Source organism: Xanthomonas sp. NCPPB 3218, assembly GCF_056725185.1.
The window spans coordinates 1880527-1937982 of record NZ_CM161516.1 but is presented as its reverse complement, the minus strand read 5'-3'; the positions used below and the strand labels follow the sequence as shown (position 1 = coordinate 1937982).

Here is a 57456-nt window from a genome sequence, read left to right as displayed (position 1 = left end):
CGTCGTCTTCGGTGTCGATGCGCGCGCCCATCTGTGCCAGCGGGCCGGTCACGCGCCGCATCGGGCGCTTGGACAGCGACGCATCGCCGACCAACTCGCTATCGAAACGCTGCGCGGCCAGCAGGCCGGCAAGCAGACGCATGCCGGTGCCGGCGTTGCCACAGTCCAGCGCCTGGCTGGGCGGCTGCAGGCCATCCACGCCGACGCCGTGCACGATGCGCTGCGATGCCGACGGCGTGTCGATGCGCACACCGAGCTGGGCGAAAATGGCCGCGGTAGAGCGCGTGTCTTCGCCTTCGAGAAAGCCGTCGATCTGCGAGACGCCATCGGCCAGCGCGGCGAACATCACCGCGCGATGCGAGACCGACTTGTCGCCGGGAATGGCCAGGCTGCCCTGCAATGCGCTGCCCTGCCGGGCGATCCAGTGGTGCGTGCTGCTGCTCATGCGTGTGATCCGATTGCTGCGGCATCGCCCTGTGCGGCGATGCGCGTTGAAAAGTGTCGTGGCGCTGCCGTCACCTCGGCCGGTGACGGCGCGCCCGTCAGGACGGCGCTGGCGTGACGCCCGGCGCTCAGGGAATGGCGACCGGATACGAGCCCAGCACTTTGATCTGCGCCGAGTGCGCTTCCAGTTCGGCCAGCGCCTGCTTCATCGCCTCGTCTTCCACGTGGCCGGCCAGGTCGATGAAGAAGCCGTATTCCCACTTGGCCTGGTGCGAGGGACGCGACTCGATGCGGTTCATGCTGATGCCATGCCGCGCGAACGGACTGAGCACGTCGAACAACGCACCCGGCTTGTCGTGGATGAACACCAGCACCGAGGTGCGGTCATGCCCGGAGGTGGGGAAGATCTGCCGGCCGATCACCAGAAAACGCGTGGTGTTGTCGTCGTCGTCTTCGATCGACTTCATGATGACTTTCTTCAAGCCATACACATGCGCGGCGCTCTCGCCGCCGATCGCCGCGGCATCCTCGGCATTGCGGGCGCGGCGTGCGCCTTCGGCATTGCTGGAGACGGCGATCTTCTCGACCTTGGGCAGGTGCGAACGCAGCCAACCGGCGGTCTGCGCAAACGACTGCGAATGCGCGTAGATGCGCTCGATGTCTTCCAGCCGGCCGTTGCGCGAGAGCAGGTACTGGTGCACGCGCAGTTCGACTTCGCCGCAGATTTTCAGGTTGGAAGTCAGGAACATGTCCAGGGTGACCTGGATGGTGCCCTGGCCGGAATTTTCCACCGGCACCACGCCGAAATCGGCATTGCCGGCTTCCACTTCCTGGAACACTTCCTCGATGGTCGCCATCGGCAGGCCAACTGCCGAACGGCCGAAGTGCTTGAGCACCGCCTGCTGGCTGAAGGTGCCTTCCGGGCCGAGATAGCCGATCTTCAACGGCTCCTGCTGGGCCAGGCACGCGGACATGATTTCGCGGTACACGTGCACCAGCACTTCATCGCTGAGCGGGCCTTCGTTGCGGTCCACCACCATGCGCAGTACCTGCGCCTCGCGCTCGGGCCGGTAGTAATCCACCGCTGCGGCGAGCTTGCCCTTGGCCTTGCCGACCTGATGGGCGAAGTTGGCGCGTTCGGCGATCAACGCCTGGATGGTGCGGTCGATCTCGTCGATCTTGGCGCGCACGTCGGCCAGCACCGGCGCAGCGGTGGCCGGCTTGGTCGCGCGCTTGTCTGAGGCGTTGGCCGCGGACTTGGCGGCGGACTTGCCTGCCGGCTTGGTCTTGCCGCCGGTGGCGGCACTGGGCTTGCTGGACTTGGGAGCCATCGCTCGGCATTCCTTGAAATTGCGGCGCATGCGCCTGCGCGGCATGCGCCGCGGTCGAATGAAAGACTCAGCCGTGACGCTGCTGGAAGTCGTGCATGAAGCTCGCCAGCGCCTGCGCGCCCGCCACCGGCATCGCGTTGTACAAGGACGCGCGAATGCCGCCGACCGCCTTGTGCCCCTTCAGCGCCAGCAGCCCGGCCGCCTTGGATTCGCTGACGAACAACGCATCCAGCTGCTCGTCGGCCAGGAAGAACGGGATGTTCATGCGCGAGCGCACTGCCGGCTTGACCAGGTTGCGATAGAACCCGCCGGAGCCGTCGATCGCGCCATACACCAGCGCGGCCTTTTCGGCGTTGCGGCGGGCGAACTCGTCCACCCCGCCCTGCTCCAGCATCCACTTCACGGTGAGTCCGAGCAGATACCAGTTCCAGGTCGGCGGCGTGTTGAGCATCGAATCGCGGGCGGCATGCGAGGCGTAGTTGAAGATGTCCGCGCGCGGCTGGCCGGCGCGTTCGAGCAGGTCGCGCCGCACGATCAGCACCGAGATGCCGACCGGGCCCAGATTCTTCTGCGCGCCGGCATAGATCAGCCCGTAGCGCGACACATCCAGCGGCTCGGAGGCGATCGACGAACTGAAATCGGCAAACAGCGGCAAGGTACCCACTGCCGGGGTGTCGCGGAACTCGACGCCGTGGATGGTTTCGTTGGCGGTGATGTGCACGTAGGCCGAGTGCGGCGACAAGGTCCAGCTGGCCACCGGCGGAATGTCGGTGAAGCCGCCCGCCTGGCCGTCTGCGGCAATGCGCGCATCCACATAGGTGGACGCCTGCTTGATCGCGGTCTTGCCCCAGTGGCCGGTGATCACGTAGTCGGCAGCCTGGCCGGGTGCGGCGAAATTCAGCGGCAGCAGCGCCTGGATGGTGGTGGCGCCACCGGCAGTGAACAGCACCGCGTAATCGTCGGGAATCGACAACAGGGTGCGCAGATCGGCTTCGGCCGCGGCCGCCACGGCCATGAAATCGGCGCTGCGGTGGCTGATTTCCACGATCGAGGCGCCGACGCCGTTCCACTCGACCATCTCTTCCTGCGCCTGGCGCAGGACCGATTCCGGCAATGTCGCAGGGCCGGCACTGAAATTGAACGCGCGTGTCATGGCACACCTTGGCGAGCTAGCCTTCTAGTATGCCGCAGCGCACCGGCCTTGGCAGCGTTGCAGAAAAGTTGCATGTGCATCCTTCTCACCCACGGCGACGTATGGTTTGCGTAGGCCATCGGCAGCGTCATCACCATGGTCCGGTATTCTCATCAGCAGCCACTGTCAGGAGCGAGCCATGTCCCTTCGCGATGTCTTGAAGACGCCGTCCAGCGAGATCACCGATGAGGCCGTCTACCGCGACCGACGCCGGCTGCTGCAGCTGTTTGCGCTGACCCCGGCGCTGGGCGTGGCCGGCTGCGCCGAGGCCGATCCGCCGCCTCCGCCCAAGACCGTGGTGACCCCGGCGCAGGCGCGCAGCGGCTTCCGTACCGCCGAGGAACTGACCCGGCTGGAAGACGTCACCAGCTACAACAACTTCTACGAGTTCGGCACCGACAAGACCGACCCGTCCAAGGCCGCCAAGACCCTGAAGCTGTCGCCTTGGTCGGTGAAGGTCAGCGGCGAATGCGAAAAGCCCGGCAGTCTGTCGCTGGACGAGTTGCTCAAGGGCATCAGCGCGGAGGAACGCATCTACCGGCTGCGCTGTGTGGAAGGCTGGTCGATGGTGATCCCGTGGACGGGCGTGCCGCTGGGCGAGGTGCTCAAGCGCTTCGCACCGACCTCCAAGGCCAAGTACGTGGCATTCACCACGCTGGCCGATCCGCAGCAGATGCCGGGCGTGCGCTACCGCTCGATCAACTGGCCGTACCGCGAGGGCCTGCGCATCGACGAAGCGATGCATCCACTGACCCTGCTGGCCACCGGCCTGTACGGCAAGCCGCTACCGCAGCAGAACGGCGCGCCGCTGCGGCTGGTGGTGCCGTGGAAGTACGGCTTCAAGAGCATCAAGTCGATCGTGGAAATCCGCTTTGTCGAAAAGATGCCCGAGACCGCGTGGCACGATCTGCAGCCGTCCGAGTACGGCTTCTTTTCCAACGTCAATCCGGCGGTGGATCACCCACGCTGGAGCCAGAAGACCGAGCGCCGTATCGCCGGCACCGCGAGCAAGTTGTTCGCCGAGCGCATCGCGACCAAGCCGTTCAACGGCTATGCGGACCAGGTCGCCTCGCTGTACGCGGGGATGGACCTGAAGAAGTGGTTCTAGGCAGTAATGTCCCCCGCGTAGGAGCGCACCCGGGCGCGACGGGCGTTACCAAGAATGCCCGTCGCGCCCGGGTGCGCTCCTACGATGCATGTTGATGCCCGCGCGGCATCGCTTCCTTCTTCGAGATCGCATGGCCAAGACCTCCGCATCCCTGATCGCCGCCAAGACCCTGGTGCATGTCGCCGCGCTGACCCCAATCGCCTTGCTCGGCTGGCAGTTCTGGCAGGTATGGCAAACCGGCAGCGATGCGCTGGGCGCCGATCCGGTGGCCGAAATCGAGCACCGCACCGGGCTGTGGGCGCTGCGCTTCCTGTTGATCACCCTGGCGATCACGCCGCTGCGCCAGCTCACCGGCCAGGCGACGCTGATCCGATTCCGGCGCATGCTCGGGCTGTACGCATTCTTCTACGCCAGCGTGCATCTGGCGGCCTACCTGAGCCTGGATCTGCGCGGCTTCTGGACGCAGATCTTCGAAGAGATCCTCAAGCGCCCCTACATCACGGTCGGCTTTGCGGCATGGCTGCTGCTGGTGCCGCTGGCGATCACCTCCACCCAGGGCTGGATGCGGCGGCTCAAGCGCAACTGGGGCCGCCTGCACATGCTGATCTATCCGATCGGCTTGCTGGCGGTACTGCATTTCTGGTGGCTGGTGAAATCCGACATCCGCGAACCGGCGCTATATGCCGGCATTCTGGCGGTGCTGTTGAGCTGGCGGATCTGGAAGAAACTCAGCGCGCGCCGAACCACAGCAAGGCGCTCAACGCCGCCGCCAGCAACACCGCGCTGAGCAGCAACCACGGCCAGCGCGCCACCTTGACCGGCGCACGCGCCGGTTCGCCGGGCGCGCGTGGTGGCGGCAACGGCTCCGACTCCGGAAGGTCCCAGGTGGTGCCGTGATGGGTGCGCGGCACCTCCACGACAAAGCGATGGCGGGCATCGAACACGACCTGGTCGCCGGCCTGCAGCCAGCCGTCGCGCACCTGCACGCCGTTGATCCAGCTGCCTTCTTCCGAACCCAGGTCGCGGATCAGCACGCGGTCGCCGTGGCGTTCCAGGCGCGCGTGCTGCGCGGCGAAGGCCGGGTCGTCGATGACGATGTCCGCCGCCGGGTCGCTGCCGACCAGGCGTGAGCGGTCCAGGGTGAAGCTGCGCCCGTGATGGCGGCCGCCCAGCCCGCGCAACAACAGGCAGACCTCGCTCAGGCCGGCATCGTCGTCCGCAACGTCGTTGGCCGGCGCGCTCGACGGCGCACTGCGCAGCAGCATCTCCACGCCGTCGGCGTAGATCGCATCGCCGGGGCGCAACAGCGCCATGCGCCGCACCGGACGTCCGTTGACGTGGATGCCGCGGATCCCGTTGGCCACCTGCAGCCACAGCCCGCGCTGGTCCAGGCAGAACTGCGCCAACAGCAACGCCCCCTGCGCATCGGCAACCACCCGCACACTGCCGGAGGCATGGCGGACGATCCGGTGGACGCCGGGCTTGAGGGAATGATCCGGCTGCTGCCGGTGGGTGAAATGAACTTGCAGATCGCGCACCCGCCGCAGCCTAGCAGGTTTGCCCCGCGCCGCGGCCAACAATGTGACCTGCGTCCGGCCGACGCAGGTACGGCACCGAGGTGCGTCGCTGCTCGGCCACACGCGCGCCGCACTTGGAGCCTGGCCCGCGCATGCGCACAATGCACGCTTCTTTCGTCTTTCCCATGGAACCCATGTCCAGCATCGATATCCGCCACGACCATGCCTTGCCGCCGGCCCAGGCCCGCGCAGCGATCGACGCGGCGGCGCGCAAGTTGACCGATCGCTATGGCGTCGCCTCGCATTGGGAAGGCGATACCTTGCGCATCGCGCGGGCCGGCGTGGATGGGGCGATCACCCTGCTACCGCAGCAGGTACATGTCACCGCCGAGCTCGGCTTCCTGTTGTCGGCGATGCAGCCGATGGTGGAATCGGAGATCCGTCGCCTGCTGGCCGAAAAACTCGTCTGAGCCGCAGCGTCGTTGGTCCGGGCCTGATCACCCGGCCATGCCCTGACCGCACCGGTGCTTCAGCGACAAGTCACCCGCGCGGCCCATTGCAGGCGGATGCTCTGGACGTGCTTCACCTGCTCGATGCAGTGCCGGGACTAGGGTGAAGGCAACGTCACTTTGGCAACCCACAGGAGCATTCCATGACGACCGGATACGATCAGAACGGCAAGCGCGACGATGCCGCGCACGGCTTCCAGGCGCAGGCAGAACAGATTTCGCGCCGGCTCGGCGAATCGGCGCAGACGGTGTGGCTAGCCGGGCTCGGTGCGCTGGGAAGGGTGCAGAGCGAGGGTGGCAAGTTGTTCGATTCGCTTGTGCGCGAAGGCGCAGCCTACGAGCGCAGCGGCCAGCGCAAGGCGGCCGAAAGCGTCGATGAGCTGCGCGAAGAGGTGGAAACCCAGTTCGAACAGGCACGCGACACTGCCGTGCGCGGCTGGGACAAGCTGGGCAAGGCCTTCGACGAACGCGTCAAGGGCGTGCTGCGCACGCTCAACATCCCCGAGCAGGACGAACTGGAAAACCTGCGCCGCGAGGTGGAATCGCTCAAGGCCCAGGTGCGCGCCAATACTGCCGCGACCAAGCGCGCCAACCGCACCGCCAATCAGGCAGCACAGGCCGCCAGCAGCGACACCACCGGCGCGGGCTCGGCCGGCGGCAGCTCCAGTCCCAACAATGCTGCATTCGATGGTGAATAAGCCGGCCCGATGATGTTGCAAAGCAGCATGATTTTTTAGACAATCGGGAAGGACCCGCCAGTCCTGCACTACGAAGTCCGTTTGCTCCCCTCCCCTCACGGCTTCGGACTGGCGGGTCTTTCGCTATCTGGATCACGGTGCGTGGTATCGCCGCTCGCGATCCATTGACGAATCTGCGGCGAAAGATTCTTCTAGGCGTACCGCTTCGTCATACGTTCCATACCTTCGCTTGATGCTCATGCCTTCCTGGATTGTGGCGCTTGTGGCTTCCCTGCTGCTCTGGCTGGGAGTGTGTGCGTATGTGTGGCTGGTGCGCCGCCGTGCCAACGAAACCAGCGAGGGCGTGCGTGCGTTGGCGGCGATGCACTGGCGCGACTTTTCCGCCGTGGTGCAGCGCATGCTGCAGGAGCAACGCGGCTGGCAACCCACGCAGGTGCCGCAGGACGGCCTGCCGACGGCCGACTTCATGATGCAGACCGAGCACGGCACGCGCCTGGTGGCCTGCAAGCACGGGCGCGGCTACCGCATCGGCGTGGCAGCGGTGAACGAGCTGGGGGCGATGGCACGGCTGGCCGGCGCGGGCGGCGGCGTGATGGTGACCGAGGGCCGCATGGAACGCGAAGGCCTGGCGGCCGCCGAGAAGCAGTCCATCGAAGTGCTGGATGGGGTGCGCCTGTGGCCCTTGCTCAAACCGTATCTGCCGGGCGATGTGGAAACTGGCGTGGTCGGCATGGCGCGCCGTCGCGCGATCCGTCACAGCCTTATTGCCGGTGCAGCGCTGGCGACCCTGGCGCTGGTCGCGGTGCTGGCCTTGCAACCGGTGCAGCCACCTGCGCCCACGCAGCAGGCAACGGTGGTGGCCGCCCCACGCGCTGCCGCAGCGGTCGCTGCAACACCTGCACAGCAGGGCGCGAGCTCGCCGCAGGCCGCGCCACCATCAACCGCACCGCCGGCACTGACGCCATTGGCAGGCGATGCCGAACCGGATGCGGCAACCATGCAGGGCTATCAGCGCGAGGTGTCCAAGGCGCTGGCACAGACGCCCGGCTTGGTGCGCGGCATCTGGATCACCCAGGCAACGCTGGCGGTGGATCGCTCGGTTGACGATGCGGCGGCGTGGCCGTTGATCTGCCGCGAACTGCAGCGCTATCCCTACCTGCGCACCGTGCGCGTGCAACTCAATCCACGCCCCGGCGTGGACGAAGCGGTGCGCTGGCGACAGTGCACGACGATCTGATTCATGCATCGCCCCATGCGCCTGCGCGCGAGGCTTGAGGCTCAGCGCATTCCCGGTGCGAACCGCGCCACCAGGTCGTAGGATCCGCCCAGGAACAGCTGCCGCACATAGGTGACCGGCTGGTCGCCGCGCCAGGTGTGGCGATCGATGACCAGACAGGCCGCGCCATCGTCCACCTGCAGGCGTTCGGCTTGTGCGGCGTCCGCATTGACGGCGCTGATGCGGTGTTCGGCGCGCGTCCACGGCACGTTGCGCAACAACCAGCTGCCCGGCGCCACGTCGGTGAACGGCTGCTGCAATGCCTCGGGCACGGTGGTGGTGTCGATCACCCGCTGCTCCAGCGCGAACGGACTGCCGTCTGCCAGGTGCACGCTTTCCAGCGCCAGCACCTTGCCGCTGCTGCCCAGGGCCCGCTCCTGCGGCACGCGCAGGCGCGGGCTGCGCAGTCGACGCGACAGCAACGCGAACCGGTAGAGGTGGCCGCGCGCGGTCATCTCCACTTCGATGTCGGGGATCGACAACGCGACCTGCTCCAGATGCGGATGCGGGCGCGCCACGAACGAGCCGGTGCGGCGCCGGCGTTCGATCATGCCGGCATCGGCAAGCAGGCCGAGTACCTTGTTCACGGTCATGCGCGAACAGCCGTATTGCGCCATCAGCTCGTGCTCGGGCGGCACCCGGTGACCGGGCGGCCAGTCGCCACTGTGGATGCGGCGTTCCAGATCCTGCCGGATGCGTTGATGCAGGGTGCCGGGCGCGGCGATGGGGGTGGCGGTCAAAACAGGTCTCCGGTCAGACCCGCATTGTGCGCGCATCCACTCATTTGCTCAGCAGCGATCGCAGAACCCCGGCAAAACGCGCGGCAATCCGCGCGCGATCCACATGGCGCCCGTCGCGCACCACCGGTTGCCCGGCGCGCCAGACGGTGCGCACGGCACCGCCGCGCGCGGCGAACAGCCAACTGTCCAGCAGCGCATCGTCGTTGCGGGCCAGCAGCGCCGGATGGGTCGGGTCCAGTTCGAGCAGATCGGCCGATGCGCCGACCTGGATGCCGCTGCGCGCAATGCCCAGGGCCTGCGCCGCACCCTCGCCCGCCTGCTCGAACAACCAACGCCCGCTGGAGGCGCCCGCCTGCGCCAGCACATTGCGTGCCTGCAGCTGCAGACGCTGGCCGTATTCGAGCAGGCGCAGTTCTTCGGCCGCGTCGATCAACACATTCGAATCCGAGCCGACACCAAAGCGCCCGCCCGCAGCGGCAAATGCCTGCATCGGGAACAGGCCGTCGCCCAGATTCGCCTCGGTGATCGGGCACAGCCCGACCACCGCGCCGCTGCCGACGATACCCTGCAGCTCGCTCGCGTCCACATGCGTGGCATGCACCAGGCACCAGCGCGCATCCACCGGCGCGTTGGCCAGCAGCCACTGCAGCGGGCGCTGGCCGGACCAGGCCAGGCAGGCCTGGACCTCGCGCTGCTGCTCGGCGATATGGATGTGGATCGGGCCATCGGTGAGCGGCACCAACGCCGCCAACTGCTCCGGCGTGACCGCGCGCAGGCTGTGTGGCGCCAGCCCGAGCACGGCATCCGGCAATGGTTTCAGGCTGCCCTTGCAGTCGTCCAGCAACCGCGCGAAGCCGTCGAGGTCGTGGATCAAACGACGCTGCGCTGCGCTGGGCGCGACGCCACCGAAATCCGCATGCGCATAGAACACCGGCAACAGCGTCAGCCCGATGCCGGTGTTGGCGGCGGCAGCGGCGATGCGCCCGGACATTTCGCCGGCCTGCGCATACGCCGCGCCGCCGGGGCTGTGGTGCAGGTAATGGAATTCGCCGACGCGGGTGAAGCCGCTTTCGAGCATTTCCACATAGGCCTGTTCGGCGATCGCCTGCAGGCTGTCCGGATCGAGCCGGTCGACGAAGCGGTACATCAACTCGCGCCAGCTCCAGAAACTGTCGCCGCTGCGCCCGCCCACTTCGGTCAGCCCGGCCATGCCGCGCTGGAATGCGTGGCTATGCAGGTTGCCCAGCCCGGGCAGCAGCCGCTCGACCCGGCTGTCGCCGGCAGCGGGTGCGGTGCCGGGCTGCACCGAGGCGATGCGCCCCTGCGCCAGCGTGATCCGCACGTCGCCCGCCCAGCCATCGGGCAGGAGAGCCCGCGCCGCCCACAACGCCTGCACCTGTTGGTCTGCCACTGGACACCCTCGATTGCCGGTTTTATTGTATATACATATCAGACACCACGAGCCTGCGCCATGCATTGCGACGTCCTCTGGCACAACGCACAGCTGATGACCCTGGACGCAGCCGATGGTGGCCTGGGCATCGTGGACGATGGCGTTCTGGCCTGCCAGGACGGCCGCATCACCTACGCCGGCCCGGCCGCGCAGGCCCCGGCGCTAAAAGCGGACGTTGCGCACGATTGCCGGCGCCGCTGGATCAGCCCCGGCCTGATCGATTGCCATACCCATCTGGTGTATGCAGGCAATCGCGCCAACGAATTCGAGCAACGCCTGCGCGGTGCCAGTTATGCCGAGATTGCCGCAGCCGGCGGCGGCATCGTGGCCACGGTGCGCGCCACCCGCGCCGCCGACGACGCAGCGCTGCTGGCCGCCAGCCTGCCGCGCCTGGACGCCATGCTCGCCGAAGGCGTGACCACGCTGGAAATCAAATCCGGCTACGGGCTGACGCTGGAGGACGAAACCAAGCAGCTGCGCGTGGCACGCCAGCTCGCGGCACTGCGCAAGGTCGAAGTGGTTCCGACCTTCCTCGGTGCGCATGCGGTGCCGCCGGGCGGCGATGCGCAGAGCTATATCGACGCCGTCTGCACGCAGATGATTCCGGCGATCGCCGCGCAAGGGCTTGCCGAGGCGGTGGACGTGTTCTGCGAGCATCTGGCGTTCTCGCCCGCGCAGGCCGAACAGGTCTTCCGTGCCGCGCAGGCACATGGCCTGGACATCAAGATCCATGCCGAGCAACTGAGCAATCAGCATGGCGCGCAACTGGCCGCACGCCATGGCGCGTTGTCGGCCGATCACATCGAATACCTGGATGACGCCGGCATTGCGGCGATGGCCGGCGCCGGCACCGTCGCGGTGCTGTTGCCGGGCGCGTTCTATTTCACCCGCGACACCCAGCTGCCGCCGATCGCGGCGTTGCGCGCCGCCGGCGTGCCGCTGGCACTGGCCACCGACTGCAATCCGGGCACCTCGCCGCTGACCAGCCCACTGCTGGCGATGAACATGGCCGCCACGCTGTTCCGCATGACCGTGGACGAGTGCATCGCCGGGTTCACCCGCGAAGCCGCACGCGCACTCGGGCGCGGCGAGCGACTCGGCCGGCTGCGCGCCGGCCTGCACTGCGACCTGGCGATCTGGGACATCGATGCGCCGGCCGACCTGGTCTACCGCATGGGCTTCAACCCTCTTCATGCCCGCGTCTGGCGCGGGCATTCCTGCTGAATCCGGAGTCGTCATGAGTGCTTCTCTTGTCTTGCAGCCCGGCCAGGTCACGCTGGCGCAGTGGCGTGCGCTGTATCGCGGCGCCGACGTCGTGCTGGACGACGCCTGCGCGGCCGCGGTCCTGCGCAGCGCGCAGACGGTGGAGGCCATCGTGGCGCGCGGCGAGCCGGTGTATGGCGTCAATACCGGCTTCGGCAAGCTGGCCAGCGTGCGCATCGAACGCGAGGACCTGCATGCCCTGCAGCGCAATATCGTGCTCTCGCACGCCGCCGGCGTCGGCGAGCCCACGCCGGTGCCGGTGGTGCGGCTGATGATGGCGCTCAAGCTCACCAGCCTGGCCCAGGGTGCTTCCGGGGTACAGCCGCAGACGCTGGCATTGCTGGACGCGATGCTGCGCCTGGGCATCACGCCGGTGGTGCCGTGCCAGGGCTCGGTCGGTGCCTCCGGCGATCTGGCACCGCTGTCGCACCTGGCCGCGGTGATGATCGGCGTCGGCGAAGCCTTCGTCGGCGGGCAACGCCTGCCTGCCGCCGACGCGCTGGCGCAGGCGCAGCTGCAGCCGCGCGTGCTGGGCGCCAAGGAAGGCCTGGCGCTGCTCAACGGCACCCAGTTCTCCACCGCCTGCGCCTTGGCCGGCCTTTTCGAGATCGAAACCGTGCTGCAGGCCGCGTTGGTCACCGGCGCGCTGTCGGTGGAAGCGGCCAAGGGCTCGGACACGCCGTTCGATGCGCGCATCCATGCCTTGCGTGGCCAACCGGGGCAGATCGCCACCGCTGCCGCGCTGCGCGCGCTGATGGCCGATTCGAGCATCCGCGAATCGCACCGGCTCGGCGATGTGCGTGTGCAGGATCCGTACTGCCTGCGCTGCCAGCCGCAGGTGATGGGCGCGGCGCTGGACATCATGCGTCAGGCCGCACGCACGCTGGAGATCGAGGCCAATGGCGTCTCGGATAACCCGCTGGTGTTCAGCGATACCGGCGAGGCCTTGTCCGGCGGCAACTTCCACGCCGAGCCGGTGGCCTTCGCAGCCGACATGCTGGCGATGGCGGTCTGCGAAATCGGCTCGATCAGCGAACGCCGCACCGCGATGCTGGTCGACCCGGCCTTGTCGGGCCTGCCGGCGTTCCTCACCCCGCGTCCGGGCCTGAATTCCGGCTTCATGATTCCGCAGGTCACCGCAGCGGCCCTGGTGTCGGAGAACAAGCAGCGTGCGTATCCGGCCAGTGTCGATTCGATTCCGACCTCGGCCAATCAGGAAGATCATGTGTCGATGGCCGCGCATGGCGCGCGGCGTCTGCTGGCGATGGCCGAGAACGCCGCGCACGTGATCGGCATCGAACTGCTGGCGGCCGTGCAAGGCTGCGACTTCCATGCGCCGCTGCGCTCCAGCGCCGCGCTGGAAGCCGCGCGCGCCCTGCTGCGCGCGCAGGTGCCGACCCTGCAGGACGACCGCTATTTCCATCCCGACATGCTGGCGGCCAGTGCGTTGGTGCGTTCGGGTGCGCTCGCGCAGGCGGTTGCCATCGCCTTGCCAGGCGTGGAGCAGCACGCATGACGCGCCACCTCGCAGCCGCTGGAATGAGCTCGGCAGCGTCGTGTTCGCGCGTGCAAGGTCTCGCGTCACTGCCGAGCGCGCATCTGCGCGACGACCATGCACTGCGGGCGATACGCGCGCGCGGACTGCTTGCGCGTCAGGTCGTGCTGCGCGCCGGCCGGACGCAGGCGCGACATCGTCGCGCCTTGACGATCGCACCAGCACAAGGCGCACCGCGATGAGCGCCCTGCCCTGGCTCGAGATCCACCGCGGCGATGCGCCGCTGATCCTCAGCTTCCCGCATACCGGCACCGAGCTGCCCGAGGAGATGGTCGACCAGTTCGTCTCGCCCTGGCTGGCACGCCGCGATGCCGATTGGTGGGTGCATCAGCTGTACGACTTCGCGCAATCGCTCGGCGCCACCACCGTGCGCACCGCGATCTCGCGCTCGGTGATCGACGTCAACCGCGATCCCAGCGGAGCGTCCCTGTACCCGGGCCAGAACACCACCGGCCTGTGCCCGCTGACCACCTTCGACAACCAGCCGCTGTATGCCGACGGCGCCGAACCCGACCAAGCGCAGATCGCCTGGCGCCGCACGCAGTGGTTCGACCCCTATCACGCTGCGCTCGCTGCCGAGATCGCGCGCCTGCGCACGCAGCACGCCAGCATCGTGGTCTACGACGCGCATTCGATCCGCTCGCATATTCCGCATCTGTTCGATGGCGAGCTGCCGCAGTTCAACATCGGCAGCAACGACGACCGCAGTTGCGATCCGGCCCTGGCCGATGCGGTGGAGCAGCTGTGCCGCAGCAGCGGCTCGAGCACCGTGCGCAACGGGCGCTTCAAGGGCGGCTGGATCACCCGCCATTACGCGCAGCCCGGGCATGGCGTGCATACGCTGCAGATGGAGCTGGCGTGCCGCGGCTACATGCGCGAGCCGGACACCATCACCCCGCAGAACTGGCCCACGCCCTGGCTCCCCGCGCATGCGGTCGCACTACGCGCGGTGCTGCGTCACGTGCTGCTGGCCTGCCTGCAGTTTGCCAATACCACCGCTCACTCCTCCGCCACCACGCCGCCTGCGGCGCACCGTTGATTGCAAGGAAACCGGCATGACCCGTCACGACGCAACCCGCGTCATCCGCGCCGCAACCGGCACCACGCTCACCGCAAAAAGCTGGCTCACCGAAGCGCCGCTGCGCATGCTGATGAACAACCTGGACCCGGACGTGGCCGAGCGCCCGCAGGAACTGGTGGTCTATGGCGGGATCGGCCGCGCCGCGCGCGACTGGGAATCCTTCGATGCGATCGTCGCCGCGCTAACGCGCCTGGACGACGACCAGACCCTGCTGGTGCAGTCCGGCAAGCCGGTCGGGGTGTTCCGCACGCATGCCGATGCGCCGCGCGTGCTGATCGCCAACTCCAACCTGGTGCCGCGCTGGGCCAGCTGGGAGCATTTCAACGAACTCGATCGCAAGGGTCTGGCGATGTACGGCCAGATGACCGCCGGCAGCTGGATCTACATCGGCGCGCAGGGCATCGTGCAAGGCACCTACGAAACCTTCGTGGAGATGGGCCGCCAGCATTACGGCGGCAGCCTGGCCGGCAAGTGGCTGTTCACCGGTGGCCTGGGCGGCATGGGCGGCGCGCAGCCGCTGGCCGCGGTGATGGCCGGCGCCTCGTGCCTGGCAGTGGAATGCCGCCGTTCCAGCATCGACATGCGCCTGCGCACCGGCTACCTGGATACCTGGACCGACGACCTGGACGAAGCGCTGCGCCTGATCGAGGAATCGTGCACGGCGAAGAAACCGCTGTCGGTCGGCCTGCTCGGCAATGTCGCAGACGTGCTGGACGAACTGCTGCTACGCGGGGTCAAGCCGGACCTGCTGACCGACCAGACCTCCGCGCACGACCCGATCAACGGCTACCTGCCGCAGGGCTGGACGGTGGAGGAATGGGACGCGAAACGCGTGAGCGCACCGAAGGAGGTGGAAGCCGCCGCGCGCGACTCGATGGCCAACCACATCCGCGCCATGCTCACCTTCCACGCACTCGGCGTGCCCACCGTCGATTACGGCAACAACCTGCGCCAGATGGCGCTGGAAGCAGGCGTCGACAACGCGTTCGACTTCCCCGGCTTCGTGCCCGCCTATATCCGGCCGCTGTTCTGCCGTGGCATCGGCCCGTTCCGCTGGGTCGCGCTCAGTGGCGATCCGGACGACATCGCCAAGACCGATGCCAAGGTCAAGGAGCTCATTCCCGACGATGCGCATCTGCACCGCTGGCTGGACATGGCTGCCGAAAAGATCGCCTTCCAGGGCCTGCCTGCGCGGATCTGCTGGGTCGGTCTGGGCGACCGCCATCGGCTCGGCCTGGCCTTCAATGCGATGGTGCGCAGCGGTGAATTGAAGGCGCCGGTGGTGATCGGCCGCGATCATCTGGATTCGGGCAGCGTCGCCTCGCCCAACCGCGAAACCGAGGCCATGGCCGACGGCTCGGATGCGGTCTCCGACTGGCCGCTGCTCAATGCCCTGCTCAACACCGCGTCCGGTGCGACCTGGGTGTCGCTGCATCACGGCGGCGGCGTCGGCATGGGCTTCTCGCAACACGCCGGCATGGTCATCGTCTGCGACGGTAGCGAGGCGGCCGACAAGCGTCTGGAGCGCGTGCTCTGGAACGACCCGGCCACCGGCGTGATGCGCCACGCCGATGCCGGCTACGCCATCGCCACCGACTGCGCGAAGCAAAAAGGCCTGGATTTGCCCGGCATTCTCGGCTGAGGATTCTCGGCCCCGGCTGTTTCGCCGACCGCGTGCACGCCGTATGCGGTCGGCATGCAGCACGCGGAGATCACCGGTTGTGAGCGCACCATCCGCAGCAGGCGACGACGATGCGCTGCGTTCTGCCAGCGGCTTCCAGCTCCATTACGGTCTAATTGCAGGCCGATGCAGCAGCGGCCAGCAATGCGTTGTCATCGAGCACCGGTGCCGCCCCGCTTGCTGGATAGGCCGCTGCGATCGCCTTCGCCGCGCGATCGGCGTCCGCCTGGATATACCACTGCGACGACGGCGGCAGCGATTGCCCGCGCACCGCCTGCTCGAAGCGATACTGTCCCCAGTAGATCGCCAACGGCTCTTCCAGCGCATTGAGCGGGTTACGCAAGGTGGCCGCACCCGGACACAGCCGCACGAAGTTGGCAGCGAGCATGCGTTTGCGCGCCGATGGCTGCCCCGCAGACAGGTAGTGACTCAATTCATGCAACACGATCGGCGCCCAGTCCATCGAGGCCGTGCCGGTACGCGCATCATGCTGCGAATACAGCAGCATGGTGCGTCCGCGCACCTTGGCCTGGGTGGTGTCCGGCTCCGGCCACCAGACGAATCTTGCCTGGAATACCGCAGGCTCCGGCACTGCAAAGAACGCCCGCATCTGCGCTGCCAACCGCGAGACGGCGGGCTTGGACAGTTCCTCGCCCAGCTCGCGCGCCTGTTGCGCGAAACGCGGTGCAACGGCGACCAGGTGCCTGGCGCGCGGAACGAAGCGGGCAAAATACGCGCGCAACATCGCCTGGTCGTCTGCCGACTGCTCGGCAATGGCGGCGTCCGCTGAGGCCTCGAATCCCGCATTCCCGAGGAAATGCCGGGAGAAAGGATCCACCTCACGGGTGGCATCTGGCGCAAACACACGGTCGAGCACCTCCAGATCGTCGTCCTTTGCCAGCCCCGAGGTGCGCCGACGGAAATCTGCGTAGGCCACAAGCGCTGCACGATCGGCCGGGTCCAGCCCGCCATGGGTTTCGAAATAGCTGCGATAGACGGGCGCCGTATAGCCGGGCAACCAGTCCGACAGGTTATCCAGCAGGTTAAACAGGTCCGTGGCCTCGCTGTAACCCACCTGCACGGGTGCCGATGACGGCATGGCCGGCGCGGCCTGCACGGTGGCACACATCACGACCCAGATCAGTCCGGCTGAGCGGACGCGCCGCAGCGTTGGCGGCCAGCGATCGATCCATCTGCGCATGCAAGGCTCCGGGCTGGCGGGTGCGCTGATTCGAGCATGCCGGGATACCGCCCGCCACGTGCCTTTGGTCAGGGGGCGCGACAGCTTCCGGCGTCGGGTTGCAAGCGAGGACATCGTTGCCCATCACATTCTCGGCGATTGCCCTCAAGTCCGCCGCGTGCAGGCCGACAAGGTATGCAACGTTTCGAGGACTCTCCATGGGCATCTTGATCTACCTGGTGCCTGCATTCGCGCTCTGGGCGCTGATTGCCACCGTGCTGGCGTTCGTGCGTGGCCGTCAGCTGCGCGCCGAATCCGGCCAGCTCGCCAGCACCCAGGACAGCCTTGCCCGCTACCAGGCCGCGCTCTCGCAGGCGAAGGCGCGTGCGGCCGCCAGCGTGCTGGAGCTGGAATCGCTGCAGCGCAGCTACACCATCCTCAAGCAATCGCTGGAGCAGCAGGAACAGACGGCCGCCGAACAGGCGCCGGCTGCCGACAGCCAGGTGATTCCGATGGTGATGGTGCAGCGGCTGGATATCGCCAACGAGATCGGCACGTTGTTCGCGCACGTCGCACGGGTGGCACGCAGCCTGCGCCGCTACAGCGCCTATAGCCGCGGCCACACCGCGCCGGAACCGGCCACCGCCCGTTACGACCTGCATTGGCTGGCCGATTGCCTGCACAGTTTCGACCAGATCGGCTATGCCCTGTTGCGCGGCAACGTCGCGGCGCTGATCACCGCCTGCCAGGACCTGCTGTCGATGTACGACCATTATCTGAAGGACGGGTCCGGCTACAACAGCCGCGACACCTTCCAGCGCCTGAGCAGCGATGTGCCGCTGTCGGATGCCACCGATGCCATCCGCTCGATCATCGTCAAGGCGACGCTGGCGCAGGATGTGCGCGATGCGGTGATGGAGGATGCGGTTGCGGCTAACGTTGGGTGAGTCGGGAATCGGGAATCGGGAATCGGGAATTGCAAGAGCGTGGGTGCGGGTGCGGGTGCGGGGTTCTGTTAGGTCAACGGGTAATTGACCGCTACTCGATGCAGGGTGTTTGGCGACTGCTGTGATGCGATTGCCCATAAAAAAAGCGCACCGCTTGGGGTGCGCTTTTTCGTTTCAGGCCTCGGGAATGGCCGGCCTGCCTTGGTTGGCAGGTTTGACCGCTGCCTGCGTCATGGTGCCTGCTGCGGCAGCGCGTAGGCCACCACGGCATCGCCTGCGGGCGTTTCCATGAAGTGGTGGCCGCCGGCCATGATCACCAGATACTCGCGGCCGTTGTAGGCGTAGACCATCGGGTTGGCCTGGCCACCGGCCGGCAGCTTGGCATGCCACAGCTCCTTGCCGGTGGACAGATCGATGGCGCGGATCAGGTCGTCGGTGGCTGCGGCAATGAAGATCAAGCCACTGGCCGTCACCACCGAACCGCCGTTGTTGGGCGTGCCAATCTCGATCGGCAGACCAGAGCGGATGCCGAACGGACCATTGCCGCGTGCGCTGCCGAACGGGCGGTCCCAAAGGATCTTGCCGCTGGCCAGATCGATCGCACGGATGCCGCCATACGGCGGCTGCTTGCACAGCAGCTTGGTGAACGGCAGGCGCCAGCCGGCGTTGACGTTGATCGCATACGGCGTACCGGCCTGCGGATCGCCCGCACCTTCCGCGCCACCTGCATCGCCGCGCGCTTCATCGCGCGGTGCCCAGCCCAGTTTGTCGGCCTTGGCGCGCGGCACCAGCAGGTTGTAGTTGGGCATGTCGTTGTAGTTGGCCACGATCACGCCGCGCTGCGGATCCACCGACACACTGCCCCAGTCCGAACCACCGTTGTAGCCGGGGTATTCGATCGAATGGCGGTCGGCTTCCGGCGGCGTGTAGATGCCCTTGTAGCTGGCCTTGCGGAACTGGATGCGGCAGACCAGCTGATCGATCGGCGTCATCCCCCACATGTCGCGCTCGGTCAGATCCGGCTTGCGCAGCGTGTGGTACAGCGAAAACGGCTGCGTCTTGGCACGCATCTGCGGCTCCACGCCACCGCCTGGCACTGCGCGTTCTTCCACGCCCACTAGCGGCTTACCGGTACGCCGATCCAGCACGTACAACTCGCCCTGCTTGCTCGGCAACAACACCGCCGGCACGTTGACGCCGTCCTTGGGGAAGTCGATCAGGCTCGGCTGCGAGCCCAGGTCGTAATCCCACGCATCGATATGCGTGGTCTGGAAATTCCACACCGGCTTGCCGGTGGTGACGTCCAGCGCCACCAGCGAGGTCGCATAGCGATTCTCCTGCGGCGTGCGCGAGCTGCTCCAGTAATCGGCGGTGGAGTTGCCCATCGGCAGATACACATAGCCCAGCTGTTCGTCGGCCGCGGCGGTGGTCCACATGTTCGGCGTGCCACGCGTCCAGGTCTGGCCCGGCGGCGGTGCGCCGTTCCAGTCCGGATGGGTCATGTCCCAGGCCCAGCGCAATTGGCCGGTCACCGCATCGAAACCTTCGATCACACCGGACGGCTCGTAACGCTTCTGCCCGTCCAGCACCTGATGGCCGGTGACCACCACCCCGCGCACGATGGCGGGCGGCGAATTGATCGACACATAGCCCGGCGGCGTCTGCCCCATGCCGACGGTGATGTCGACCTGGCCGTTGTTGCCGAAATCCGTGCACGGCTTGCCGCTACGCGCATCCAGCGCGATCAGGCGGCCATCCAGCGTGCCTTCGATGATGCGCGTGCGGCACAGCGGCGCCCCATCCGCTGCCACTGCTGCGGCGGCGTCGTTGGCTGCCACCGGCACCTGGTAGTACGACACACCACGGCAGGCGGCCGTATACGGAATCGCCTCGTCCTTGACCTTGGGATCGTAACGCCAACGCTCCTTGCCACTGGCGGCATCCAGCGCGATCACCTGATTGCGCGCGGTGCACAGGTACAGGCTGTCGCCCACCTTCAGCGGCGTGGTTTCCGCACCCCAGCGCTTGCTCGGCAGGTCGCCGGTGTGGAAGACCCAGGCCTGCTTCAATTGCGCAACGTTGTCGCGGTTGATCTGCTGCAGCGGCGAATAGCGCTGCCCGGCCTGGCTGCGTCCATATGCGGCCCAGTCGTCGTCGGCAGGCGCATTGCCCGGCTGCCCGTCGGAGGCGGCCGGCGCTGCAGACGCGCTGCGCGTGACCAGGCCCGCGGCCATGCCGGCGGCGTGTGCCAGCGCGCCATCGGCCTCGGTCACCCCAAACGGCACGAAGGCGAGCGCGAAGGCCACCACGAACACCGCCGCCAGAACGCCGGCCACGCTGCGCGACACCGCACGCGACACCGGGCGCTCCAGCTTAGGCAGCAGCAGCGCCAGCACGAATGCCAAGCCGACGATCAAGCCTAGCCGCGGTACCCAACGCCAGTAGTCGCTGCCCGATTCCCACCATGTCCACAGCAACGTTGCCGCCACCACTGCGGCAAACCACCACGCGCCCGCATTGCGACCGCGAAACAGCAATACGCCGGCGATCAGCAAGGCCACGCCCACAGGCGCGTAATACCAGGAGCCGCCCAGCGCGGCCAGCCACACGCCGCCTGCCAGCAGCACGGCGCCCAGCACTCCAATCACGCCTCCCAACGTCGCCAGTGCCCAGTGGCCGCGACGGGAAGGACGATGCAATGTCGTCATCAGTTGTTCCTCTTCGATCTGCGGCGACGCAACGCCGCCGCACCACCCCCAACCTTCGACCCGCCGCGGTGAAAAAACCGCGTTCTTTGCGAACGCCGCCGAAAAACACTGCGTTGCAGATGTCACCGCGTGCAATAAAAAACGCCGGCTGTGCGCCGGCGTTTTTCTTCAGCTGCGATGCTCGCCAGATGCGATCACGCTTCGGTCGGTGGCAGGTCGCCTGCACTTGCTGCCGGTGCAACCGCTGCATCGTCCAGCACGTCCTCGGCCTCATCCAGCGAGGCATCCAGGCGTTCGACCGCCTGCAGCTTTTCGCCCTTGGACAAGCGGATCAAGGTCACGCCCTGAGTATTGCGACCCACGCGCGAGATCTCCGAACCGCGGGTGCGCACCAGCGTACCGCCATCGGAAATCAGCAGTACTTCGTCGGTGGCGCCCAGCAGCACCGCACGCACCAGCTTGCCGTTGCGCTCGGTGGTCTGGATGCCGATCACGCCCTGCGTGCCGCGGCCCTTGCGCGGGTACTCGGTCAGCGGGGTGCGCTTGCCGTAGCCGTTCTCGGTGGCGGTGAGGATGTAGGCCATGTCGTCGCTCTCGGCGACGTCGATCACCTCTGCCTCGACACCGTCCGTGCTCTCCACCACGTCCTCGACACCCTCGTCCTCGACATCGCCTTCGATGCCGCCGGCACGCTCGGCCACGATCAGGCTGACCACTTCTTCGCCCTTGGTAAGACGGATACCGCGCACGCCGGTGGCGGTACGGCCCATCGAACGCACGGTGGATTCGCCAAAGCGCACGGTCTTGCCGTTGGAGGCGAACAACAACACGTCGCGATCGCCATCGGTCAAGGCCACACCGACCAGCGCATCGCCCTCATCGAGGTTGATCGCGATCTTGCCGCGTGCCAGCCGGAACGCGAATTCGCTCAGCGGGGTTTTCTTGACCGTGCCGTTGCGCGTGGCAAAGAACACATAGCGGTTGTCGGCGTATTCGCGCACCGGCAGCACCGCCTGCACACGCTCGCCGGGTTCCAGCGGAATCCAGTTGATGATCGGACGGCCACGCGCATTGGAGCCGGCCTCCGGCAACTGGTACACCGGCAGCCAGAACACCTTGCCGCTGCTGGTGAAGGTCAGCAGCGTGTCGTGCGTATTGACCAGCCACAGCTGGTCGATGAAATCCTCTTCCTTGGTCGCAGCCGCAGACCGGCCGCGGCCACCACGGCGCTGCGCACGATACGCGCTGACCGGCTGGCGCTTGGCATAGCCGGCATGCGAGAGCGTCACCACCACGTCTTCCGGCGAAATCAGGTCCAGGATGTCCAGATCTTCTTCGCTGTGACGGATCTCGGTGCGGCGTTCGTCGCCGTACTCCTCGCGGATGTTGATCAGCTCGTCGCGGATCACCTGCAGCAGCACGTCGGGGTTTTCCAGGATGCGGATCAGGCCCTGGATGACCTCGAGCAACTGCTTGTACTCATCGGTCAGCTTTTCCTGCTCCAACCCGGTCAGGCGATGCAGGCGCATTTCCAGGATCTGCGAGGCCTGCACTTCACTGAGCTGATAGAAGCCGTTGGCCAGGCCCACGCCCGGGGCCAGATCTTCCGGCTTGGAGGCTTCGGCACCGGCGGCGCCCAGCAGCGCACCGACCAGACCCGGTTCCCAGGTCTTGGCCAGCATGCGCTCGCGCGCTTCCTGCGGGTTGGCCGAGGTCTTGATCAGCTCGATCATCTCGTCGATGTTGGCCAACGCGACGGTCAGGCCTTCCAGCACGTGCGCACGCGCACGCGCCTTCCGCAGTTCAAAGATGGTGCGGCGGGTGACCACTTCGCGGCGGTGGCGGATGAACGCCTGCAGCATCTGCTTGAGGTTCATCAACTGCGGGCGGCCGTCGATCAACGCCACCATGTTGATACCGAACACCGACTCCATCTGGGTCTGCTGATACAGGTTGTTGAGCACAACCTCGGCCGACTCGCCGCGCTTGACCTCGATGTAGATGCGCATGCCGTCCTTGTCGGACTCGTCGCGCAGCTCGCTGATGCCTTCGAGCTTCTTTTCCTTGACCAGCTCGGCGATCTTCTCGATCAGCCGCGCCTTGTTCACCTGATACGGAATCTCGGTGACGATGATCGCTTCACGGCCGTTGTCGGCCACTTCCACATCGGCCTTGGCGCGCATGCGCACGCGGCCACGGCCGGTGCGGTAACCGGCAGCGATGCCGGCGGTGCCATTGATGATGCCGGCGGTGGGGAAATCCGGGCCGGGGATGTATTCCATCAGGCCTTCGACATCCAGCTCCGGCGTGTCGATCAAGGCGATGCAGGCGTTGATCGCCTCGGTCAGATTGTGCGGCGGGATATTGGTGGCCATGCCCACCGCGATACCGGCCGAGCCGTTGACCAGCAAGCTCGGGAACCGGGTCGGCATGACCGTCGGTTCCTGTTCCTTCTCGTCGTAATTGGGCTGGAAATCGACGGTTTCCTTGTCGATGTCGGCCATCAGCTCATGCGCCAGCCGCGACATGCGCGACTCGGTGTAACGCATCGCCGCGGCGGAGTCGCCATCGACCGAACCGAAGTTACCCTGGCCGTCCACCATCATGTAGCGCAGCGAGAACGGCTGCGCCATGCGCACCAGCGTGTCGTACACCGACTGGTCGCCGTGCGGGTGGTATTTACCGATGACGTCGCCGACGATACGCGCCGACTTGAAGTAGGCCTTGTTGCTGTGTGCGCCCAGCTCGTGCATGGCGTACAGGACGCGACGGTGCACGGGTTTGAGGCCATCACGGGCATCGGGGAGTGCGCGGCCAACGATCACGCTCATCGCGTAATCGAGATAGCTCTTGCGCATCTCGTCTTCCAGATTGACCTGGATGATTTCCTTGGCGGTTTCTGCCATTCGGGTTCCGTAAGTGAGGTGGCGGGCGAGCCGGAAAGCCGCGTCGGGGGCGCCCTGACAACAGGCTGCCGACCCCACGCTCCCGCCGATCGATTCAAGCCCCGGATTGTATCACGAAGGGGCACCACGATGCCGCCGGTTTACCGGCCAGAAACAAGCACTTGCAGGATTTTGGCGGGGCGATGCGGCGATAGTGTGCCGCACTGGCCTCAGCCGCCGAACGCCGCCTGCATGCGCGCCAGGTCCGGCTGCGCGATCACCCCGCGTTCGGTGACGATCGCATCGATCAGGCTGCCGGGGGTGACATCGAACACCGGATTCCAGGCATTGATGCCATCGGCCACCGTGCGCACGCCGCCGACCCCGAACAATTCGCCCGGATCGCGCTGCTCGATCTCGATCTGATCGCCGCTGGCGGTGTCCATGTCCACCGTGGACGACGGTGCCACCACCATGAACTTGACGCCGTGGTGGCGCGCGGCGATCGCCAGCTGATAGGTGCCGATCTTGTTGGCGGTATCGCCGTTGGCGCAGATGCGGTCGGCGCCGACGATGACCCACTGCACCAGCCCGGACTTCATCAAATGCGCGGCGGCCGAATCGGCGATCAGGGTCGCGTCGATGCCATCCTGCTGCAGCTCCCACACGGTCAGGCGCGCGCCTTGCAACCACGGCCGGGTCTCGCCGGCAAACACCTTGGCGATGCGCTGCTGCGCCATGCCGGCACGGATCACGCCCAGCGCGGTGCCGAAACCGGCGGTGGCCAGCGAACCGGTATTGCAATGGGTCAACACGCCGCTGCCGGTCTCGATCAACGACGCACCGAGCGCGCCCATATGCCGGTTGGCCGCCAGGTCTTCGTCGGCGATGGCCTGCGCCTCGCGCGCGATCACCTCGCGCCAGTCGGCGCCGGCAGCGCCCAGCACGCGACGCATGCGCATCAGCGCCCAGGCCAGATTGACCGCGGTCGGACGCGCGGCATTGAGCCGCAACAGCGCCGGTTCGAGCTTCTGCAGGGCTGCACTGCCGTCGTCGGCAGCGATGTCGCGCGCGGCCAGCACCACGCCCCACCCGGCCGCAATGCCGATCGCCGGCGCGCCGCGTACGGCCAGCGAATGGATCGCCTCGGCCACGGCATCGCTGGTGTCGCAACGCACATGCTCGACCACGAAGGGCAGCTTGCGCTGGTCGAGCAGTTCCAGGGCATCGCCCGTCCACAGCAGCGGGCGGATATGGTCGTAGCGGGCGTAATCGATATGGGCGCTGTCGTTCATCCGGACATTGTAAGCCGCGCGGGCAGCCCAGTCAGTGGCCGCATTGCTCGGCCCGCTGGGATGTCGCAAACCGAGCTGGTCGAGTGCGCGACGCCCTCACCGCGCCAGAACGTTGGCCGGCCGCTTCTTGAAAGCCCGTTGCGCAGCCTGCGCGAGGCGGATGAGAAGTTGGCAGGTGGCGTATTGAACGCCTTTCAGTTGCCCGGCTTGCAATGGCAAGGCAAAGAGAAGCTGGCCGACGCACAGTGCTCCAACCAGCGCACGTCATACCCAGCTTGCACCATGCACACCGACCATCCCGACAGGTCCTTGCCCGCCTACCGTCGCGGGACCTTACGCGGCATGGATGCCGCGTAAGAGCCTGCAAGGACGTACTTGCGGCGTGTCCCGCGATGGTGGGCGGGCAAGGGCCCCACGGCCAAGCCGCAGATCGCCCGCTCCACACCCGACGCATCCGCACCCCGTTCAATCACATCTCAAGACAACTGGGAGCTTGAGCTTCAGCGTGGTCTGGATGTTCCAAGCAGAGCTGGTTGAGGGCTAGACACCCTCACCAACCTGGTCGCGTGCTGACGGGGGCCACGGCGCTGGTTACGCCACCTATGCGATGGAGAGCAGCGGCTTCGTCAGTCCATCAGTCGACGATGAACTCGGCGCGGCAGCCGTCGTTGACCCACACGCCGTCGCGGCTCCAGCCCCAGGTCTGGCCTTCCACGCATTCCTTCTTGGAGATCTGCCGGCCCACACGCACCTGGCGCTCCACCGAGATCCCGCAGGTGCGGCGTGCGCCCTTCTTCGATTCACAGGTCACCATGCGTGGCATGGCCACGAACCCAGAACCGTCCTCGGCAGCGACCTCGAATTCGCCATCGCAGCCGCGCGAGACCCAGATTTCGTTACGGCGCGCACCCCAGCTGCGGCCTTCCTTGCACGGCCACACCGAGCGCTGGCGCAGCAGGCGCACAGGCGCACCACGCAGCACCACCGGGCATACCACCTTGCCGCCGTTGGAATCGCAGCGCACCACGCGGCGCATCTGCGGAGCGCTCAGCGCCCGTGCGGTCGCAAACTCTGCACGGCAGCCCTGTTCGACCCAGACGCCACCGCGTTCGATGTCCCACTCGCTGCCACGGATGCAACTGGTCTCGGACAGCTGGCGTACCAGCTGGACGCCGTGTTCGGTATCCATCGCACAATGCACGCGCGCCATGTCCTTGGACTCGCAGCGCACCACGCCGGCGGCGCGATCCGCTGCACGCGCATCGGCCAGCATCAGCAGCGGCAAGCACCACAAACCGCATAAGCTGATCAGCCACTTCATGCCGACAATCCTCACCCAAACACACTCTGCGCCGCGCCCCCGTGGACGCCACGATGAGAGCATCATCGATGTGAAGATAGCAATACGGTGGCGATGACAGCGGGATGGCAACCGGCGCGCGCCCGGTGCTGCGCAGACACTGGGTACCGCCGTGGGTCAGGCGCGGGCGAAGGCGAAGGCCAGCACATCGGCAATCTGCGTGGTGCCACGCATGGCCATCAACAGCCGGTCCACACCGACCGCCACCCCCGCGCAATCGGGCAGTTGCGACAACACCGCCAGCAGCCGCTCATCCACCGGCAGCTGCGGCAACCCGCGCGCCGCACGCACCGCGTTATCGCGCATGAAACGCGCCCGCTGCTCCTGCGCATCGTTGAGCTCGTGGTACCCGTTGGCGACCTCGTAAGCGCCCAAATACAGCTCGAAGCGCTCGGCCACCGGCGGCTCGTCGGGGCGGATGCGCGCCAATGCGCACTGGCTGGCGGGCCAGTCGTGCACCACGGTCAGCGTGTCGCTGGCAAAGCCCGGCTGGAGGCGATGGGTCATCAGCAGATCCAGCCAGTCGTCGCGGGTCAGGCCATCCGGATCGATGGCGATGTCGTGTAGCGGTGCGCGCAGCGTTTCGATCGAATCGCTTAGCGGGTCGATGCCCAGCGCCTGCACGAACAGCGTGCGATAACTCAGCACCTGCACCTGCGCCTGGCGCCCGACCAGCGCAAGCGCGCAGCGCACCAACTCAACGGTCTCCTGTGCCAGGGCGCGATCGTCCCAACCCACCCGGTACCACTCGAGCATGCTGAACTCGGGATTGTGGCGGCCGCCGGCCTCGCCATTGCGGAACACCCGCCCCAGTTCGTAGCAATCGCCCACCCCGGCCGCCAGCAGCCGCTTGAGCGGATATTCCGGCGAGGTGCGCAACCAGCGCACCGGCGCGCCGGCATCGACATGGCCGCTGAAGCGCGTGCTGAAGCTCTCGATATTCGGCTCGGTGTTGCCGGCCTCCGACAGCACCGGCGTCTCCACTTCCAGCACGTCGCGCTCGGCGAAGAAAGCGCGGATCAGCGCGTTGAGCCGCGCGCGCAACCGCAGCGCGTCCAGATCGACCTGCATCGCAGTCATGGTTGCTGGCCGTGCTCGCCGAGGAAGGCCAGCAAGCGCGCCTCGTCCCAGATCTCCACGCCCAACGACTGCGCCTTGTCCAGCTTGGACCCGGCCTCTTCGCCGGCCACCAGAAACGCGGTTTTCTTGGAGACGCTGCCGGCGACCTTTGCACCCAGCGCTTCCAGCCGTTGCTTGGCCGCATCGCGGGTGAGCGCGGCCAGGGTCCCGGTGATCACCACGGTCTGGCCGTCGAGCGGGCCGGTTTGCAGCGCGTCGGCGTCGGGCAGACGCGACAGCACCGTTTCCATCGCCTGCTGCGCAGCGCTTGCCAAGGCCGCATTTTCCGGCCGCTCCAGCCATTGCAGCAGCGACGCCACCACCGGCGCGGGAACGCCGGCCTGCAACAAGGCATCGGACCCGGCGCTGCGCAGCGCATCGAAGGAGGCCACCGCGGCAGCCAGCTGCTGCGCACGCACCGGCGTCACCTTGGGGATATCCATGTCTTGCAGCACGCTGGCAAAGCTCAGCGCCTCGCGCAGTTTAGGCGATGGCGGATGCGCATCGCCGATGCGCACGCCGCGTTGCAGCAGGTCGTCGATGGCCTGCTGATTGCCGGGCTGGTCGAAGAAGTGCCCGAGCGAGCGCGCCACCTCGCCGCCGATGTCGGGCACGCGCTTGAACAGCGGCCACGGCAGATGGCGGATCAACGCCAGATCGCCGAACCACGCCGACAAGGCCTTGGCGGTGCTCTCGCCGACATGCTCGATGCCGAGCGCAAACAGGAAACGCTCCAGCGTGGTATCGCGCGATTGCTCGATCGCCTCGATCAGGTTTTCCGCCCACTTGGTGGCGATCTTCTTGCGGTTCCAGTCGAACGCCGGCAGCCCGGCGCGCAACAGATCGGCCTGCCAGGTGTGCGGCGCCTCGCGCTCGCCGGCCAGGTCCACACCGATGCCGACCACGGTGTTTTCCAGCTGGCCGTACGCACCGCTGGCCAGATGCTCGCGCGCCTCGCGCAGGAATGCGTGCGGGCTTTCGGCGGTGCTGATCATGCGCAATTGCAGCAGCTGGTCCACGTTGAGCAGATACAGATCGGCCACGCCCTGCACCACGCCGCTGTCGACCAGCACCTCGATGAATTTTTCGCCCAGGCCATCGACATCCATCGCGCGGCGCGAGACGAAATGCCGGAACGCTTCCTTACGCTGCGCCGGGCAGGTCAGCTCGCCCGAGCAGCGCCACACCGCCTCGCCTTCCTCGCGCACGATCTCCGACCCGCAGACCGGGCAGTGCGTGGGCATCTGCCATGGCTGGGTGCCGGGCGGCCGTTGCTCGGCAACCACGCCGGCCACTTCGGGAATCACATCGCCGGCACGCCGCACGATCACCGTATCGCCCACGCGCACATCCAGCCGCGCGATCTGGTCGGCGTTGTGCAGCGTGGCGTTGGTGACGATGACCCCGGCCACATGCACCGGCTTGAGCCGCGCAACCGGCGTGGCCGCACCGGTACGGCCAATCTGGATCTCGATCGCCTCCACCGTGGTGGACTGCTCCTGCGCCGGGAACTTGTGCGCGATCGCCCAGCGTGGCGCACGCGAGACAAATCCCATCTCGCGCTGCCCGGCCAGATCGTCGAGTTTGTAGACCACGCCATCGATATCGAAGGGCAAGCCGTCGCGCGCCTCACCGATGCGTTGGTAGTACGCCAACAGGCCGTCGCTACCCTGCACCACCTCGACCAGGGCGCTGACCGGGAAACCCCATGCGCGCAACTGCGCCAGGATCGCCGAATGCGTCTGCGGCAACGCACCTTCACTCACTTCGCCCACGCCATACGCAAAGAAACTCAACGGGCGCTGCGCCGTGATGCGCGCATCCAGCTGACGCAGCGAGCCTGCAGCGCCATTGCGCGGATTGGCCAGCACCTTGCCGCCCTGCAGGCGCATCTGCGCGTTGTAGGTCTCGAAGGCGGCACGCGGCATGTACACCTCGCCGCGCACCTCCAGTACCTGCGGCCAGCCTTCGCCACGCAGGCGCAGCGGAATCGCCTTGACGGTGCGCAGATTGGCGCTGACATCCTCACCGGTGGCGCCGTCGCCCCGCGTTGCGCCCTGCACGAACTCGCCGTTTTCGTAGCGCAGGCTGATCGCCAGGCCATCGAGCTTGGGCTCGGCCGAGAACAGCGGCTGCTTCACCTCCAGCCGCTCGCTGATCCGCCGTACGAACTCGGTCACTTCCTCGTCGCTGAAGGCATTGCCCAACGACAGCATCGGCAGGGCATGCCGCACCTCGGCAAAGCGCGACGCGGCCAGGTGGCCGACGCGCTGGGTCGGCGAATCGGCGCTGGCCAGCTCCGGGTGCGCAGCCTCCAGGGCTTCCAGTTCACGCATCAGGCGGTCGTAGTCGACGTCGGCCATCTGCGGCTCGTCGAGCACGTGATAGCGGTAGTTGGCGTCCTCGATACGATGACGCAGGGCGTCGATGCGCTGAGCGGGATCCGGGCTGACAGTCATACGATCGCTGGGCTGGCTCTGGGCCGCCCATTCTAACGGGCCGTGCCGGTGTGCAAGTGCTGCCGGACCGCCGACCAAACCGCGCGACAGCGAGCCCGGCAGCGATTTCCCGATAGGCAGACAGGCACAAACCCGCTAGCGTGGCGCCCTCTTTGCCTGCTCGCCTGGAGCTCACCGTGCCGTTGCCCGTTTCGCGCCGTTCGTTTCTCAGCCTTGCCAGCGTTGGCGTGGCGATCTCCGCACTGGGACTGGCACCGGCAGCCGAGGCAGCCCGCAAGCGTGCCGCTGCGCCGGCCAAGCCCGGTGTGGCGCCGGCAGCGGGCGCGGTGTTTCTCAATCTCAACGAGCATCCGCTCGGCCCCTCGCCCGCCGCACTGGACGCGGCAACGCGCTCGCTGGCACGTGCGGGCCGCTATCAGTTCGAGATGGAGCAGGACCTGCGCAACCTGATGACCGGCGAGCTGCAACTGCCCGGCGACCATCTGGCGTTCTTTCCCGGCTCCAGGGACGCACTGCTTCGTGCCGGCAGCCTGTTCACCTCGGCACGTGCCGGGCTGGTGGTGGCCGACCCGAGCTTCGACCCGATCATCGACAGCGCCATTGCCCGCGGCGTGCCGGTACGCAAGGTGCCGCTGCGGGCCGATGGCGCGCACGACGTCAAGGCGATGGCCAAGGCCGACCCGTCCGCCGGCCTGATCTACCTGTGCAACCCCGGCAACGCCAGCGGCGCCATCACCCCGCGCGCCGATATCGAGTGGCTGCTGGCCAACAAGCCGGCCAGCGCGGTGCTGGTGGTGGACGAGGCGTATATCCACTACAGCAACGAGCCGTCCATGGCGGACCTGGTGCGCCAGCGCCAGGACCTGATCGTGCTGCGCAGCTTCTCCAAGCTCTACGGCATGGCCGGCCTGCGCCTGGGCGCCGCGCTGGCGCCGCCGGGGCTGCAGACCAAGCTCGCCAGCCTGGGCAGCAACCCGTTGTCGGTACCGGCAATGGCCGCCGGCATCGCCAGCCTGCGCGACCCGCAGCTGGTGCAGACCCGCCGCGCGGAGAACGCCCGCGTGCGCGACGACACCATCGCCTGGCTCAAGAGCAAGGGCTACACCTGCCTGCCCACGCAGGCCAATTGCTTCCTGCTCGACGTCAAACGCGACGCTGGCGTGTTCGCCGACTCGATGCAGAAACAGGGCGTCATCGTCGGCCGCAGCTGGCCGATCTGGCCCAAGCGGGTGCGTGTGAGCGTCGGCACCGAGGCGGAGATGCTGCGCTTTCGCGAGGCGTTTACCAAGGCCAAGCGCTGATCGCCAAGCACGGAGTGGTCATTCCTTCCCCTCTCGGGAGAAGGTGCCCCGAAAGGGCGGCTGAGGGTGGCCTCGGAGATCTACCAACACCTGCAATGACAAACGCGTCGCCACGCGCCGGCAGACCTGGATCACCGACTGCTGCACTGCTTCGCCTCCGTACCCCAACCCCTCTCCCGCCGGAGAGGGGCTTTGATTTCCTATCGCGTGGGAGTTGGAAGCGGCGCGGCAGCATTCGGGCGCAACATGCGCCGGATCCACACGTAGCTGAGCGCAAACGTCAGCACCATCGACACCGCAATCCACACCAGGAGCTGGCGCAGCATCGGCGGGCCCTGAAAGATGCGCGCGTAGTAGCTTGCATCCAACAGCGCGATCGCATGCGGCAGGAAGACAGTGACGATAGGCGTTGGCACTGGCGCAACCAGCAGCGTCACCGCAACAGCAAACCCGATCGAGCTCCATTGCGCGCGACGTGGGCTTGTCGACGCGCCTTTGCGCAAACGCAGCGCAATCCGCGACACCATCCATAGCAGCGGTGCGGCCAGGATGGCCCACACCGCCAGCAACATCAGCACCGCCAGCGCGCCCTGCAAGCTCCACATCGTTCACCTCTACGCTAGGACGCGTCCTGCGGCAGGTCGCGACTCAGACTGCGTATGGATGACTCGCGGTCGGGATGGCTCGCGGTCAATGGCTCGCAATCACTGACTCAGCGACGCTCGATCACCAGCGGTGCGCAATCACCACCCACGCACATCACCAGCAGCGCGCACTTAAAAGCAATACGCACTCACCAGCGCGGCGACTTGGTCAGCGGCGGTGCCTGGTGCTGGCGATCGTAGGCGCGCAGTTCGTCGCGGATATGCGCCACGCGCTGGCGGCCCAGCGCATTGCGGCTGTCGTCCAGCACCACGCCGTCGAGCAGTTCGGCCATGCGCTGCACGGTCGGCAGCATCTTTTCCCAGGCATCCAGCGCGGTCATCGGCGCCGGCAAGGTGAGGAAGAACGCAATCGCCGGGGTCTGCATCTCGCGGATGTTGGCCATGTCGAAGCTGCCGGGCTTGAGGATGCTGGCCATGCTGAAGATCGGCCCGCGCTCCGGATGCCCCTCCACCAAACGGTGGAAGACATTCATGTGACCGAACACCAGCCCGGTCTTCTCCGCAGCGACCACCACATCTTCGCCGCGCAGCACCTGGCCGGCCTTGGCGGCCACGAACAGCGAGACGATCTTGTCGAAATCCTGGTTGGGCCGCTTGCCGACATCGTTGCCGCCGGCCGCATCGGCATCGTCCAGGTTCAGTTCGCTTTGCTCGGCGCCTTCATTGCGCTCGAACGGGTCGCCGTCCACGCCAGGCTCGCTGGAGATCACCGGCTCGCGGCGCTCGCGCGGTTGCCCGTCGTCCTTGTCGACCCGGCGCCCTTGTGGCGATTTTTTCGGGCGACCAAACAGGAAGATGGCCGCGACCAGCAGCAGTCCAGCGATCAGGATCCCGATCCGGATCATGGCCATGTCGGACATTCAGCGTGCCTCCGCATAAGAGTGACAGGTGTCGATATTCCGACAAGCATGGCACGTCATGCCGCACCCGCCAAACGTGCGGCCTCTTCCAGGTCCACGCTGACCAGGCGACTGACGCCCGGCTCGCGCATGGTCACGCCGGAGAGCTGGCGCGCAGCCTCCATCGTGGCCTTGTTGTGGCTGACGAACAGGAACTGCACCTTCTCGCTCATTTCCCGCACCATGTTGGCCAGGCGGCCGACATTGGCTTCGTCCAGCGGCGCGTCCACCTCGTCGAGCAGGCAGAACGGCGCGGGATTGAGCTGGAAGATCGCAAACACCAGCGCCACCGCGGTCATCGCCTTCTCGCCACCGGACAGCAGCGAGATGCTGGACACGCGCTTGCCCGGCGGGCGCGCCATGATGGTCACCCCGGTATCGAGCAGGTCTTCGCCGGTGAGCTCCAGATACGCATGACCACCGCCGAACAGGCGCGGATACAGCGCCTGGACCCCGGAATTGACCCGGTCGAAGGTGTCCTTGAAGCGGCCGCGGGTTTCGCGGTCGATCTTGCGGATCGCCTCTTCCAGCGTCTCCAGTGCGGTGTTGAGATCCAGATTCTGTGCGTCCAGATATTCCGAACGCTGCGCCGCTTCGCCGTACTCCTGGATCGCGGCCAGGTTGACCGGTTCCAGCCGCCGCATGCGGCCATCGATCTGGCCGACCGCCGCTTCCCACTCGGCCACGTTCGCGGCTTCCGGCAATCCATTGACGACGTCCTCGAGCACGAAGCCGGCTTTCACCACGGCGGCCTCCAGTTGCTCTGCGCTGAGCACCAGCGCCTGCTGATCGAGCTTGCGCTGCGAGATGCGCTCGCGCTGGGCCAGCGCCTGTTCGTCGCGCTGCTGGCGGGTCTGCTCGTAGCTGCGCAGCTCGCCATCGATGCTCTCCAGCATGGTGCGCGCTTCGCTCAGCACGCGCTCGGTGCGTACACGCTCGCTCAACGCGGCCTGGTGCTCGTGTTCCAGCGTTTCCACCGGCGAGTCGCCGTCGCTGAGCTGGGCGACCAGGTCCTCCAGGCGCGTATCGAGCTGGCCGCGCTGGCTGTCCATGCGTTCCAGCGTCTGGCTCAGCGAGGTGATCTGGGTGCGTTGCGATTCCAGCGTCAGCGCCAATGCATGCATCGCATCGCGCACGCCACGTGCGGCATCGCGGGCCTGATCGCGCGCATCGGTGAGCTGACGGCGTTCGTTCTCCAGCGCCTCGCGCGTGCCTTGCAGGTCGCCCATCAGGGTCACCGCGTCTTCGAGCTTGGCGCGTGCCTCGCGTGCCTGCTCGCGGCTGGTGTCCAGTGTTTCCAGCAGCTGCGACAATTCGTTTTCGATGCGTTCGATGCGCGTGCGCGCGGCATCGACCTTGCCCTGCTGGCTCTGCAGCTGGCCGGCCAGCTCGGACACGCTGCGGTGCGCCATGTACAACTGGCGCTGCGCATCTTCGCGTTGCTGCTCGGCCGCCAGCAGTTGCTCGCGGAAGCTGCCCAGGCGCTGCTCGAGTTCGGCCTCGCGCTCCTGCAGCGTTTCGATCTGCGCACGCAGCTCCTGAATCTCGCGCTCGCGCAGCAAGGCGCCCTGCTTGGCGGCACCGGAGCGCGACACCCGCACCCAGCCCTCGCCCAGCCGCTCGCCGCTGCGGGTGATGACCGAATCGCCTTCGGGCAGGCTGCGCTGCAGCGTGCGCGCGGCCTCCAGATCCTCGGCCGCGTGCAAGCGCGCGAGCAGGCGACGGATCGCGATCGGCCCCTGCACCTTGGCCGCCAGCGAGGTCGGCGCGAAGCTCGCGTTGTCGCTGGCACCGGACACCAGCGCGATGCGGCCCTCGCCCAATTCGCCCAGCGCATCGACCAGTTGTTCCGGCGCATCCACCAGCACGCCTTCGATCAACTGCCCCAACGCGCCTTCCACCGCGTTTTCCCAGCCGCTTTCGACCGTGATGCGCTCGCCGACACGTGCGGCAGAATCCAGCCCGCGCGACTTCAGCCACGCCACTGCGGCGCCCTGCTCCTGGCCAAGTGCGGCCTGCTGCAGGGTTTCCAGCGACGACAGCCGACCACGCGCGGCCTGCGCCTGCTTGCGCACGTCGGCCAGTTCGCCCTGGCTGGCGCGCTGTTGTTCCTGCAGCCCGCCGAGCGCGTGCTTGCGCGCTTCGACCTGCTCGGTTAGCCCGTCCAGCGAGGTCTTCTGGGTTTCGTGGCGCAGCTCGATCTGCTCGAACGCCTCGGCCAGCGCATCCAGGTCCAGCCCGGCGCGCTCGTTGACCAGCGCTTCGCGGCGACGCTCGGCCTCCAGCGACTGGCGATCGAGATAATCGACGCGCGTGCGCTCCACTTCGCCGGCACGCGAGGCTTCGCCGGTGTCGCGGTTATGGGTTTCCCAGCGCTGCTGCCAGTCGGCCAGACGCGCTTCGGCCTCGCGTAGCGACTCCTGGCGGAATTCGTGGTCTTCGCGCAGCTGTTCCAGTTGCGGTTCGGCAGCGTCCACCGCCTCGCGCAACACCGCCAGCCTGGCCGAATCGCCGCTGATGTGCTGGGTCAGCTCCTGCAACTGGCTCTGCGCCTCGTCGCGCGCCTTGTGCAGGCGATGCGAGAGTTCGCGCTGATGCTGGATCTGCTGCTCGATGCGCGCCAGCGCACCACCGACCTGATAGACATCGGCCTGCGCCTTGGCCACCGCTTCGGCGGCTTCCTCGCGACGCGCGCGCCCGGTTTCGATCCGTGCCTCGGCATCGCGCTGTTCGGCGATCAATTGCTGCAGCCGGGTCTCTTCTTGATTCAGTTTTTCGCGCAGGCCCTGCAGCCGGCCATCCAGGCCGCGGTATTCCAGCGCCTTCCACTCGGCGTCCTTGATCCGGCGCTCTTCCTGCAGGGCCTGATACTGCTCGGCTTGACGCGCCTGGCGCTGCAGATGCGCCAGCTGCTTGGTGATCTCTTCGCGCAGGTCGCCCAGGCGATCCAGGTTCTCGCGGGTATGCCGGATGCGCGTTTCGGTTTCCTTGCGGCGCTCCTTGTACTTGGAAATGCCGGCGGCTTCTTCCAGGTACACGCGCAGGTCTTCCGGGCGCGCCTCGATGATCTGGCTGATCATGCCTTGCTCGATGATCGAGTAGCTGCGCGGCCCCAGGCCGGTGCCCAGGAACAGGTCAGTGATGTCGCGGCGCCGGCACTTGGTGCCGTTGAGGTAGTAGGCGCTGTTGCCGTCGCGGCTGACCAGGCGCTTGACCGAGATCTCGTTGAACGAGGCGAACTCGCCGCTGATGGTGTGATCGGAATTGTCGAAGATCAGCTCCACCGTTGCCTGCGACACCGGCTTGCGCGCCGATGAGCCGGAGAAGATCACGTCGGTCAGCGAGTCGCCACGCAGGCGGCTGGCCGAACTTTCGCCCATCACCCAGCGCACCGCGTCGATGATGTTGGACTTGCCGCAGCCGTTGGGACCGACGATGCCGGTCATGTTGGTGGGCAGGTGCAACGTGGTCGGGTCGACGAACGACTTGAAACCGGACAGTTTGATCGTGGACAGGCGCATGGGACTGAAGGTTCCGGGCACCGCACGGGCGGGGCCGGCAGGCGCTTTTTCCTGTGAAGCCGCCCCTAAGCCCTTGATCCACAAGATCTATGGGCCGTGGAACCGGCAATGGAGCATGAGTATAGCGGGCCTGGCATCGCTGGCGTGGCCGCAGAAAGACGAAGGGCGCCTAACCAGGCGCCCTTCGGGTACAGCGTGCAGCGTGGATCAGGCGTCGGATTCGACGATGACCTTGACCGAGGTTTCCACATCGGCGTGCAGGTGCAGCACAACGTCGTACTCGCCGACATTGCGGAATGCGCCTTCGCCCAGGATCACTTCGCTCTTTTCCAGCGGCAGGCCGGCGGCGGTGAACGCCTCGGCGATGTCGCGCGGACCGACCGAGCCGTACAGCTTGCCTTCGGTCGACGCATGCGCGCCGATGGTGACGCTGGCGCCTTCGAACTTGCCGGCGCGGCTCTGCGCATCGGCCAGGATGGTGTTTGCCTTGGCTTCGTAATCGGCACGCTTGGCTTCAAACGCTTCGACGTTGGCAGCGGTGGCCGGAACGGCCTTGCCCTGCGGCACGAGGAAGTTGCGGCCGTAACCCGGCTTGACGCTGACCTTGTCGCCCAGGCCGCCGAGGTTGGTCACTTTCTGCAGAAGAATCAGATCCATGGTGGTGCTCCGTTATTCGTTAGCGCCGGCACTTTGGCCGACGCAACGTTTGCTGTCCGAAAAGACGGGATTCGGGAATCGGGATTTGGGAATCGCAAGAGCACGATCAACACCGCATCTCGAATGACCGGCCTCTATATTTTTAATAACCCGCACATGGATGTGCGGGCTCTTGTGAGGGACTCACATACAACCGTGCGGGCTCTTGTGAGGAACTCACATCAATGACTCGGATTAAACGTCGTGATTGTCCGTGTACGGGATCAGCGCCAGGAAACGCGAGCGCTTGACGGCCGTGGCCAGCTGACGCTGGTACTTGGACTTGGTACCGGTCACGCGGCTCGGCACGATCTTGCCGTTCTCGGTGAGGTACTGACGCAGGGTGTTGAGATCCTTGTAATCGATCTCTTTCACGCCCTCGGCGGTGAACTTGCAGAACTTGCGACGACGGAAGAACTTGGACATGACAGCGCTCCTTAAGCGGCTTCGGCGTTGTCGCCGTCGGTATCGGTGGCGGCAGGTGCAGCATCGCCCTCATCGTCATCGCGACGACGACGCTCGCTACGCTCGGGCTTGTCGCCCTTCTCGTCCTTGCTCTTCATGATCAGCGACTGCTCGGTGTCCGGGCCATCGCGCTTGACGACCAGGTGACGCAGCACCGCATCGTTGAAGCGGAAGCTTTCCACCAGCTCGCTCAGCACGGCCTGGTCGACTTCAATGTTGAGCAGCACGTAGTGCGCCTTCACCAGGTTCTGGATCGGGTAGGCCAGCTGACGACGGCCCCAGTCTTCCAGACGGTGGATGGTGCCGTTACCGCCCTCGATCAGCGACTTGTAGCGCTCGATCATGGCCGGGACCTGCTCGCTCTGATCCGGGTGGACCAGGAACACGACTTCGTAATGACGACTCATGTTGTATTACCTTTCGGATGTGGCCACGTGGGCCGGACAGCTCCCCGGTGACCCGCGCAAGGCGGCCGGTGGAGCAAGGATTCCCGCCCGGAACCGGGCAGGAAGCAGGAAAGTATGGCAGTTCAAGCGCTTAGCCGCAACTGAGCCGAGCCAGCGGCTGAGCCTAGGAACGTAACATCTACGTGGTGACTGCTTAAGCCCCTCTCCCGCCGGGGCGATAAGGCACCGCTTGCGCGCTACTGGCGCGCGCGCATTGGAACGCCCGCGCCGCAAGCGCGGGCCGGGGCGCGGGGGTTGGGGTGAGGGTCCGCGGCGAAGCCACTGGTGACGTCTAACCGCGCTAGGCTTCGCCCCACACCCTCATCCGCCCTTCGAGCACCGTCTCACGGTGGGAGAAGGAATAGCGCGCGCCGGCCGGCTCAGCGATGCTCGGCTTCGGTCGTGAAACTTTCCCCGCAGCCGCACTCGGCAGTCGCGTTGGGATTGCGGAAGGTGAAGGTCTCGCTCAGGCCGTGCTTGCCGAAATCGATGCAGGTGCCATCGACCAGCGGCAGGCTGACCGGGTCGACGAAGATGCGCACGCCCTCCTGCTCGAACACCGCGTCGTCGTCGCGTTTCTCGCGCGCCAGGTCGGTGACATGGCCCCAGCCCGAGCAACCGGTCTTGGTCACGCCAAAGCGCAGACCCAGCGTCCCCGGGGTCTGCTGCACGAAACGCTGCACGCGCTCCAGCGCGGCGGGGGTGAGGCTGATGGCCATGGGGGGTGCTCCGGAAACGATGGTGGCAAGTATAGCGAGGCTGCAATCACCGGGGCTGCAGCCGCTGCGACGACGTGTTCCCCAGATGGGGCCATGTCCGGCCTTGGACAAGCGCAACCATCCGCAAGCGGTTCAGATGCTCGCGCCGGCGCGCCCGCAGCCAGTAAACTCGCAGACCATTCAAAGTCGCTACGGCGAGGACAAGTCATGACGGTGGTCAGCGTTGAACATGCGCTTGCGGGAAAACTCCCGGAAGGCGGCGAAGTCACGGTACGGGGGTGGGTGCGCACGCTGCGCGGATCTGCCGGACTGGCCTTCATCAACGTGACCGATGGCTCCTGCTTCGCTCCGATCCAGGTGGTGGCCAACGACACCCTGCCCAACTTCGACGAGATCAAGCGCCTGACCAGCGGCTGCTCGCTGATCGCCAAGGGCGTGCTGGTGAAGTCGCAGGGCAAGGGCCAGTCGTTCGAGATCCAGGCCAGCGGCGTGGAGATCGTCGGCTGGGTCGAAGACCCGCTGACCTACCCGATCCAGCCCAAGCCGATGTCGCCGGAGTTCCTGCGCGAAGTGGCGCACCTGCGCCCGCGCACCAACCTGTTCGGCGCGGTCACCCGCATCCGCAACTGCCTGGCGCAGGCGGTGCACCGTTTCTTCCACCAGAACGGCTTCAACTGGATCAGCACCCCGATCATCACCACCTCCGACGCCGAAGGCGCCGGGCAGATGTTCCGCGTCTCCACGCTGGACATGGTCAACCTGCCGCGCGATGCCAGCGGCGCGGTGGATTTCAGCCGCGACTTCTTCGGCAAGGAAACCTTCCTGACCGTGTCCGGCCAGCTCAACGTGGAGGCCTACTGCCTGGCGCTGAGCAAGGTCTACACCTTCGGCCCGACCTTCCGCGCCGAGAACAGCCACACCACGCGTCATCTGGCCGAATTCTGGATGATCGAGCCGGAAATCGCCTTTGCCGATCTGGCCGAAGACGCGCGCCTGGCCGAGCAGTTCCTCAAGTATCTGTTCCGCGCGGTGCTCGATGAGCGTGGCGACGATCTGGCATTCCTGGCCGAGCGCGTGGACAAGAACGCGATCGCCAAACTCGAGGCCTTTATCAATGCCCCGTTCGAGCAGATCGACTACACCGAAGCGGTGAAGCTGCTGCAGAACTCGGGCAAGAAGTTCGACTTCCCGGTCGAATGGGGTCTGGACCTGCAGACCGAGCACGAGCGCTGGCTGACCGAGGAACATATCGGCCGCCCGGTGGTGGTGACCAACTACCCCGAGCACATCAAGGCCTTCTACATGCGCCTGAACGATGACGGCAAGACCGTCGCGGCGATGGACGTGCTGGCGCCGGGCATCGGCGAGATCATCGGCGGCAGCCAGCGCGAAGAGCGCCTGGATGTGCTGGATGCACGCATGGCGCAATTCGGCCTGGACCAGGAGCACTACAGCTGGTACCGCGATTTCCGCCGCTACGGCTCGGTGCCGCATGCCGGCTTCGGCTTGGGCTTCGAGCGCCTGGTGGTGTACGTGTGCGGGCTGAGCAATATCCGCGACGCCATCCCCTACCCGCGCGCGCCGGGCAGCGCCGAGTTCTGATGTGAGCCTGCTGGCGGCCGCCACGCTGCAGTTGCTGGCCTTCGCGGCGGCGTTGCCGGGCGCCGACATCGCCGGCGTGCGCGGCGTCCGACTGGCGCAGCGGGCAGCCGCACATCCCGGTGCAAGCGCCTGGTGGCAGGGTGACACGGCACGCAGGGCGATCATCCACGCCGTGCGTCCGTTATGGTGGACCATCACTGCGCTGGTGATCGGCGCAGCACTTCCCCAACTCGCACTGATGCTGGCGGGCACATGACCCTGTTCTTCGCGCTGTGTTTTGTCGGTGTGGCCGTTGCCGGCCTCACCGCCTTGCTGATCTTCTGGCCGCTGACGCTGGTGCACCTGCGCGACCGACATCCCGAGGCGCTGGCCAGCTTCGGCGAGCCGGCCTTCATCAGTCCTGCGGCGCTGCGCTGGTTGCTAGCGCGGCGCTACCGCAGCCATCGCGACGGTGCGCTGTCCGGCCTGGCCACGCCGGCCTGGCTGTCGCTGCTGACCATCTTTTTCGGCCTGGGCATGGCAGCCCTGCTCGGCCTGCTTTCCAAGGTAATGCCATGAATACACCGCAAGACACCGCACATGACGACCACGATTCGTGGTGGCTGGCCACGATCGGCCGCACGCTGATCTGGGCGCGCCTGCGCGTGAAGCAGGCCGGTACCGCCGAAGTCCTGGACAGCGACGGCAAGATCCTGCCCTACGACAGCGAAGACAGCGCCCGCGCGGCCTTGTTCGATGCCGAATTCGTCGCGCTCGACGGGCTGGACGAAGAAGACGCGCTGATGCGTGGCTTCTCGCTCGATGAGGTCTCGCCGCCGCGTGGCGACGACGATGCGGACCTGCGCGAACGCATGGTGCTGACCCTGGGCGGTCGCGCCTGACATGTACGCCCCACGCGCGTTCGCGCAGACCGATCTGGCCTTGCTGGACTGGCTGATCGCGCGCGACCCGTTCGTCACCATGATCAGCCACGGCGAGGACGGACAGCCGGCGATCTCGCATCTGCCGGTGCTGTACCGACGCGATGCGCAATCCGTGGTCATCGAAGGCCACTGGGCGCGCCCAAATCCGCAGGCACGTAGCCCCGGCGAAGCGGTACTGGTGGTGCAGGGTCCGCATGCCTATGTGTCGCCCAGCTGGTATCCGGACAAGGAAGCGGCCGCACGCGTGCCGACCTGGAACTACGCCGTGGCGCATCTGCATGGACGCTGCGAGCAGGTGAGCGATGAGGCGGCGCTGGGCGAGCTGATCGGCCGCATGAGCACCCACTTCGAACAACGCGTCGGCAGCGACTGGCTGTTCGAGATGGAACGCGACAGGCACCGCCGCCAGTTACGCGGCCTGGTCGGCTTCCGCTTCGTTCCCAGCCGCATCGAGCTGACCTTCAAGCTCAGCCAGAACCATCCGGCCGCTAATGTGGCGGCCGTGAGCGATGCATTGCAGCAACAGGCATCGGCCGACTCCCGCGAGGTGGCGTCGCTGATGCGCGATGCCCTGCTTGTACGCGACCGCGCGGTCTGAGCGGCGCGGCACACCCCCGATTTCTGCAACACCGCTTCTCGCTCATCTGTCGATCACACACTGCCCTCCTTCCTCTGGAATACTGCGCGCATGAACGAGCTCAACCATTTGCTTGAAAACAACCGTGCCTGGTCCGAGCGCATCCGCCGCGAGGACCCGGAATTCTTCTCCAAGCTGTCCACCCAGCAGACGCCCGAATACCTGTGGATCGGCTGCTCGGACTCGCGCGTGCCGGCCAACCAGATCATCGACATGGCCCCGGGCGAGGTGTTCGTCCACCGCAATATCGCCAACGTGGTGGTGCACACCGACCTGAACTGCCTGTCGGTGATCCAGTTCGCCGTCGACGTGCTCAAGGTCAAGCACATCCTGGTGGTCGGCCATTACGGCTGCGGCGGCGTGTTCGCCAGCCTGACCCAGAAGCGCATGGGCCTGGTCGACAACTGGATCCGCCATGTCACCGATGTGGCCGACAAGCACGAGGCCTGCCTGCACGACGCGGGCGACCTGCCGGTTCAGCACGCGCGCCTGTGCGAGCTCAACGTGCTCGAACAGGTGGTCAATGTGTGCCGCACCACCATCGTGCGCGACGCCTGGGACCGCGGCCAGGCACTGCAGGTGCATGGCTGGGTCTACAGCCTGCGCGACGGACGTGCGCACGACCTGGGCATGTCGATCGACCGCCCGGAGCTGCTGCAGGAACGCTACGACGCCGCACTGGCGCGCATCCAGGCCGATCACGCCGAACGCTGAGCCGCACCCGCACGCCATCCAGCCGCGGCGCTCATCGGCGCCGTCGGTTGGCTATGCTGGACGTCTTCTTTGCCGAGGAACGTCGATGCTGGTCCCGCCGATCAACCTGCAAGCCTGGATCGAGCAACACCGCCACCTGCTCAAGCCACCGGTGGGCAACAAATGCATCCAGCAGGACGGCTTCATCATCATGATCGTCGGTGGGCCGAATGCGCGCACCGACTATCACTACGACGAAGGCCCGGAGTGGTTCTTCCAGCTCGAAGGCGAGATGGTGCTGAAGGTGCAGGACGAAGGCGTGGCACGCGACATCCCGATCCGCGCCGGCGAGATCTTCCTGCTGCCGCCGAAGGTGCCGCATTCGCCGCAACGCGCGGCCGGCTCGATCGGCCTGGTGATCGAACGCGAGCGCTTGCCCAACGAGCAGGACGGCCTGCAGTGGTATTGCCCGCAGTGCAATCACAAACTGTACGAGGCGATGTTTCCGCTGCAGGACATCGAAACGGATTTTCCGCCGGTGTTCGATCATTTCTATCGTTCGCTCGCGCTGCGCACCTGCAGCCAGTGCGGGCATCTGCATCCTGCGCCGGAGCGCTATGCCACTGTCGAGGCATGAGTGGCGATGGCCGGGGCAATTCCAGACACGCGTCGCACAGGTCTTCGGGCGCATTCGCTCGGCGGTGGCCATCGGCGCGCCGCCGCGCCCTCGCAATGCCGCGCAACGCAATGACGATGCAGCAGCTGTGTGCAGCGCGCCGTGTGTCGAGCGTGTGCACGCGCCGCAGCCGCGCCGTGCGTCCGCATTGAACCCCATGCCATGCTGCGCACGCTGATCGACCTCAAGCCGCGCGACGTGCCATTGCGCGTTGCGCTGCGCAACACCGCCGCGGTGGTGCTGCCGCTGGCGGTCGGTGTGGCCACCGGGCACGTCGCCGCCGGTCTGGCCGTATGTACCGGCGCGCTCAACACCATGTTCACCGACCAGCCCGGCCCGTATCGCGCGCGCCTGCAACGCATGCTGATGGCCGCGCTGGCAGCGGGCCTGGCTGCGTTGCTCGGCATCTGGGTCGGCCACAACACGCCGGCATTGGTGATCGCCGGGTTGCTGCTCGGTCTTGGCGGCGGCTTGCTGGTGGCACTGGGCCCGGTGGCAGCGCGGGTGGGGCTGACCAGCATGATCCTGCTGGTGGTCAGCGCCGACATGCGCCTGCCGGTGCAGCAGGCCGCGGGCGTGGCGGCATTGATCTTCGCCGGCGGCCTGCTCCAGGTAGTGCTGGCACTGGCGGCCTGGCCATTGCAACGCTATCGCCCGGAGCGCTTCGCGCTGGCCGACCTGATGCGTCAACTGGCCGGCATCGCACGCCAGCGTCCGGAAGCCAGCGCCCCGCCACCGGCCACCCAGGAAGTGCTCGATGCGATGGTGATGCTGCATGGCGAGCATCGCTCGCGCGCGATCGCCGTGCAGAGCTTCCGCATCATCGCCGAGCTGTGCGAGCGCGTACGGCTCGAGCTGCTGTCGCTGGCCGATGTCGATACCCGCCTGACCGACTCGCAGGCGCGCCCGGCGATCGAGCGCGTGCTCGAACGCAGCGCCATCGTGCTGGAACAGCTCGCGCATGCGATGACGGTGGGCGAAGACCCGCTCGCCGCCAATGCCTCGATGACCGGCTTCGACGATTTGGTCGCCGCACTGGCGCAGTTCCAGCACGACAACGCCGATACCCGCGAGCGCCGGCTGGTGCGGGTGGCGGTGGCGCGCGCGCAAGGCCTGGGCGGCCAGCTGCGCGCCCTGATCCGCAACGCGCATTGGGCCAGCAGCCGTGGCGAGATCCAGGCGCAGCTGGCCGAAGCGCGCCTGCCGGCGGCACTCAGGCCCGCGGCGACCTGGGCCACGCTGCGCGCGAACCTGGATCTGTCCTCGGTGGCGTTCCGGCATGCCTTGCGTTGCGGCGTGTGCCTGGCGCTGGCGATCGCCTTCCAGCGCTGGCAGCAGATCCCGCACGGCTTCTGGATTCCGATGACCACCGCCATCGTGCTCAAGCCGGATTTCGGCGGCACTTTCAGCTTCGGCGCCTTGCGCGTGGCCGGCACCTTCGTCGGCCTGCTGGTGGCGACCTTGCTGGCGCACCTGGCGATGGACGGCGCCAGCGTCCGCCTGGCGTTGCTGGCGCTGTTCTGCCTGGGCTTCCGCCTGCTGACGCAGGTGAATTACGGCATCGGCGTGGCGTTTCTGACCGGCATGCTGGTGCTGCTGCTGTCCTTCGAAGGCGTGGCACCGGGCGAGGCCATCGGTGCGCGTCTGCAGGCCACGGTCGCCGGCAGTGCATGGGCGTTGATCGCCTACGCGGTGCGGCCCACGCGCGAGCGCCGGCATATCCGCGCGTCACTGGCACAGTTGCTGAGCGCCTATCGCGATCATCTGCGCAATCTGCTGCTCGGCAGGATGGACGATCTGGGCGACACCCGCGCTGCCGCACGCGTGGCGCGCACCAACGCGCAGGCCTCGATTGAACGCCTGCGCGGCGAGCCACGCAGCCGACGCAATCTGCACGAGCTCAAACTCGCCGAATCGTTGCTGGCCAACGGCAACCGGCTGATCCGCGCCACCCTGTCGCTGGAGGCGGTGCTGCGCGACGGCCATCTCCTGCCTGCGCTGGAAGCGCTGCCCGCCTTCGCGCAACAGGCCGACCAGGCATTGTCCGAGCTGATCGCCTGCCTGGTCGACGGCGGCATTCCCGCCGCGGCCACCTTGCGCAGCGCCGAGCGCCAGCTGTCCGATGCATTGGCCGCCCTGCCCGACGGCTCGCCCGCCACCGCCGCACTGGCCGACACCATCGACCGCATCACCGACAGTATCGGCACCTTGACGCATCTACTGCGCCCTGCCCGGCCAGCCTCGACCAGCGCTGCAGCCGAGCCAGCGGCCGCGCATGACGGCGCACACGGTGCCGGCGGGTAAACTGCGTCACTGACCTGCGTTGCGAGCCGTGATCATGACCGACCTGCTGTCCCGCGCCCATGCCGTTGCCCTGGACGCCGCCGACCCGCTGCGCCACCTGCGCGATGACTTCGTGTTCCCGCAGCATGCCGGCCAGGACCAGACCTATTTCGTCGGCAATTCGCTGGGCCTGCAGCCGCGCGGCGCGCGCGCGATGGTGGCCGAAGTGCTCGACCAGTGGGGCGCGCTCGCGGTGGAAGGCCACTTCACCGGTCCCACCCAGTGGCTGACCTATCACCAGCTGGTGCGCGATGGCCTGGCGCGCGTGGTCGGCGCGCAGCCCGGCGAGGTGGTCGCGATGAACACGCTGAGCGTCAACCTGCATCTGATGATGGCCAGCTTCTACCGGCCCACGCCCGAGCGTGGCGCCATCCTGATCGAAGCCGGCGCGTTTCCGTCCGACCGCCATGCGGTGGAATCGCAACTGCGCCTGCATGGGCTGGATCCGGCCACGCAGCTGATCGAAGTGGAAGCCGACCAACCCTATGGCACGGTATCGATGGCGGCGATCGCCGATGCCATCGCACGGCACGGTCCGCGGCTGGCGCTGGTGCTGTGGCCCGGCATCCAGTACCGCACCGGCCAGGCCTTCGAGCTGGGCGAAATCGTGCGGCTGGCACGCGCGCAGGGCGCGATGGTGGGTTTCGACCTGGCGCATGCGGTCGGCAATATCGCGTTGACGCTGCACGACGACGGCGCGGATTTTGCGGTGTGGTGCCACTACAAATATCTCAACGCCGGCCCCGGCGCGGTGGGTGGCTGTTTCGTGCACGCACGCCATGCCAACAGCGACCTGCCGCGCATGGCCGGTTGGTGGGGACATGAGCAGCAGAGCCGCTTCCGCATGCAGCCGCAGTTCGTGCCCTCGCCTGGCGCCGAAGGCTGGCAGCTGAGCAATCCGCCGGTGCTGGCGCTGGCGCCGCTGCGTGCGTCGCTGGAGCTGTTCGATCAGGCCGGCATGCCGGCGCTGCGCGCCAAGTCCGAACAACTCACCGGGCACCTGGAACAGCTGATCCACGCCCGCGTGCCGCAGGTGCTGCAGATCATCACCCCGGCCGAGCCGGCGCAACGCGGCTGCCAGTTGTCGTTGCGGGTGGCCGGTGGCCGCGCGCAGGGGCGCTCGCTGTTCGAGTACCTGCAGTCGGTCGGCGTGCTCGGCGACTGGCGCGAGCCGGACGTGATCCGCATCGCACCGGTGCCGCTGTACAACCGCTTCAGCGATCTGCATCGGTTGGTCGAACAGGTGGAAACCTGGGCCAGCGCCTGAGTACGCACGGCACAGACTGTGCCATCGACCAGATCGGTGCGTGGGCCGGAACCGGCACACGCGCACGTACACTCCGAACCCGCACCTGGCTGATCGCGGCAGGTGCCGTTACCAGCCATCCCCGTTCTCCCCCTTCGCCGGCACTTGCGTCCGGCCGCTGCCGGATACCGCATTGAGCGCAGTCTCTCCCCGTTCCCTGACTTTGATCGGCGCTGGCCTGGCCGGTTGCCTGCTAGCCATCCTGCTGTCGCGTCGCGGCTGGCAGGTCACCGTCTACGAGCGCCGCGGCGATCCGCGCATCAAGGGCTACGAGTCCGGCCGCTCGATCAACCTGGCGCTGGCCGAGCGCGGCCGCCATGCGCTGCGTCAGGCCGGTGCAGAAGACGCAGTGATGGCCAAGGCGGTGATGATGCGCGGGCGCATGGTGCATCCGTTGATCGGCGAACCGCAGCTGCAACGCTATGGACGCGACGACAGCGAGGTGATCTGGTCGATCCACCGCGCCGCATTGAATGTCGCACTGCTCGATCTGGCCGAACAGGCTGGCGCGCGCGTGCATTTCTATCGCCGCCTGCACACGGTGGACTTCGATGCCGGCTATGCGCGCTTCATCGACGACCGCGACGACCAGCCGCACGAAATCCACTTCCAGAGCCTGATCGGCAGCGATGGCGCCGGCTCGGCGTTGCGCGCGGCGATGCAGCGCAAGTCGCCGCTGGGTGAGCGCACCGAATTCCTCGATCACTCCTACAAGGAGCTGGAAATTCCGCCATTGCCCGGTGGCGGTTTCCGCATCGAAGGCAATGCGCTGCACATCTGGCCGCGCGGGCGCTATATGTGCATCGCGCTGCCCAACGACGGCGGCACCTTCACCGTCACGCTATTCCTGCCCAACGCCGGCGAGCCCAGCTTTGCCACCACGCGTACCGGCGACGAAGCGCTGGCCCTGTTTGCGCGTGATTTTCCCGATGCCCTGCCGCTGATCCCGCAACTCAAGGAGCATTGGGAAGAACATCCACCCGGCCTGCTCGGCACCCTCACCCTGGACCGCTGGCATCTGGGCGGCCGCGCACTGCTGATCGGCGACGCCGCGCACGCGATGGTGCCGTTCCACGGCCAGGGCATGAACTGCGCGTTCGAAGATTGCGTGGCGCTGGCAGAGCAGTTGGATGCGCACGAGGATCTGGAAACTGCGTTTGCCGCGTTCCAGGCCGCACGCCATGACGACGCCGCAGCGATCCAGCAGATGGCGCTGGAGAATTACCTGGAGATGCGCGACCGCGTCGACGATCCCGATTTCCTGCTGCAACGTGCGCTCGAACAGCAATTGCAGGCGCGCTGGCCCACCCGTTTCGTGCCGCATTACACGATGGTGACCTTCCTGCGCACGCGCTACTCGATCGCCCTGGCGCGCAGCGAGATCCAGCGCCAGATCCTGGTCGAGGCCACGCGCGGGCACAGCGACCTGTCGCGTATCGACTGGGCCGCGCTGGAGGCGGTCGTGCATACGCGCCTGCAGCCGCTGGAAGGCGCGCACTGATCCACCCGCACAGGCCGGCGTCAGCAGGCGTATACGCGGATAAGAGATACTAGGCAGCACTGGCGGCGCCCTGCGCAGCGCGCCGCGGATCTGGATTTTATACGGCATGCCTGACAGCTTTCTCTTCTACGACCTGGAAACCTTCGGCCAGGATCCACGCCGCACGCGCATCGCACAGTTCGCCGCGGTGCGTACCGATGCGCAACTGCGCGTGATCGAAGAGCCGATCAGTTTCTATGTGCAACCGGCCGACGATCTGCTGCCCTCGCCGTACGCGACCATGGTCACCGGCATCACCCCGCAGCACGCACTGCGCGAAGGCGTGAGCGAGGCCGAAGCGTTCGCGCGCATCTCCGAGCAGATGAGCCGGCCGCAGACCTGCACGCTGGGCTACAACTCGATCCGCTTCGACGACGAGTTCGTGCGCTGCGGGCTGTTCCGCAATTTCTACGACCCGTACGAGCGCGAGTGGCGCGGCGGCAATTCGCGCTGGGACCTGCTCGACGTGTTGCGGCTGGTGCATGCGCTGCGCCCGGACGGCATCGTCTGGCCGCAGCGCGAAGACGGCGCCACCTCGTTCAAGCTCGAACACCTGGCCGATGCCAACGCAGTGCGCGAAGGCGACGCGCACGAGGCGCTGTCGGACGTGTACGCCACCATCGGCATGGCGCGCAGGTTCCAGCAACATCAACCCAAGTTGTGGGACTACGCACTGCGCCTGCGCGACAAGCGCTTTGCGGCGACGCTGCTGGACGTCATCGCGATGCAGCCGGTGCTGCATATCTCGCAGCGCTATCCCGCCTCGCGCATGTGCGCCGCCGCGGTGCTTCCGTTGACGCGCCATCCGCGCATCGACAGCCGCGTGATCGTGTTCGATCTGGATGGCGACCCTGAAGTGCTGTTGCGCCTGAGCCCGGACGAGATCGCCGACCGGCTGTATATCCGCGCCGCCGACCTGCCCGAAGGCGAGCAGCGCATTCCGCTCAAGGAAGTGCACTTGAACAAGTCGCCGGCGCTGGTGGCCTGGCAGCATCTGCGCGCAGCGGATTTCCAGCGCCTGGGCATCGACCACGACGCGGTGCTGGCCAAGGCTGCACGCCTGCGCGAGCTCGGCCCTGAGCTGGCCGAAAAAGTGCGCCAGGTGTACGGCAACGAGCGCGCTGCCGCGCCGGCGGTCAACGATGCCGATGCCTCGCTCTACGACGGCTTCCTGGCCGAAGGCGACAAGCGCCTGCTGGCGCAGGTGCGCGCCAGTGCGCCGGCCGAACTGGGCGCGCTGGAGTCGCGCTTTCGCGACCCGCGCCTGGTCGAGTTGCTGTTCCGCTACCGCGCGCGCAACTGGCCGCAGACGCTGTCGTTCGAAGAGCAGGAACGCTGGAACGTCTACCGCCGCCAACGCCTGCTCGACGACCGTGGCCTGGGCGAGCTCACGCTCGATCAATTCCATGCGCAGATCGCGGATTTACGGCTTGCTCACCCCGACGATGCTACCAAGCAGTCCCTGCTCGATCAGCTCGCCGCCTGGGGTTTGGACCTCCAACGCACGCTATGACCACCTATTTTTCCGACGCCAGTTTCAAGTTCCTGCGCGCACTGGCGCGCCACAACGACAAGACCTGGTTCAACGATCACCGGCATCAGTACGAGGCGCATGTGCGCCAGCCGTTCCTGCAGCTCATCACCGACCTGCAGCCGGCCCTGGCCGAGGTCAGCGAGCACTATCGCGCCGACCCCAAGACCCAGGGCGGCTCGCTGTTTCGCATCTACCGCGATGCGCGTTTTTCCAACGACAAGTCGCCGTACAAGAACTGGCAGGGCGCGCGCCTGTTCCATGAGCGCCGCCGCCAGGTGCCGGCGCCGTCGTTCTACATCCATCTGCAGCCGGGCGAAAGCTTCGTCGGTGCCGGGCTGTGGCATCCGGAGCCGGACACCCAGCGCAAGCTGCGCCAGTTCATTTTCGACAATCCCGCCAACTGGAAAGCGGCCGCCTACGAACCCAGACTGCGCCGCAAGTTCGCGCTGGACGACAGCGAGAAACTGGTGCGCGCACCGCGCGGCTTTCCCAACGAGTTCGAGTTCATCGACGATCTCAAGCATCGCAACTGGGCGTACCTGCGTCATCTCGACGATGCCGTCATGACCGGCCCGCGCCTGCGTCAGACCATCGAGGCCGACCTGGTGGTGCTGGCGCCGTTCGTCGATTATCTGTGCGCCGCGCTGGATCTGGAATTTTGATGGATCGCGCGGCGCCGACGGCCATCGACGCGGCGCCGGCGATCGGCATACCGGAGCGATCTCTCGCTGCCCGGCGCTGTGCATCGCTGCGTCTTGCACCAACCACCGCGATGGACTGCACACCATGAACAAACGCTGGTTGCTGTTGCCCGTACTGGCCGTGCTGCTGCTTGTCAGCTATGTGGTTGCAGGCCCGTACCTGGCCATTCGCGGCATCAGCCAGGCCGTCGCCAATCGCGACGCCGCGCAGCTGGAACGCCATGTGGATTTCCCCAGCCTGCGGGTCAACCTCAAGGCGCAGCTGGACGATTACCTGGTCCGCCAGGCCGGCAGCCGCATGCAATCGAGCCTGCTCGGCGGGTTCGCCCTGCAGCTCGCCAGCGGTATCAGCGGTGCCGGCGTGGACACGCTGGTGACGCCGCTGGGCATTGGCGCGCTGCTGCAAGGCCATAGCGTGTGGAATCGCGTCACCGGCACCACCGTCAGCCCGGACACCTATGCGGCCCCGGCGCCAGCGCGTCCGCTGCAAGGCGCCGAGCAGCGCTTCGAATCCACCCGCCGCTTCACCGCCACCACCCGCACCGCGACCGGAGCGCCGGTGGTGTTCGTGCTGACCCGCCAAGGGCTGCGCTGGCGGCTGACCGATATCCAACTGCCGCTGGCAGATGCGGAAACTCCGCTGCCCCCATGACCGCGCGCCTGCGAGCGCGGTCGAAGTGTTCTCCTTCGCAGGCTGACGCCGCGCGCCGGACAGCGGCTTACGAAAACCGCCAGGCCCGCTCCATCCACGCTGCCTGCAGCCGCAGCATCGACGGCCGCAGTTGCCGGCGCGCCGGCCACGGTAACGGCGCCAGCGCCTGCTCCGCAGTGCCCGGCGTGCGTTTGCCGTCCCAGGCATACAGCAGCTGGTTGCGCGGATCCGGCTCGGGCAACAGCAGCACCCGCCCATCGAACACCTCGCGCAGCGCGGCCAGATGCCCGGCCAGCGGCACCTGGAACAGGTTCAGCGCCAGCACACCGCCGGGCGTCAGCGCAGCGCGGCAAGCGGCGTAGAACTCGGGCGTGCACAACGCCGGTGGGATGCCATCGGCATCGTAGGCATCCAGCAGCAACAGGTCGTAGCGCCCGGCACGCGTGCCGATCCATTGCGCACCGTCGCCGTGCGTAACCTCAAGCCGCGCATCGTCGCGCGGCACGCCAAACGCATCGCGCAACGCCAGCACCTGCGCATCGGCGTCCACCGCCTCGATACGCGTGCTGCGCAGATAGCGGTGGCAGAACTTGGCCTGCGCGCCGCCGCCGAAGCCGATCAGACCGATGCGTTCGGGCCGCGGCTGCAGCCACAGCGCCGCCAGCATGCCGCGCGTATACGGCAGCATCAGCCGGTACGGTGCCCAGCGCGACATGCGGGTCTGCACGGTGTCGTCGGCGAAGTACAACTCCAGCTGGCACCAGCTGGAGCGCAGCGCGGCGCGTCCGGCCGGCTTCGGTGCCTCGCTCACCTGCCCGGCAGATCGTTGGCCACGCCATGCGGTACATGGCCGGCCGCCACGTGCTGATGTTGGCGCGCACTGTCGATGTTGTGCTGCGAGTCGTCGAAGAAGATGTCCGCGCCAAACGCCTCCAGGAACGGCCCCTTGTGGCGCCCGCCGAGGAACAGCGCCTCGTCCAGACGCACGCCCCACTCGCGCAGGGTGCGGATCACCCGTTCGTGCGCCGGCGCCGAGCGCGCGGTGACCAGCGCGGTGCGGATCGGCGAGGCCTCGCCCGGCGGGAATGCCGCCTGCAGCGTATGCAGCGCCGACAGGAAATTGCGGAACGGCCCCACCGACAACGGCTCGCGCGCTCGTTCGCGCTCGTGGCGCCCGAATGCCTCCACGCCCTGCTCGCGCGAGATGCGTTCGCTCTCGTCGCCGAAGATCACCGCATCGCCGTCGAAGGCGATGCGCAGCTGCGTCGACAGGCGGCTTTCGTCGTTGTCCACGATCGCCGCGGCGGCCTCGGCGCGTTCGCCCGGCGCGCGCGGCATGATGGTCGCCGCCGCAATGCCATGGGTGAGCGCACGCCGTACCGACTCCGGGTTGGCCGAGAGGAACAGGTCGGTGCCGAACGGCTTCACGTACGGCCAGGTCGGCTGACCCGAGGTGAAGGTCGCCCGCACGATGCCCAGGTTGTAGTGCTGGATCGAATTGAAGATGCGCAGCCCGGTGTCGGCGGAATTGCGCGACAGCAGGATCACTTCCACACGCGGGGTTTCTTCGGGCACATCGTGGTTGAGCGCCAGCAGCTTGCGCACCACCGGAAAGGCCACGCCCGGCTCCAGGATGTCGTCCTCATGCTCGCGCTGGAACGCCGAATACGCCTCCACGCCATCGGCCTCGAACAGCGCGTGGCCTTCTTCGAGATCGAACAGCGCGCGCGAGGTCACTGCGACGGTCAGGAGTCTTGGGGAGTTATCGGTCATTGGGGCGGGGATTCGGAAGTGGAGATTGGGGATTGGTTTAAAGCAGAAACTGGGTCGGGATTTGATCGCCCATCTGCGCAGCATCGTAGCGCGTGCGCGCGTTCTAAAGACGACGTGGCACGCTGCTGCCGTTGCAAATCCCGAATCCCCACTCCCCAATCCCCGCTCCTCAAACCGCAAACTGTTCGCTGAAGATGCGTTCTTCCAGATTGTGTTCGGGATCGAACAGCAGCGTCACCTGGCGCTGGGTGGATTCGCGGATGGTCACTTCGACCACGTCGCGGATCTCGTGCGAGTCGGCGGTGACGCTGACCGGGCGCTTGTACGGGTCCAGCACGCGGAAGCACACTTCGGTGTCGGCCTTGAGGATCGCGCCACGCCAGCGGCGCGGGCGATACGGGGCGATCGGCGTCAGTGCCAGCGTGTGCGAGCCCAGCGGCAGGATCGGCCCGTGCGCGGAATAGTTGTAGGCGGTGCTGCCGGCTGGCGTGGCGACCATGACACCGTCGCCGATCAGCTCGGCGATGCGGGTCTGGCCATTGAGATCCACGCTCAGGTGCGCGGCTTGGCGGGTCTGGCGCAGCAGCGAGACCTCGTTGTAGGCCAGCGACACCGTGCTGGCACCGGACTCGGTCTGCACCTGCATTTCCAGCGGGCGCAGGTGCGCCGGTTCGGCACGTTGCAGACGCGCGAGCAGGTCGTCCTCGTCGTCGCGGTACTGGTTCATCAGAAACCCGACCGAGCCCAGCTTCATGCCGAACACCGGCTTGCTGGCAGCGCCGTGCCGGTGCAGGGTCTGCAGCATGAAGCCGTCCCCGCCCAGGGCGCAGACGATGTCGGCGGTGTCCAGCGCATGATCGCCATAGCGCTGCACAAGACGCGCGCGCGCGGTCACCGCCGGCTCGGCGTGACTGGCGAGAAAGGCAATCCGGGGTGGTGCGGTCATCGTTGACTCCAGAGCATGCGAATCAGCATACCGCAGCGCTGTGGTGGGCTTGTTGGCTAGCCGCCCCGCCCTCGCCTGCGCGGACGCGCCTGCGCCTGCGCGATCGGGATCGGGCGCCACCGGTGACACGGCGCACGTCAGCGCAACGGGCGCGGCAATCCCGCGCGCGCCCTGCGCGCGCTGCCCGGCCAGGCGTCACCGGGCCACTTCCTCAGGCGGTCAATCGCCAGGCGCGATGGATGCGCGCATGCCGCTCGAAATCCGGGTCGATGGTGCGCGGGCTGATTTCTTCGCACTGCGCAAACTCGGCCACCAGTTCCTCGTCGAGCTTGAAGCGGCGGAAGTTGTTGGAGAAATACAGCACCCCACCCGGCGCCAGGCGCGCCACTGCCGCGCGTAACAGCCGCACATGCTCGCGCTGGATGTCGAAGTCTTCGGCGCGTGCGGAGTTGGAGAAGGTCGGCGGGTCGCAGAAGATCACGTCGAAATGCGCGCGCTCGGCTTCCAGCCAGGCCAGCGCGTCGGCCTGCACCAGCTTGTGCTTGCTGCCGGCCTGCCCGTTCAGGGCCAGGTTGTCGGCGCACCACTGCAGATAGGTGCCGGACAGGTCCACGCTGGTGGTCGAGCTCGCGCCGGCCACCGCCGCTTCCACGCTGGCCACGCCGGTGTAGCAGAACAGGTTGAGGAAGCGCCGCCCCTTCGATTGCATGGCCATGGTGCCGCGCAACGGGCGATGATCCAGGAACAGGCCGGTATCCAGGTAATCGAACAAATTCACCCGCAGCAGCGCGCCATGCTCGCGCACGTTGATGAACTCGTTGCGCTGCTCGAAGCGGCCGTACTTGCTGCCGCCCTTGCCGCGCTCGCGTGATTTGAGCGCCACGCGTTCGCCCGGCACCTCGAACACCTCGCGTGCGGCGGCCAGCAGTTCGCCCAGACGGCGGCGCACGTCGGCTTCCGGAATCGTCGCCGGCGCCGCGTATTCCTGCACATGCAGAAACACGCGGCGATCGCCATCGGCTTGCTGGTACACGTCGATGGCGGCCGAGTATTCCGGCAGATCGGCGTCGTAGACGCGGAAGCATTCGATGCCTTCGCGTGCGCGCCACTTCTTGAACTTCTGCAGGTTCTTGCGCAGGCGGTTGGCGACCATCTGCGCGCCCTCGCTGAGCGCGGTCGGCGCCGCCAGCGGGGTGCGCCGCGGCACCGCGATCGGGTCGCAGACGATCAACGCGCACTCGATCGCGCCATTGAACAGCTGGTATTTCTTGCCCGCGCGCAGGCCGGTGGCATACGCCAGCTCGGCGTTGCCGCACAGCAGGCTGGCCCGCCATTGCGGCACGGCGCGCTGCAGGGTATCGCCCAGGCGGCGATACAGCGCCGCATCGGCGGCCAGACGTTCGTCGTAAGGCGGATTGCACACCACCACGCCGGTGGCCTGCGGCGGGGTCTGCAGGTCGCCCACCTCGCGCACGCCGAACCAGATCGCCTCGGCCACGCCAGCCACTTGCGCATTTTCTTTCGCGGCGCGGATCGCATGCGGGTCCATGTCGCTGCCGTGGATCACCTGCCGGAGCGCGGCGCGGCCGAGACTGTCGCGCTCGCGCGCTTCGCCCACCAGTTGCTGCCAGCCCTCGCGGTCGAAGCCGCGCCAGCGGCTGGGGAGATCGCTGCCATAGCGCTGCAGGCCGGGCGCCACGTCGGCGGCCATCAGCGCGCCTTCGATCAGCAGGGTGCCGCTGCCGCACATCGGATCCAGCAGGCCGCCGCCATCGGCGTAGGCGCGCGGCCAACCGGCGCGCAGCAACACCGCCGCAGCCAGATTCTCCTTGAGCGGCGCATCGTTCTGCGCCATGCGCCAACCACGCCGGTGCAGCGGGCCGCCGCCCAGATCCACCGAAATGGTGGCGCGGCCCTTGCGCAGCGACAGGTTCAAACGCAGATCCGGGCTGTCCACATCCACCGATGGACGCTCCAGGCCCTGCCGGCGCATGGTGTCGACCACCGCGTCCTTGATCCGCTGCGCCGCGTAACGGGCATGCGTGATCGCGGTGCCGGAGACATGCGCGTCCACCGACAGCGTGTGGCCGACGGACAGGTGCTCGTCCCACGGCAATTCGGCCACGCCGGCATACAGCGCGTCCTCGTCCGGGCAATCGAATTCGCTCAGCGGCCACAACACGCGGCTGGCCAGGCGCGACCACAGCACGGCGCGCTGCGCGTCGCGCAGGTCGCCTTCGACGTTGACGCCGGAGATGGTGGCGGTGGCCTTGCTGGCCCCGAGCGACAGCAGCTCGTCGGCAAGCAGGTATTCCAGGCCCTTGGCACAGGATGCGAAGAATTTCACGTAGGCAGGTATCGATGGAGACGCTGGCCGTGGGGGCGAGCGTGGGAGCAGGACGCTGGGCCGGCGCCCGGGAGGGCAAAGCCGTGGCCGCCGCGGGCGGGGCGCAAATGGTCGGCCATCGGAGCCGGCTTTACCAGCCCGCCGGCCGGATCGCCCGCCGCGCGGTTCACCACGGCGCCAGCCGCCACTGCGGCTGCGCAGTCTCCAGGCGCTGCTGCAGGCCCAGCCGCTGCAGGAAGGCGGCATCGTGCGAGGCGACGATCAGCGCCCCCTGGTAGCTGCGCAGCAGCGCCTCGATCGCTTCCACCGCGGCCAGGTCCAGGTGGTTGGTCGGCTCGTCCAGCAACAGCAGTTGCGCCGGCTGCGCCCGGTACAGCGCACATGCCAGCGCCGCCTTGAGCCGTTGGCCGCCGCTGAGCTGGCCGGTGGGCAGGTCGGCACGCTGCTGCTCCAGGCCCAGCAGCGCCAGGCGCAGCCGCTGCGCGTGGGCTGGCGCGTCCGGGTCTGCATCCTGCAGCTGCGCAGCGGCCGAGCGCGCCGGATCCAGCAGCCCCAGGTGCTGATCCAGGTACGCCACCGGCACATGCACCTGGCAACGCCCCGCGCTGGGTTGCAGGCGCCCGGCCAGCAGCTGCAGCAACGACGACTTGCCGCTGCCATTGGGGCCGACCAGGCCGATCCGCGGCTGCCCATGCAGCAGCAGATCCACCTGCCGCCCGCCCAGCCGTCCGTCGGCCAGCTCCACCTGCTGCAGCGTGGCCAGCTGCCGCGATACGCCGGCGGGCGATGTCGGCGCCAGGAGCGCGATCGTGGGGTCGTCCTGCACCAGCGCTGCAGCCTGCACCACAGCCTCGCTCAGCCGCGCCTGTTCGGCCTGGCGTTGCTGTTGCAGCCGCCCCGCGCTGAGCTCGCTGCGCTGCTTCTGCGCGCCGAGCAGGATCGCGGCCTGGTTGGCCTGCCCTGCAGCACGCGCGCCGCGTGCCTGGCGTTGCTGTTGACGCTGCTGCTGTTCGCGCAGCGCCTGCTCGCCGCGCGCACGCGCCTGTCTGCGCTGGGCCAGCAACGCGCTGGCCGCCTGCTGTTCGATGGCGCGCTGCTGTGCATAGAACGTGTAATTGCCGCCGTAGCTGCGCAGCCCCTGCGCGGACAATTCAACGATGCGCTGCATCGCATCGAGCAGGTCGCGGTCGTGGCTGATCACCAGCAAGCCACCGCTCCACGCCAGTAACTGATCCATCAGCCGCTGCCGTTGCGGGCCATCCAGGTGATT

51 protein-coding genes (2 of these 51 cut by a window edge) are annotated in these 57456 nt (G+C 67.2%); 25 read left to right on the top strand and 26 right to left on the bottom strand.

Going from position 1 to position 57456, the window contains the following annotated elements; all coding sequences use genetic code 11:
* The 3 genes from aroA to serC all read right to left on the bottom strand — a co-directional run.
* A protein-coding gene (aroA, locus tag AC1PLS_RS08610) for a 3-phosphoshikimate 1-carboxyvinyltransferase (RefSeq protein ID WP_179464895.1) crosses the window boundary here: on the bottom strand, nt 1-445 show its 5' end (the start). The gene continues 869 nt to the left of window position 1, outside the view; 445 of the gene's 1314 nt are visible here — the first part of the coding sequence; its start codon is at nt 443-445; its stop codon lies off the left edge, out of view.
* Nucleotides 446-572: 127 nt separating this feature from the next.
* Nucleotides 573-1775, bottom strand: coding sequence for a prephenate dehydratase (gene pheA, locus AC1PLS_RS08605; protein ID WP_054592844.1), 1203 nt, complete (start codon nt 1773-1775; stop codon nt 573-575).
* Between the two features lie 67 nt (nt 1776-1842).
* Nucleotides 1843-2928 (bottom strand): phosphoserine transaminase, encoded by a 1086-nt coding sequence (serC, locus tag AC1PLS_RS08600; protein ID WP_184434198.1) that lies wholly within the window; start codon nt 2926-2928, stop codon nt 1843-1845.
* A 178-nt stretch (nt 2929-3106) separates the two neighbouring features.
* On the opposite strand from serC, the gene msrP reads away from it, so the two are divergent.
* Entirely contained in the window at nt 3107-4075 is a 969-nt protein-coding gene (msrP, locus tag AC1PLS_RS08595) for a protein-methionine-sulfoxide reductase catalytic subunit MsrP (protein WP_024940184.1), read from the top strand.
* 130 nt (nt 4076-4205) lie between these two features.
* On the top strand, nt 4206-4862 hold the full coding sequence (msrQ, locus tag AC1PLS_RS08590) for a protein-methionine-sulfoxide reductase heme-binding subunit MsrQ (RefSeq protein ID WP_102256259.1): 657 nt from the start codon (nt 4206-4208) through the stop codon (nt 4860-4862).
* Here the strand turns inward: msrQ and AC1PLS_RS08585 are convergent.
* Nucleotides 4804-5613 carry an FHA domain-containing protein gene (locus tag AC1PLS_RS08585; protein WP_065032371.1) on the bottom strand — a complete coding sequence of 270 codons (810 nt, stop codon included), beginning with the start codon at nt 5611-5613 and terminating at the stop codon, nt 4804-4806. The genes msrQ and AC1PLS_RS08585 overlap by 59 nt on opposite strands.
* A 173-nt stretch (nt 5614-5786) precedes the next feature.
* Between AC1PLS_RS08585 and AC1PLS_RS08580 the strand changes: the two genes are divergently transcribed.
* The 3 genes from AC1PLS_RS08580 (at nt 5787) to AC1PLS_RS08570 (ending at nt 8036) form a co-directional block, all read left to right on the top strand.
* Nucleotides 5787-6062 carry a polyhydroxyalkanoic acid system family protein gene (locus AC1PLS_RS08580; protein ID WP_054592843.1) on the top strand — a complete coding sequence of 92 codons (276 nt, stop codon included), beginning with the start codon at nt 5787-5789 and terminating at the stop codon, nt 6060-6062.
* Nucleotides 6063-6244: 182 nt separating this feature from the next.
* Entirely contained in the window at nt 6245-6799 is a 555-nt protein-coding gene (locus tag AC1PLS_RS08575) for a phasin family protein (protein WP_166771186.1), read from the top strand.
* A gap of 232 nt (nt 6800-7031) precedes the next feature.
* On the top strand, nt 7032-8036 hold the full coding sequence (locus tag AC1PLS_RS08570; RefSeq protein ID WP_184434196.1) for a restriction endonuclease: 1005 nt from the start codon (nt 7032-7034) through the stop codon (nt 8034-8036).
* Between the two features lie 41 nt (nt 8037-8077).
* Here the strand turns inward: AC1PLS_RS08570 and hutC are convergent, their stop codons facing one another.
* A complete protein-coding gene (gene hutC, locus AC1PLS_RS08565) occupies nt 8078-8851 on the bottom strand; it encodes a histidine utilization repressor (protein ID WP_243849336.1) in 774 nt (257 codons plus the stop codon).
* A gap of 4 nt (nt 8852-8855) precedes the next feature.
* Nucleotides 8856-10226 (bottom strand): formimidoylglutamate deiminase, encoded by a 1371-nt coding sequence (locus tag AC1PLS_RS08560; RefSeq protein WP_166771183.1) that lies wholly within the window; start codon nt 10224-10226, stop codon nt 8856-8858.
* A gap of 60 nt (nt 10227-10286) precedes the next feature.
* Here AC1PLS_RS08560 and hutI point away from each other — a divergent pair, with 60 nt between their 5' ends.
* The 4 genes from hutI (at nt 10287) to hutU (ending at nt 15809) form a co-directional block, all read left to right on the top strand.
* Nucleotides 10287-11492, top strand: a complete 1206-nt coding sequence (gene hutI / locus AC1PLS_RS08555; RefSeq protein WP_166771182.1) for an imidazolonepropionase — start codon at nt 10287-10289, stop codon at nt 11490-11492.
* Nucleotides 11493-11505: 13 nt separating this feature from the next.
* Complete coding sequence (hutH, locus tag AC1PLS_RS08550) at nt 11506-13047, top strand: histidine ammonia-lyase (RefSeq protein WP_166771181.1); 1542 nt, start codon at nt 11506-11508, stop codon at nt 13045-13047.
* A 217-nt stretch (nt 13048-13264) separates the two neighbouring features.
* A complete protein-coding gene (hutG, locus tag AC1PLS_RS08545) occupies nt 13265-14125 on the top strand; it encodes an N-formylglutamate deformylase (protein WP_054592817.1) in 861 nt (286 codons plus the stop codon).
* Between the two features lie 16 nt (nt 14126-14141).
* Nucleotides 14142-15809: a urocanate hydratase gene (hutU, locus tag AC1PLS_RS08540; protein WP_184434193.1), complete on the top strand. Its 1668-nt coding sequence runs from the start codon at nt 14142-14144 to the stop codon at nt 15807-15809.
* A 151-nt stretch (nt 15810-15960) separates the two neighbouring features.
* Here the strand turns inward: hutU and AC1PLS_RS08535 are convergent, their stop codons facing one another.
* Complete coding sequence (locus tag AC1PLS_RS08535) at nt 15961-17049, bottom strand: hypothetical protein (protein WP_184434191.1); 1089 nt, start codon at nt 17047-17049, stop codon at nt 15961-15963.
* 197 nt (nt 17050-17246) lie between these two features.
* Here AC1PLS_RS08535 and AC1PLS_RS08530 point away from each other — a divergent pair, with 197 nt between their 5' ends.
* Nucleotides 17247-17975, top strand: a complete 729-nt coding sequence (locus AC1PLS_RS08530; RefSeq protein WP_039527945.1) for a hypothetical protein — start codon at nt 17247-17249, stop codon at nt 17973-17975.
* A 230-nt stretch (nt 17976-18205) separates the two neighbouring features.
* Here the strand turns inward: AC1PLS_RS08530 and AC1PLS_RS08525 are convergent, their stop codons facing one another.
* The 3 genes from AC1PLS_RS08525 to mtnA form a co-directional block, all read right to left on the bottom strand.
* A complete protein-coding gene (locus tag AC1PLS_RS08525; RefSeq protein WP_481104387.1) occupies nt 18206-20683 on the bottom strand; it encodes a membrane-bound PQQ-dependent dehydrogenase, glucose/quinate/shikimate family in 2478 nt (825 codons plus the stop codon).
* A gap of 194 nt (nt 20684-20877) precedes the next feature.
* Nucleotides 20878-23589, bottom strand: coding sequence for a DNA gyrase subunit A (gene gyrA / locus AC1PLS_RS08520; protein ID WP_039520640.1), 2712 nt, complete (start codon nt 23587-23589; stop codon nt 20878-20880).
* Between the two features lie 209 nt (nt 23590-23798).
* A complete protein-coding gene (gene mtnA / locus AC1PLS_RS08515; RefSeq protein ID WP_016903849.1) occupies nt 23799-24863 on the bottom strand; it encodes an S-methyl-5-thioribose-1-phosphate isomerase in 1065 nt (354 codons plus the stop codon).
* Between the two features lie 60 nt (nt 24864-24923).
* Here mtnA and AC1PLS_RS08510 point away from each other — a divergent pair, with 60 nt between their 5' ends.
* Nucleotides 24924-25220, top strand: coding sequence for a hypothetical protein (locus tag AC1PLS_RS08510; RefSeq protein ID WP_184650760.1), 297 nt, complete (start codon nt 24924-24926; stop codon nt 25218-25220).
* A gap of 277 nt (nt 25221-25497) precedes the next feature.
* Here AC1PLS_RS08510 and AC1PLS_RS08505 read toward each other — a convergent pair whose 3' ends face one another.
* The 3 genes from AC1PLS_RS08505 to ligA all read right to left on the bottom strand — a co-directional run bounded on the left by AC1PLS_RS08505 (nt 25498) and on the right by ligA (nt 29801).
* Nucleotides 25498-26184 carry a DUF3011 domain-containing protein gene (locus tag AC1PLS_RS08505; protein ID WP_024939845.1) on the bottom strand — a complete coding sequence of 229 codons (687 nt, stop codon included), beginning with the start codon at nt 26182-26184 and terminating at the stop codon, nt 25498-25500.
* Between the two features lie 156 nt (nt 26185-26340).
* Nucleotides 26341-27303 (bottom strand): EF-P lysine aminoacylase EpmA, encoded by a 963-nt coding sequence (gene epmA / locus AC1PLS_RS08500; protein ID WP_481104386.1) that lies wholly within the window; start codon nt 27301-27303, stop codon nt 26341-26343.
* On the bottom strand, nt 27300-29801 hold the full coding sequence (ligA, locus tag AC1PLS_RS08495; RefSeq protein ID WP_481104385.1) for an NAD-dependent DNA ligase LigA: 2502 nt from the start codon (nt 29799-29801) through the stop codon (nt 27300-27302). Before ligA ends, epmA begins: the two co-directional genes overlap by 4 nt.
* Before the next feature lie 176 nt (nt 29802-29977).
* Between ligA and AC1PLS_RS08490 the strand changes: the two genes are divergently transcribed.
* Nucleotides 29978-31102, top strand: coding sequence for a pyridoxal phosphate-dependent aminotransferase (locus AC1PLS_RS08490; protein WP_184434173.1), 1125 nt, complete (start codon nt 29978-29980; stop codon nt 31100-31102).
* A 200-nt stretch (nt 31103-31302) separates the two neighbouring features.
* Here AC1PLS_RS08490 and AC1PLS_RS08485 read toward each other — a convergent pair whose 3' ends face one another.
* The 7 genes from AC1PLS_RS08485 to AC1PLS_RS08455 form a co-directional block, all read right to left on the bottom strand.
* On the bottom strand, nt 31303-31707 hold the full coding sequence (locus AC1PLS_RS08485) for a hypothetical protein (RefSeq protein ID WP_184434170.1): 405 nt from the start codon (nt 31705-31707) through the stop codon (nt 31303-31305).
* A gap of 188 nt (nt 31708-31895) precedes the next feature.
* Nucleotides 31896-32627, bottom strand: coding sequence for a cell division protein ZipA (gene zipA, locus AC1PLS_RS08480; RefSeq protein WP_024939850.1), 732 nt, complete (start codon nt 32625-32627; stop codon nt 31896-31898).
* 56 nt (nt 32628-32683) lie between these two features.
* On the bottom strand, nt 32684-36187 hold the full coding sequence (gene smc, locus AC1PLS_RS08475; RefSeq protein ID WP_054592266.1) for a chromosome segregation protein SMC: 3504 nt from the start codon (nt 36185-36187) through the stop codon (nt 32684-32686).
* A gap of 207 nt (nt 36188-36394) precedes the next feature.
* Nucleotides 36395-36844: a 50S ribosomal protein L9 gene (rplI, locus tag AC1PLS_RS08470; RefSeq protein WP_016904199.1), complete on the bottom strand. Its 450-nt coding sequence runs from the start codon at nt 36842-36844 to the stop codon at nt 36395-36397.
* Between the two features lie 234 nt (nt 36845-37078).
* Nucleotides 37079-37309 (bottom strand): 30S ribosomal protein S18, encoded by a 231-nt coding sequence (gene rpsR, locus AC1PLS_RS08465; protein ID WP_005991243.1) that lies wholly within the window; start codon nt 37307-37309, stop codon nt 37079-37081.
* Nucleotides 37310-37320: 11 nt separating this feature from the next.
* Nucleotides 37321-37755 carry a 30S ribosomal protein S6 gene (rpsF, locus tag AC1PLS_RS08460; RefSeq protein WP_006451585.1) on the bottom strand — a complete coding sequence of 145 codons (435 nt, stop codon included), beginning with the start codon at nt 37753-37755 and terminating at the stop codon, nt 37321-37323.
* Between the two features lie 419 nt (nt 37756-38174).
* Nucleotides 38175-38513, bottom strand: a complete 339-nt coding sequence (locus tag AC1PLS_RS08455) for a HesB/IscA family protein (RefSeq protein WP_016904198.1) — start codon at nt 38511-38513, stop codon at nt 38175-38177.
* A 207-nt stretch (nt 38514-38720) separates the two neighbouring features.
* Here AC1PLS_RS08455 and asnS point away from each other — a divergent pair, with 207 nt between their 5' ends.
* The 13 genes from asnS (at nt 38721) to AC1PLS_RS08390 (ending at nt 51120) form a co-directional block, all read left to right on the top strand.
* Nucleotides 38721-40115, top strand: coding sequence for an asparagine--tRNA ligase (gene asnS / locus AC1PLS_RS08450; protein ID WP_039511777.1), 1395 nt, complete (start codon nt 38721-38723; stop codon nt 40113-40115).
* Nucleotide 40116: 1 nt separating this feature from the next.
* Nucleotides 40117-40371: a hypothetical protein gene (locus tag AC1PLS_RS08445; protein ID WP_166771171.1), complete on the top strand. Its 255-nt coding sequence runs from the start codon at nt 40117-40119 to the stop codon at nt 40369-40371.
* The gene (locus AC1PLS_RS08440) at nt 40368-40673 is read left to right on the top strand and encodes a hypothetical protein (protein ID WP_065032404.1); all 306 of its coding nucleotides are present in this window, start codon (nt 40368-40370) and stop codon (nt 40671-40673) included. Before AC1PLS_RS08445 ends, AC1PLS_RS08440 begins: the two co-directional genes overlap by 4 nt.
* Nucleotides 40670-40996, top strand: coding sequence for a hypothetical protein (locus tag AC1PLS_RS08435; protein WP_024939855.1), 327 nt, complete (start codon nt 40670-40672; stop codon nt 40994-40996). The genes AC1PLS_RS08440 and AC1PLS_RS08435 overlap by 4 nt, the downstream gene beginning before the upstream one ends.
* Before the next feature lies 1 nt (nt 40997).
* The gene (locus tag AC1PLS_RS08430) at nt 40998-41636 is read left to right on the top strand and encodes an FMN-binding negative transcriptional regulator (protein ID WP_184434167.1); all 639 of its coding nucleotides are present in this window, start codon (nt 40998-41000) and stop codon (nt 41634-41636) included.
* 90 nt (nt 41637-41726) lie between these two features.
* The gene (gene can / locus AC1PLS_RS08425) at nt 41727-42389 is read left to right on the top strand and encodes a carbonate dehydratase (RefSeq protein WP_016902447.1); all 663 of its coding nucleotides are present in this window, start codon (nt 41727-41729) and stop codon (nt 42387-42389) included.
* 85 nt (nt 42390-42474) lie between these two features.
* A complete protein-coding gene (locus AC1PLS_RS08420) occupies nt 42475-43005 on the top strand; it encodes a 3-hydroxyanthranilate 3,4-dioxygenase (RefSeq protein WP_024939857.1) in 531 nt (176 codons plus the stop codon).
* Between the two features lie 201 nt (nt 43006-43206).
* A complete protein-coding gene (locus AC1PLS_RS08415) occupies nt 43207-45348 on the top strand; it encodes an FUSC family protein (protein WP_481104384.1) in 2142 nt (713 codons plus the stop codon).
* Between the two features lie 34 nt (nt 45349-45382).
* Nucleotides 45383-46654, top strand: a complete 1272-nt coding sequence (gene kynU / locus AC1PLS_RS08410) for a kynureninase (RefSeq protein WP_184434161.1) — start codon at nt 45383-45385, stop codon at nt 46652-46654.
* 172 nt (nt 46655-46826) lie between these two features.
* The gene (locus AC1PLS_RS08405) at nt 46827-48194 is read left to right on the top strand and encodes an FAD-dependent oxidoreductase (protein ID WP_184434158.1); all 1368 of its coding nucleotides are present in this window, start codon (nt 46827-46829) and stop codon (nt 48192-48194) included.
* 106 nt (nt 48195-48300) lie between these two features.
* A complete protein-coding gene (gene sbcB, locus AC1PLS_RS08400) occupies nt 48301-49746 on the top strand; it encodes an exodeoxyribonuclease I (RefSeq protein ID WP_016902452.1) in 1446 nt (481 codons plus the stop codon).
* Nucleotides 49743-50429: a DUF2461 domain-containing protein gene (locus AC1PLS_RS08395; protein WP_024940671.1), complete on the top strand. Its 687-nt coding sequence runs from the start codon at nt 49743-49745 to the stop codon at nt 50427-50429. Before sbcB ends, AC1PLS_RS08395 begins: the two co-directional genes overlap by 4 nt.
* Before the next feature lie 124 nt (nt 50430-50553).
* Nucleotides 50554-51120: a DUF2939 domain-containing protein gene (locus AC1PLS_RS08390; protein WP_039511763.1), complete on the top strand. Its 567-nt coding sequence runs from the start codon at nt 50554-50556 to the stop codon at nt 51118-51120.
* A gap of 67 nt (nt 51121-51187) precedes the next feature.
* On the opposite strand, the gene AC1PLS_RS08385 is transcribed toward AC1PLS_RS08390, so the two are convergent.
* The 6 genes from AC1PLS_RS08385 to AC1PLS_RS08360 form a co-directional block, all read right to left on the bottom strand.
* Complete coding sequence (locus AC1PLS_RS08385; RefSeq protein ID WP_184434155.1) at nt 51188-51931, bottom strand: spermine/spermidine synthase domain-containing protein; 744 nt, start codon at nt 51929-51931, stop codon at nt 51188-51190.
* Nucleotides 51928-52893, bottom strand: coding sequence for a 5'-nucleotidase (locus AC1PLS_RS08380; protein WP_184434153.1), 966 nt, complete (start codon nt 52891-52893; stop codon nt 51928-51930). Before AC1PLS_RS08380 ends, AC1PLS_RS08385 begins: the two co-directional genes overlap by 4 nt.
* Before the next feature lie 169 nt (nt 52894-53062).
* Nucleotides 53063-53839 (bottom strand): NAD kinase, encoded by a 777-nt coding sequence (locus AC1PLS_RS08375; RefSeq protein WP_016902458.1) that lies wholly within the window; start codon nt 53837-53839, stop codon nt 53063-53065.
* 211 nt (nt 53840-54050) lie between these two features.
* Nucleotides 54051-56186 carry a bifunctional 23S rRNA (guanine(2069)-N(7))-methyltransferase RlmK/23S rRNA (guanine(2445)-N(2))-methyltransferase RlmL gene (rlmKL, locus tag AC1PLS_RS08370; protein ID WP_024940675.1) on the bottom strand — a complete coding sequence of 712 codons (2136 nt, stop codon included), beginning with the start codon at nt 56184-56186 and terminating at the stop codon, nt 54051-54053.
* Nucleotides 56183-56374: a hypothetical protein gene (locus tag AC1PLS_RS08365; protein WP_080689560.1), complete on the bottom strand. Its 192-nt coding sequence runs from the start codon at nt 56372-56374 to the stop codon at nt 56183-56185. The genes rlmKL and AC1PLS_RS08365 overlap by 4 nt, the downstream gene beginning before the upstream one ends.
* On the bottom strand, nt 56353-57456 hold the 3' portion of the coding sequence (locus tag AC1PLS_RS08360; RefSeq protein ID WP_184434151.1) for an ABC-F family ATP-binding cassette domain-containing protein. Its footprint extends 510 nt past the window's final position; 1104 of the gene's 1614 nt are visible here — the last part of the coding sequence; the start codon falls outside the window, past its right edge; the stop codon is at nt 56353-56355. Before AC1PLS_RS08360 ends, AC1PLS_RS08365 begins: the two co-directional genes overlap by 22 nt.

Excerpts from the sequence above, each read along its gene's own strand:
- AC1PLS_RS08510 (WP_184650760.1), top strand. The coding sequence starts at position 24,924 with ATGTCGCAAACCGAGCTGGTCGAGTGCGCGACGCCCTCACCGCGCCAG.
- epmA (WP_481104386.1), bottom strand. The coding sequence starts at position 27,303 with ATGACTGCGATGCAGGTCGATCTGGACGCGCTGCGGTTGCGCGCGCGG.
- hutH (WP_166771181.1), top strand. The coding sequence starts at position 11,506 with ATGAGTGCTTCTCTTGTCTTGCAGCCCGGCCAGGTCACGCTGGCGCAG.
- AC1PLS_RS08440 (WP_065032404.1), top strand. The coding sequence starts at position 40,368 with ATGACCCTGTTCTTCGCGCTGTGTTTTGTCGGTGTGGCCGTTGCCGGC.
- AC1PLS_RS08375 (WP_016902458.1), bottom strand. The coding sequence starts at position 53,839 with ATGACCGCACCACCCCGGATTGCCTTTCTCGCCAGTCACGCCGAGCCG.
- AC1PLS_RS08580 (WP_054592843.1), top strand. The coding sequence starts at position 5,787 with ATGTCCAGCATCGATATCCGCCACGACCATGCCTTGCCGCCGGCCCAG.
- AC1PLS_RS08435 (WP_024939855.1), top strand. The coding sequence starts at position 40,670 with ATGAATACACCGCAAGACACCGCACATGACGACCACGATTCGTGGTGG.
- AC1PLS_RS08575 (WP_166771186.1), top strand. The coding sequence starts at position 6,245 with ATGACGACCGGATACGATCAGAACGGCAAGCGCGACGATGCCGCGCAC.
- sbcB (WP_016902452.1), top strand. The coding sequence starts at position 48,301 with ATGCCTGACAGCTTTCTCTTCTACGACCTGGAAACCTTCGGCCAGGAT.
- rpsF (WP_006451585.1), bottom strand. The coding sequence starts at position 37,755 with ATGAGTCGTCATTACGAAGTCGTGTTCCTGGTCCACCCGGATCAGAGC.
- AC1PLS_RS08390 (WP_039511763.1), top strand. The coding sequence starts at position 50,554 with ATGAACAAACGCTGGTTGCTGTTGCCCGTACTGGCCGTGCTGCTGCTT.
- hutC (WP_243849336.1), bottom strand. The coding sequence starts at position 8,851 with ATGCGCGCACAATGCGGGTCTGACCGGAGACCTGTTTTGACCGCCACC.
- gyrA (WP_039520640.1), bottom strand. The coding sequence starts at position 23,589 with ATGGCAGAAACCGCCAAGGAAATCATCCAGGTCAATCTGGAAGACGAG.
- mtnA (WP_016903849.1), bottom strand. The coding sequence starts at position 24,863 with ATGAACGACAGCGCCCATATCGATTACGCCCGCTACGACCATATCCGC.
- msrQ (WP_102256259.1), top strand. The coding sequence starts at position 4,206 with ATGGCCAAGACCTCCGCATCCCTGATCGCCGCCAAGACCCTGGTGCAT.
- serC (WP_184434198.1), bottom strand. The coding sequence starts at position 2,928 with ATGACACGCGCGTTCAATTTCAGTGCCGGCCCTGCGACATTGCCGGAA.
- AC1PLS_RS08530 (WP_039527945.1), top strand. The coding sequence starts at position 17,247 with ATGGGCATCTTGATCTACCTGGTGCCTGCATTCGCGCTCTGGGCGCTG.
- AC1PLS_RS08415 (WP_481104384.1), top strand. The coding sequence starts at position 43,207 with ATGCTGCGCACGCTGATCGACCTCAAGCCGCGCGACGTGCCATTGCGC.
- AC1PLS_RS08395 (WP_024940671.1), top strand. The coding sequence starts at position 49,743 with ATGACCACCTATTTTTCCGACGCCAGTTTCAAGTTCCTGCGCGCACTG.
- AC1PLS_RS08570 (WP_184434196.1), top strand. The coding sequence starts at position 7,032 with ATGCTCATGCCTTCCTGGATTGTGGCGCTTGTGGCTTCCCTGCTGCTC.
- AC1PLS_RS08420 (WP_024939857.1), top strand. The coding sequence starts at position 42,475 with ATGCTGGTCCCGCCGATCAACCTGCAAGCCTGGATCGAGCAACACCGC.
- AC1PLS_RS08505 (WP_024939845.1), bottom strand. The coding sequence starts at position 26,184 with ATGAAGTGGCTGATCAGCTTATGCGGTTTGTGGTGCTTGCCGCTGCTG.
- ligA (WP_481104385.1), bottom strand. The coding sequence starts at position 29,801 with ATGACTGTCAGCCCGGATCCCGCTCAGCGCATCGACGCCCTGCGTCAT.
- AC1PLS_RS08535 (WP_184434191.1), bottom strand. The coding sequence starts at position 17,049 with ATGCGCAGATGGATCGATCGCTGGCCGCCAACGCTGCGGCGCGTCCGC.
- AC1PLS_RS08380 (WP_184434153.1), bottom strand. The coding sequence starts at position 52,893 with ATGACCGATAACTCCCCAAGACTCCTGACCGTCGCAGTGACCTCGCGC.
- AC1PLS_RS08455 (WP_016904198.1), bottom strand. The coding sequence starts at position 38,513 with ATGGCCATCAGCCTCACCCCCGCCGCGCTGGAGCGCGTGCAGCGTTTC.
- zipA (WP_024939850.1), bottom strand. The coding sequence starts at position 32,627 with ATGTCCGACATGGCCATGATCCGGATCGGGATCCTGATCGCTGGACTG.
- AC1PLS_RS08525 (WP_481104387.1), bottom strand. The coding sequence starts at position 20,683 with ATGACGACATTGCATCGTCCTTCCCGTCGCGGCCACTGGGCACTGGCG.
- rpsR (WP_005991243.1), bottom strand. The coding sequence starts at position 37,309 with ATGTCCAAGTTCTTCCGTCGTCGCAAGTTCTGCAAGTTCACCGCCGAG.
- hutG (WP_054592817.1), top strand. The coding sequence starts at position 13,265 with ATGAGCGCCCTGCCCTGGCTCGAGATCCACCGCGGCGATGCGCCGCTG.
- asnS (WP_039511777.1), top strand. The coding sequence starts at position 38,721 with ATGACGGTGGTCAGCGTTGAACATGCGCTTGCGGGAAAACTCCCGGAA.
- hutI (WP_166771182.1), top strand. The coding sequence starts at position 10,287 with ATGCATTGCGACGTCCTCTGGCACAACGCACAGCTGATGACCCTGGAC.
- AC1PLS_RS08485 (WP_184434170.1), bottom strand. The coding sequence starts at position 31,707 with ATGTGGAGCTTGCAGGGCGCGCTGGCGGTGCTGATGTTGCTGGCGGTG.
- smc (WP_054592266.1), bottom strand. The coding sequence starts at position 36,187 with ATGCGCCTGTCCACGATCAAACTGTCCGGTTTCAAGTCGTTCGTCGAC.
- pheA (WP_054592844.1), bottom strand. The coding sequence starts at position 1,775 with ATGGCTCCCAAGTCCAGCAAGCCCAGTGCCGCCACCGGCGGCAAGACC.
- can (WP_016902447.1), top strand. The coding sequence starts at position 41,727 with ATGAACGAGCTCAACCATTTGCTTGAAAACAACCGTGCCTGGTCCGAG.
- msrP (WP_024940184.1), top strand. The coding sequence starts at position 3,107 with ATGTCCCTTCGCGATGTCTTGAAGACGCCGTCCAGCGAGATCACCGAT.
- AC1PLS_RS08430 (WP_184434167.1), top strand. The coding sequence starts at position 40,998 with ATGTACGCCCCACGCGCGTTCGCGCAGACCGATCTGGCCTTGCTGGAC.
- hutU (WP_184434193.1), top strand. The coding sequence starts at position 14,142 with ATGACCCGTCACGACGCAACCCGCGTCATCCGCGCCGCAACCGGCACC.
- kynU (WP_184434161.1), top strand. The coding sequence starts at position 45,383 with ATGACCGACCTGCTGTCCCGCGCCCATGCCGTTGCCCTGGACGCCGCC.
- rplI (WP_016904199.1), bottom strand. The coding sequence starts at position 36,844 with ATGGATCTGATTCTTCTGCAGAAAGTGACCAACCTCGGCGGCCTGGGC.